Below are 54104 nucleotides of genomic sequence, written 5' to 3'. Positions count from 1 at the left end.
GGAGAGCGAGCACCCGGACGAGGCGATGAAGTTCATCTCGTTCTTCCTGAACGGCGCCAACCAGGCCAAGCTCGCCAAGGGCGACTGGCTGCTGCCGACCTCCCAGACGGCCGCCGCCGACCCGGCCATGACCACGAAGGAGAACGGCTGGGACGTGGCCACCGCCTCCGCCAAGGACCTCGTCGTGGCGCCGTTCCTGAAGGTGAACGGGTTCGACGAGTGGAAGAGCAAGGTCGCCACGCCCGCGCTGCAGGAGTACTTCGCCGACAAGATCACCCTCGACCAGGCCGCGACCAAGCTGGTCGAGGACGGCAACAAGGTGCTGGAGCGGTACCAGCGGTGACTTCCTTGCGGGACAGGGCCCGGGGGTGCCTGCTCGGCCTGGCGGCCGGCGACGCCCTCGGGGCCCCGGCCGAGAACCTCACGCCGGCCGAGATCCGGCGGCGGTGGGGGCGGCTCACCGAGATCGAGGGCGGCGGCACCGACGACACCGAGTACGCGATCTTCGCCGCCTCGCTGCTCGTCCGTCACGGGCACGACCTTCGCGCGCACGATGTGGCGGCCGCGTACCGGGCGGAGATCATCCCCCGGGTGAGCGGGCCCATGCGCGGAGCCGGCTTCTCCGAGCTGGGCACCGTCGAAGCGCTTCGCCGGGGGCTGGAGCCGCCGCTGACCGGGCTCGTGCACGCGCACGGCTGGTCGGACGGGCTGGCGATGCGCGCGGCGCCGTACGGGATCTTCTGCCCGGGGGATCCGGCGGAGGCGGCCCGGCTGGTCGAACAGGACGGGCTGGTCAGCGGGTCGGGCGAGGGCATCGTCGGCGGCCGGGCGGTCGCCGGGGCGGTGGCCGCCGCCATGGGCGGGACCACGCCGGACGAGGCGGTCGCGGCGGCGCTGGCGGTGATCCCGGCGGACTCGTGGACGGCCAGGAACGTCGTCCGCGTACGTGACGTCCTCGCGTCCTTCCCGGATCCGGGTGGCTCGGAGCTCGTGGAGGCGTTGCACCGGGCCGTCGTCGTGCGGCACTACCCGTGGACCGACGTCGCGCCCGAGGCCGTGGCGCTGGCCCTGGCCGCCTTCCTCGCGGGGGGCGGCGAGGTGGAGGCGTCCGTGACGTTCGGGGTGAGCCTGGGCCGGGACGCCGACACGATCGGCGCCATCGCGGGAGCGGTGGCCGGGGCCGCGCGGGGAGAGCGCGGCGTGCCGGCCCGCTGGGCCGCCAGGATCGGGCCGGTGACGGGCAAGTGCCTGCCCGTCGTGGCCGGAAGACATGTGCTGGACGTCGCCGACGAACTGGCGGAAGGACTGTAGAACACCATGTCGGGGGACAGAATCAGGGGGGCCGTCGCCGGGCTCGCCGTCGGTGACGCCGTGGGCTGGCCCGCGGCCAGGCACCGCGCGGCCCTGCACGCGCCCTGGAGCCGGCGGCTGCACCGCGAGCTGGACGCCTTCGCCGAAGAGCATCAGGTGACCACGCTGCCGGTGCCGTTCGCGCTGAACCAGCCGGTCGCGCCGCTGCGGATCGGGCCGTCAGACGACGCCGAGTGGCTGGCCTGGACGCTGCTGACCATCGACCGGCCACGGGCGGAGGCGTTCAGAGACCTCGTCCCGTCGCGCCCAGGCGCCGGCCCGCCGGGCGCCGGCCAACCCGCCGGTCAGCCGGGCGCCGGTCCGGCCGCCGGCCGGCCTTCCGGCCTGCCCGGCGCCGGTCCGAGCGGTGGGGCGCCCGCGCCGATCAGGGCGCGCATCTCCGTGGCCACCGCGCTGGACAACCTGGCCAACGGTGTCGAGCCGCCCGCGTCGGGGCATGACAATCCCCATCATTTCGACGACGCCGCCGCCATCAGAGCCGTCGCGTTCGGGGTCCTGGGGAGGGACCCCACCGAGGACGCGCAGGTGACGAACGCGGGCGACGGAGTGCTCGCCGCCCAGGCCATGGCCGCCGCTGTGGCGGCAGGGTCGATGTCGGGGGATGTGGCGGCGGCGGTCGAGGCGGCACTGGACAGGCTGCCCGCGGACACCGCCATCGGGCACAACGCCCGCCTGGCGCTGTCCGTCGCGCGGAAGGCGGGCGACCCGTTCGCCGCCGTCCCCGCGCTGGACGCCGCGCTGCTCGACCACGTCTACAGCTACGGCGTCGGCGCCGCGCAGACGGTGCCCGTGGCGCTGGCGCTGGCCGAGGCGGCGGGAGGCGAGCTCACCAGGGCCGTGCCCGCCGCGGCCTGCCTGGCGCCGCTGGCCGACTCGGCGCCCGCGCTGACCGGCGCGCTCACCGGGGCCTGCGGCGGGTACGGGGCGATCCCGGAGGGGTGGACCGCCCCGGCCCGTACGCTGGCCGGTTGTTGCCTGCCTGACCTGGCGGGCCGAGATCTGATCGAACTACTGGAGGGAATCGCATGACGCCGCTTGAGGACAGGGCGACCGGCTGCGTGGCGGGGGCGGCGGTCGGTGACGCGCTGGGCGGCGCCACCGAGGGCTGGACCTCCGAGCAGATCGTCGAACGGTACGGCGGCCGCGTCGAGGGCGTCGTGCCCCCGTACAACGAGGACTGGCGCAACGCCAGGCCCATCGCGCCGTACCACAAGGGGGACGGCCACATCACCGACGACACCCTGATGACGCACGCCCTCATCCGCGTGTACGAGAAGACCGGCGGCCACCTGGACGCCTACTCCATGGCCGAGCACCTGGTGCCCGAGCTGATGGGTGAGCGGCGCTGGATCCCCGAGCTGGAGGCCGAGGCGCTGCCGCTGCAGCGGATCTTCCTGGCCGAGAAGTGGATCGTGGCCAGGCTGCACTACGGCCACGCCGACCCGCGCGAGGCCGGTGTCGGCAACATCGTGAACTGCGGCGCCGCCATGTACGTCGCCCCCGTCGGCATCGTCAACGCCGCCGACCCCGATGCCGCCTACGCCGAGGCCGTCGACCTGACCGGCGCGCACCAGTCCAGTTACGGGCGTGAGGCGGCGGGCGTGATGGCCGCCGCCGTGGCCGAGGCGATGCGGCCGGGCGCCACCGCCGACTCCGTGGTGGCCGCCTGCCTGCGCCTGGCCAAGGACGGCACCAGGGCCGCCATCGAGGCGGTGTGCGAGGCCGCGTCCGGGCTCGGGCACTGGGAGGGCTCGTTCGAGGCGCTGCGGGCGGCGGTCAGGCCGTACGACACGGTCGCCGACACCTACCGTGACCAGGGCCTGGGCGCGCGGCGGCCGAGCCGGGTGCACAGCATCGAGGAGCTGCCCCTGGCGCTGGGGTTCCTGGTGATCGCCAAGGGCGACTACCGGGACACCGTGCTGGGCGGCGTCAACTACGGGCGCGACGCCGACTCGATCGCCTCCATGGGCGGGGCCATCGCGGGCGCGCTCGGCGGGCTGGACGGCGTGCCGAAGGAGTGGGTCGAGCAGGTGGCGGCCGCCAGCAGGACGGACCTGGTGGCTCCGGGGCGCTCCATCGCCGCCGTGGCGCGCCGGGTGCACGAGGGCGACCTGCTCCGCCGCCGCGCCCACGAGTCCGCCTTCGCCGAGCTCGACGGCGCATGATCCGGCTCACCTGGGTGCAGCCGGAGGACCTCGTCGGTCACGAGCTGCGTCAGGCCGCCGAGGACGGCCGCGACGCTAGCGAGATCGCCGCCCACTGGCACGCGGCCGGCGGCCACGACGCCCCGCCGCGCGCCGGCGCCTCGGAGCCGGGGGCCGTCCGGCTGCGCGGCCTGGCCGAGGACCTGCTGGACGAGCTGGCCGCCGTCCCCTCCCCGCTGCCCGAGCCGTCGGACCTGGCCGGCATCATCGCCGCCTGCCCCGACTGGCCGCGGCGGCGACCCAGGGCCGAGGTGGATCCCGCGCGGGTGCTGGGGGCGTGGCTGGGCCGCGCGGCCGGCTGCGTGCTCGGCAAACCCGTCGAGAAGATCCCCCGCGCGGGCATCAGGGAGATCGCCGAGGCCACCGGCAACTGGCCGATCGAGGGCTGGTTCACCGCGAAGGGCCTGCCGGACGACGTCGCCCGCCGCTGGCCGTGGAACCGGCGCAGCGCCGTCAACTCCCTGGCCGAGAACGTGGACGGCATCCCCGAGGACGACGACCTCAACTACCCGCTGCTGGCCCTGTCGGTCCTGGAGCGGCACGGCCGCGGCTTCGGCACCGAGGACGTGGCCAAGCTGTGGCTGGACGAGCTGCCCGCGGGCCGTACGTTCACCGCCGAGCGGGTCGCGTACCGCAACCTCCTCGACGGCGTCGAGCCGCCGGCCACCGCCACCTACCGCAACCCGTTCCGCGAGTGGATCGGCGCGATGATCAGGACCGACGTCTACGGCTGGGTCAACCCGGGCGACCCCGCCACGGCCGCCGAGTACGCCTGGCGCGACGCCCGCCTCACCCACACCGCGAACGGGATCTACGGAGCCATGTTCGCGGCCGCGATGTGCGCCGCCGCGCTGGTGGCCGATTCGGCGGAGGAGGCCGTGCGGGCGGGCCTGTCCGTGGTGCCGCGCGGCTCGCGCCTGTACGCGGCGGTCCGCCTGGCCGTGGCGGACGCCACCCGCGAGGACGACTTCGAACGCGTCGTCGACCTGCTCCACGAACGCCACGGCGACCTGCACTGGGTGCACACGATCCACAACGCCGCCCTCGTCGCGGCGACCCTGGTGCACGGCGCCGGCGACTTCACCGCGACGATCGCCGGGGCGGTGGCGGGCGGCTGGGACACCGACTCGGCCGGCGCCACGGCCGGCTCCGTCGCGGGCGCGCTGAACGGCGGCGTGCCGGAGCGCTGGCGGCTGCGCGACAGGCTGGCCAGCAGCCTGACCGGGTTCGACGGGGTGAGTCCGGCCGAGCTGGCGGCGCGGACACAGGAGATGATGAGGACATGATCTCGGTTTTCGGCAGCGCCAACATGGATCTCGTCGCGTACGTCTCCCAGGCCCCGCGCCGCGGTGAGACGGTCACCGGGCACCGCTTCCGCACCGTGCCCGGCGGCAAGGGCGCCAACCAGGCGATCGCCGCCGCCCGCGCGGGCGGCGAGGTGACGTTCCTGGGGGCGGTGGGCGACGACGGGTTCAGCGCGGAGATGCGCGCCACGCTGACAGAGGCCGGGGTGGGCGTACGCGGCCTGCGCCAGGTGCCCGGCCCCAGCGGCATCGCGCACATCGTGGTGGACGACGACGGCGGCAACTCGATCATCGTCGTCCCCGGCGCGAACGGCACCGTCACCGGGCCCACCGGCGAGGACCTGGCCGCCATCGCCGGCTCGCGGGCGCTGCTGCTGCAGCTGGAGCTGCCCATGGAGGCGGTCGTACGGGCCGCTCAGGCGGCCCGCGTCTCCGGCGTGCCCGTCTTCCTCACCCCGGCGCCGGCCCAGCCGCTGCCCGCCGAGCTGCTGGAGGCGGTCACCACCATCGTCCCCAACGAGCACGAGGCCGCCGCCATCACCGGCGTGACGGGCGCGGACGAGGCCATGGACGCGCTGCTGGAGCTGGTTCCCGAGGCGGTGATCACGCTGGGCTCCGAGGGGGCGCTGTACGGGTCGCGGGAGGGGGAGCGGTTGCGGGTGCCGGCGGTGAAGGTGAACGCGGTGGACACGACGGCGGCCGGCGACACGTTCGTGGGGGCGCTGGCGGTGGCGCGCACCGAGCGGATGCCCATGGAACGCGCCCTGCGCTTCGCCTCCGTGGCGGCGGCGCTGTCGGTGCAGCGCGAGGGCGCCAGCACCTCGATGCCGACCCGCCGCCAGATCGAGGACGCGCTCGACTGACGCTCCCGGGCGGCTTCTGACCGGTATCCGGCCAGGTTGGGCGGGTTGTGGCAGGGCAGGTGGCAGGTATGAGCAAGCCATCGAAGGAGCTGCCCGAGGCGGTGCGGGGACTGCAGGGCGAGAGCGACGTCGTCGCCGAGCGCGCGGGCTGCGACACGCCGAGGTCACGCCGGCCGATCTCCGCCGACCCGCCCGACGCGCAGGACGAGCCGGAGCCGGAGGAGGAGCCGGACGACGACGAAGACGTCATCCGCCCGGACGCCGGCCCGACCGGCTGACCCACCGCCCACCCGGACTCGTAAGCCGGCGTGCGCCCGTCAGCCCACCCGGACACGTCGGCCGGTGCGCCCGTCAGCCCGCCCGGTAGGTGCCCGTGCGGCGAGGCGATCCGCGCCGCACGCCGGCCGGTCAGTGGGCGTGCAGGTGGGCCAGGGTCTGGCGCAGCTCCGTGCGCAGGATCTCCTCGGCCGCCGCGCCGTCGCCGTCCCTGATGGCCGCGACCAGCGCCTCGTGCGTGTCGTGCCCGGGGTTGCGATCGTGCTCCCGCAGCCCCAGCAGCTCGACCAGGTCGATCAGCCGTTCCCGCAGCGCGGGCGCGAACTCGGCGAACAGGTCGGACAGCACCGGGTTGCCCGCCGCCGCCACCACCGCCGCGTGCAGCGCGATGTCGGCGTCAACGAACGCGGCGTCGTCCGCGCCGGCCGCGCGTGACCGCCTCTCCAGCGCCGCCTCCAGGGCCGCGACGTCCTCGTCGGTACGCCTCCCGGCCGCGAGCGCGGCGGCCTGCGTCTCGACGATGACGCGTACCTCGTAGACGTCGGTGATGGCGGCCCGCCGCAGCCGGGCGGCCCACCCCTCGGCCGGACCGGCGGCGGCCTCCGTGGCGATCACGAACACCCCCGACCCCTGCCGGGCCTGCACCAGCCCCGCCCCGGCCAGCGCCCGCAGCGCCTCGCGCACCGTCGAGCGCCCCACCCCGAGCGCCTTGGCCAGCGCGTTCTCCCCGGGCAGCCGGGTGCCCACCGGCCACTCGCCCTGGGTGATCTGCTCGCGCAGATGCTCGGTGGCCTGCTCGACGAGCGGGCTGGGCCGGAGTGAGCCGAGGGGCATCGCATTTCCTCTCAGGTTGTCTGAGGACCTGTGGTGTGGTTAGTCTAGCGGCCATGACGTCGTACGGTCGCCTCCTTCTCGGTCGCCGCGGCGGGGCCTGACCGGACCGGCACCCCGCCGCGGCGGTCGGTGTGCCCCGCCGGTCTCCCCTCCGAGAACCGAGAAGGACGATCATGTACGACTGGAACCGGCAGCGCCCGAGCGCCATGCCCTCTCACCGCTACCGCCCCGCCCACGAGCGCGTCGAGGTGCCGCTCGCCGCCGAGCGCGCCTGGCCGGGACGGCGCATCACCGAAGCGCCCCTCTGGGTCCCCGTGGACCTGCGCGACGGCAACCAGGCCCTGGCCGAGCCGATGGACCCGGCCCGCAAGCGCCGGATGTTCGACCTGCAGACGGCCATGGGCTTCAAGGAGATCGAAGTCGGCTACCCCTCGGCCAGCCAGACCGACTTCGACTTCGTCCGCCACCTGGCCACGCCGGGCGCCGTGCCCGGGGACGTGAGCGTGGTGGTCTTCACGGCCGCCAGACGCGACCTGATCGAGCGCACGTTCGCCGCCGTCGAGGGCATGTCCCGGGTGGTCGTGCATCTCTACGCCGCCACCGCCCCCACCTGGCGCGAGGTGGTGCTCGGCCACGACAGGAGCGAGTTGCGCGCCCTGATCAGGGACGCCGCCGGGCACGTCGCCCGGCTGGCCGGCGACCGCGACATCCGCTTCGAGTTCTCGCCGGAGGTGTTCAATCTGACCGAGCCGGACTACGTGCTGGAGGTCTGCGACGACCTGACCACCCTGTGGGACGCCTGCGCCGACCGGCCCGTGATCCTCAACCTGCCCGCGACGGTCGAGGTGGCCACGCCCAACGTGTACGCCGACCAGATCGAGTACATGCACCGCAACCTCGCCCGCAGGGACGCGGTGATCCTGTCCGTGCACCCGCACAACGACCGCGGCACCGGCGTCGCCTGCGCGGAGCTGGCCCTGCTGGCGGGGGCGCAGCGGGTGGAGGGCTGCCTGTTCGGCAACGGGGAGCGCACCGGCAACGTGGACCTGGTGACGCTCGCGCTCAATCTGCACGCGCAGGGCGTCGATCCGATGATCGACCTCTCGGACATCGACGAGGTGCGGCGGGTGGTCGAGCACTGCAACCGGCTGCCGGTGCCCGACCGCCACCCGTACGCGGGCGACCTCGTCTACACCGCCTTCTCCGGCACCCACCAGGACGCCATCGGCAAGGGCCTGGCCCACCACGCCAAGCGGGCCGCCGAGCTGGGCGTGCCGCCGGAGCGGGCGCCGTGGGAGGTGCCGTACCTGCCGATCGACCCGGCCGACGTCGGCCGCGACTACCAGGCCGTCATCCGGGTCAACAGCCAGTCGGGCAAGGGCGGTGTCGCGTACCTGCTGCACACCCGCTACGGCCTCGAACTGCCGCGCCGCCTGCAGATGGACTTCTCCCGGGTCGTCCAGCGGGCCACCGACGGCAGCGGCGCGGAGATCACCGCCGAGCAGCTCTGGGAGCTCTTCCACGCCACCTACCTGGCGCCGGGGGAGGCCGCCCCGCTGGTGAGCTGGAGCACGGTGGAGACGGGGCCGGGCGTGCACGCGTTCGAGGGGACGCTGACCAGCGGGCGCGTGCTGCGCGGCACCGGCAACGGGCCGCTGTCGGCGCTGAGCGCCGCGCTGGCCGCCGACGGGATCGAGACGGACATCCTGCACTACGCCGAGCACGCCCTCGATCCGGGCAGGGGCGGCCGGGCCATCGCGTACGTCGAGGTCCGCGCGGGCGGCGTCACCCGCTGGGGCGCGGCCACGGACACCTCGGTCCTGACCGCCTCGGTCCGCGCCGTGCTGGCCGCGGTCAACCGGGCCATCGAGCCGGCCGCGCACACCGGCTGACCGCTCGCGTACGATCACAGGTTCCGCGGCGGGACCCGCCGCGGAACCTGTGATCGTGGAGGATGCGGATGTTCGAGGCGGGCGCCGTCCTTGCGGTGCTGCGGGCCCTGCGCGCGGCGGGCTGCGCGGTCTGGGTCGCTGGCGGCTGGGGCGTCGACGCGCTCGTCGGCCGCGTCACCAGGCAGCACGCCGACCTCGACCTGCTCCACCGGGTGGAGCAGGAGCCCGCCGTGATCGCCGCCCTTGAGGCCCTCGGGTACGCCGAGCGGCACGAAGGCGTCGTTCCCGGCAGGCCCGCCCGTTTCGTCATGGCGGATCCCGGCGGGCGTGAGCTGGACCTGCACCCGCTGAGCTTCCGCCCCGACGGCTCGGCGCTGCAGCGGCTCGACGACCACGGCGGCGCCTTCACCTATCCGGCGGACGCCTTCGCCTCCGGCGTGGTCGAGGGCGTGGACGTGCCGTGCCTGTCCGCCGCCCAGCAGGTGACCTTCCACCAGGGCTACCAGCCCAGGGAGCGCGACCTGCACGACATGGCCAGGCTGCGGGAGACGTTCGGGATCGCGACCCACTTCTGAACGCGCTCCGCGTCGGTCAGCTCGGGGCGGCGACCCCCGACAGGTGCGCGGCGCACTCGTCGCGGTAGAACAGCGTACGGCTGCGCACCCGCTTCGGGTCGGCCAGCACGTCCCGGGAGACCGACGGCAGCACCGCGTGCCGTACCGGACCGAAAAGGCGCGCCACGTCGGCGGGAGTGGCGCCCTGCGCGCCCAGCCCCGGCGCCAGGATGGGGCCGTTGAGGTCGGTCAGCGAGTCTTCGAGCTCCGGCAGCGTGGCGCCCATGACCAGCCCGACGGGCCCGAACGGGGAATGCCCCGCGTTGGCGGCGGTGGCCCCGGCCAGCACCTGACCGGCCACCAGCTGCTGCAGCCCGGCGGCCTCCGGGTTGGAGGTGCGGGCCAGCACGAACACGCCCGCGTCGTTGGCCACCGCCGAGGTGATCGCGCCCTCCAGCGAGCCGAACCCCAGGTAGGGGCTCAGCGTCACCGCGTCGGCGGCCAGCGGGCTGCCCCGGTCGAGGTAGGCCTCGGCGTAGGCGGCCATCGTGCTGTCGATGTCGCCCCGCTTGACGTCGAGCAGCACCAGCGTGCCCGCCTCGCGCAGGTCCGCGATGGTGCGTTCCAGCACGGCGATGCCGCGGCTGCCCCAGCGCTCGAAGAAGGCCGACTGCGGCTTGACCGCGGCCACCACGTCGGCGACGTTCTCGACCACCGTGCGGCTGAACCGCTCCAGACCAGCGGGCGAATCGTCGAGCCCCCAGGCGGTGAGCAGCGCCGGGCTCGGATCGATGCCCACGCACAGGGGCCCCCGGTCGTCGAGCATGGCTCGCAGACGCGCCCCGAACGAATCGTTCATGTGACAAGCTCCCTCACGACCACGGGTAGGCGGCCCCGCGGGTGCCGTGGGCATGAATCGTACTCCCAGGACATTAGGGTGCCGAGGCACCGATGCCCATCCGGTGCGGGGCCGAGTCTTCCACATGTGGTCGTGCGGGTAGATCAGCAGACATGTACGAGATCGCCCATCGGGTGCTGGCGCTGCGTACCGATCCGCCACGTGACGTCCTCGTCACGCTCGGCCTGCCCTACGAGGAGGCGACGGGCGAGTGGTCGTGCCCGTACCGGATCGACGGGCTCGACGGATGGGAGCACGAGCGGAAGGTCACCGGGCTCGACTCGCTGGAGGCGGTCGAGCTGGCGATGGTCATGGTCAGGGCGGCGCTGGCCGGCTCGCACGAGGCCAGGGAGGGGCTGCTGGCCGACGACGACCGTCCGGAGACGCCGCGGCCGCGGACGGTGTACGTGAGCGTCGACGACGACCGCAACATCGCCTATATCGCGATGAAGCACGAGATCGCCCCGGGAGAGGCGGCGGACCAGACCGTGGCCGGGGACGTCGTCCTCGACTTCGGCGACTCGGGCCAACTGCTGGGCGTGGAACTCACCGACGCGGCCACCCGGCTCCCGTCCGAGATGCGCGTCTGACGTTCCTGCGGCTGACGCTGCCGCAGCAGCCACCACCAGTGCGGCAGTTCCAGCACCACCGTCACCATGGCCACCACCGTCACCATGGCCACCACCGTCACCATGGCCACCACCGTCACCATGGCCACCACCGTCACCATGGCCACCACCGTCACCATGGCCAGCACCGACACCACGGCGGCCACGACCGCGTGCCAGGCCGCCCACGCCGCCGCCACCGCGGCCACGACGTGCAGGACCACCAGCCAGCCCGGCACCGCGACGATCACCTGCCGCCTGTCGCCCGGGGTGGCGAAGAGCGCCGGCAGCGCGATCAGCACCACCGCGGCACCCTGACCATCGAGGATCCCGGTCAGGGCGCGTGCCTCGTCCTGCGCATGCGCATGCCCGCCTGATCGCCGGGTCACGGCTCCTGGTGGCGCAGAGCCGCGCCGGCGAGGTCGTGCGGCGTGAAGCTCGCCGCCGCCACCCGGTAGCGCGGATCGAGCGCCTCCCACAGCTCGTCCAGGAACGCGTGCTGATCGGCCGCCTCGGTCACGGCTTCGAGGAACGGCTCTCCGGTGACCACGTGCCGGCCGTCGGACACGTAGGTGGTCATCAGCACGGCATCGCCGGGAGCGAGCTCCCGGACGGAGAGCGTCAGCAGATCGGTCGAGGTCCGGTCGCCGGAGCTGCGACGGGCGGCGCCGAACCAGGCGTCCCCGGGGGAGTCCACGTTCACGACCACGGTGACGCGCGGCGTGAAGATCGGCGGATCGGGTTCGTAGTCCAGGCCGTCAAGAGCGACGACCGGCGGCCGTCCGGCGCGCAGGCGATCGGCCACGGTCGCCACCTGTTCCCCGTTCCCGAACACCAGCCAGCCGTCCCGTCGCGTGGCGGCGACGTAGTGGCGCAGCGGGTCGTCCGGGGCCGGATCGGTCGGGCCGACGACGAGTTCGTGACCGGCCAGGCGCAGGGCCCGCGCCTTCGACGCCTGGGTGCGGCCGGTCAGGACATAGCCGCCGCACATCGCGCCGTCGAGGGTCCTGGCCCACGCCACGATCCGTCCCGGATAGGGAATGGCCTGGAGGGTCTGCCGCAGCGGCCGCATGGACACCCGAGCTCCCTTTCGTGATCCGGCCGCTCGTCGATCCATCCGCGGCGGCCGCGTCAGCCTACAGCTCCGTGGCGAAGCGGACGTGGTCGCGTGGTCGCCGAAGACTGTTCGCGTACGTCATGAGTCCGCGCTCGCCGGAGGCCGTTCGTTTACGTCGTGATCCCGCGATCGTCAGAGGCCGTTCGCATGCCTCATGACCCCGCGGTCGCCCGGACGGGATAATCGCCTGGTGAGCACCGTGACCTTCCCGCGCATCGTGGCCACCGACCTCGACGGCACCCTTCTCACCTCGACCGGCTCCGTCAGCCCGCGTACCAGGCAGGCGTTGCGCGCCGCCCGCGCGGCCGGCGCCGAGATCGTCTTCGTCACCGCCAGAGCCCCGCGCGGCGTTCAGGAGATCGCCGCTCAGGCGGAGGCCACCGGCACCGCGATCTGCAGCAACGGCGCCGTCGTCTACGACCTGGCCACCGACGAGATCACCGCGATCAGCCCGCTCGACCCGCAGGCCGCGCGCAAGGTCGCCGAGGCGCTCGCCCTCGCCCTGCCCGACGTCGGGCTGGCCGTCGAGACCGGCAGGAACGTGCTGATCGAGGCCGCCTACACCCGCAGGATCGAGCACGACGTGGCCTTCTACCGCGAGGTCGACTCCGTCTTCGGCGTGGACCAGCCGATCGTCAAGCTGCTGGCCCTGTCACCGTCCCGTACGGCGGACGAGATGTACGCGGCGGTGTCGGACACGATCGGCGATCTGGCCGAGGTGACGTACTCGGGCCTGGAGGGGTTGCTGGAGATCAGCGCTCCCGGCGTCACCAAGGCGGCCACGCTCGACCGGCTCTGCCGGGAGCGGGGCGTCGGGGCCGGCGACGTGGTGGCCTTCGGCGACATGCCCAACGACCTGGCCGTGCTGCTCTACGCGGGCGCCGGATACGCGATGGCCAACGCCCACGAGATGGTGCTGGCGGCGGCAGAGCACCGGACGCTGTCGAACGACGAGGACGGGGTGGCCGTGGTGCTGGAGGATCTGCTGGGCCGCGCCGCCTGACGCCCGTTCGCCGGGGTCGCGCCGTCGTGCCCGCCCACCCCCGCGGGCGGGCACGTACGGTCTCACGCGTCGTCGTCCGACACGCGCGAAGCGCCATCACAGGAGGACGGTGCCTGGCTGAGCACCGGCAGCAGCCCACCGCACGTGCTCAACGGCAGGGACACCGGCTCGACGATCTCGTCGTTGAAGATGATCACGTCGCCGATCAGGGGAGCCGGGCCGGTCTTCGCCGGAGCCTCGTCCTCGGCGTACGCGCCGGGGCAGCCGAGCAACGCCGACGCCACCACCGCCACGACCGCGTACGTGAATCGCATCAGTCCCCCTGCCAGGCGCACCGCCATGCCCCCTGCCGGGCCCACGGGCGCGCGGCTAGGCGGCCAGGCGTTCCTGCGACGTCCCTGTGGACTGCTCCCCGTCGCCCGTGCTCTGATGCGGACGCCCGCCCTCCATCACCCGGTCGATCATGGCGAGCGCGATCGCTGAGACGACGAAGGTCAGGTGGATCAGGGTTTTCCATATGAGCTCCCGGTCGGTGATGGTGGGTTTCGCGGCGTTGATGAAGATCTGCAGAAGGTGGATGGAGGAGATGCCGATGATCGCCATGGCCAGCTTGACCTTCAGCACGTTGGCGTTGACGTGCGAGAGCCATTGGGGCTGGTCGGGATGTCCTTCGATGCGCAGCCGCGAGACGAACGTCTCGTAGCCGCCGATGATGACCATGATGAGCAGGTTCGAGATCATCACCACGTCGACGAGCCCGAGGACGATCAGCATGACGGTGGTCTCGGCGGGCGTGCCGCCGAAGCCCAGCTGGATCAGATGGAGCAGCTCCATCATGAAGCGCCACACGTAGACGACCTGCGCGACGATCAGCCCCAGGTAGAGCGGCACCTGGATCCATCGGCTGAGGAACATGAAGTAGCCGACCCGTCGGAGCGGTGTCCGCGGCCCGGTCGGCGTATAGGCCACGGACAGCTGCGCTACCCGCACTAGGACGTCAGGACGTTGATGTGCTGGACGTAGGTCTGGATGTCGACGAGCGGAGGATTGCCTTTGCCGAGCTCGTCGAGGATGGACGGAGGCAGGCCGGCGGCCAGCGCCAGGGCGGCGACGGCGGTCAGGACTCGGACCTTCAACGGAACTCCTTGCTGCTGCTCTTCGTGCACCCGCTGATGACGCGGACGGTGGGCTGGGACCGGGCGGCGTCCGGCGTGCGGACGCCGCCCGTTACCGGTGTCGAGGGGTGGTCCCGTGCCGGAAACCCGCGTGGTCAGGGAGCCAGGCAGTTCGTCGCGGGGAGCTCGGGCATCGCGAGCAGGGACGCCGGGTCCATGACGGCGGCCGGATCCAGCGTTCCGAGCGCCGCGTTGGGGGCCTCGGCCAGGCAGGTGAGGGTGAGGACGGGATCGACGACGGCGTGTGCGGCAGGGACGGAGAGCAGAGTCAGGCCGCCGGCGACGAGCGCGGTGACGGCGAGCCGACGGGGGGCGAAACGCATGTGACCTCCTGGGTGACGGTGATGAACAACCTCCGACTAACTACCCAGAGTAATTGCTCGGTAACACTCCGTCTAAGAAAGCCTTCAGAGCAGCCGCGTCAGTCCAAGCTCTCCGGCATCGGACGGGGGTCCGTCATGACCCAGCGCTCCTGCGCGGCCATGACCTCGTCGGCGTGCTCGGCGGCCCACTCGCCGAACCCCTCGATCGGGCCCAGCAGTGAACGGCCCAGGTCGGTCAGCTCGTACTCCACCCTCGGCGGGGCCTCGGCGTAGGTGTGGCGCGTCACCAGGCCGTTGTACTCCAGGCGGCGCAGCGTCTCGGTCAGCACCTTGCTGCTGATGCCGCCGATCTCCGTACGCAACCGCCCCGGCCGGCGCGGGCCGTGCCGCAGCGCCCACATGACGACCGCGTTCCACGTGTTGGCGAGCAGGTCGAAGGCCAGCCGGGTCTGGCAGTCGGCGAGGAACAACGGGGACCTTCCGATGGGAACCGAATGGTGCGCGACGGACTTCCTACAGTCCTGCTGTCAAGTAAAGCCCCTCATGCGGAGGACGGAACATGCGGATCGGGATCCTGGGCGCGGGCAACATGGCGGACGCGCTGGGCACGCAGTGGGCGGTGGCGGGACACGAGGTGATGGTCAGCGGGCGGGACCCGGGCAGGAGCGCGGAGCGCGCGGCCGGCATGACCGCCCAGGCGGTCGCGCGTACCTCGGCCACGGCTGCGCCCGCCACAGAGGCCGGAGCTTCGGCGGAGGCACGGTCCCGGGCGGTCGCGGAGGTCCTGAGCGGGAGTGTCGCGAAGGTGCGGAGCGGGAGTTTCGCGGAGGTGGCCGGGTTCGGGGACGTCGTGGTGGTGGCCGTCAGGGAGGCGGGGCTGGCCGACACGCTCCGTGCCGCCGGCCCGGCCCTGCGCGGCAAGCCGCTCATCGACGTGACGAACGCCGCCGCTCCGGACCGGTATGACCCCACGCGTCCCCTCGCCCGCCTGATCGCGGACATCACCGGCGGGCATGTGGTGAAGGGCTTCAACCTGTGTCACGTGGACGTGTGGCGGCTGACGCCGCCGGTCTTCGACGGCCGGCCGCTGGCCGTGCCCCTGTGCGGTGACGACCAGGCCGCCATGGACGTCGCGCGCACGCTGGTCGCCGACCTCGGCTGCACCCCCGTGAACGGCGGGAGCCTGGCGCGGGCGACGCAACTGGAGGCGACGGCGGCGTTCATGATCGGGCTGTGGTTCGGCGGCGCCGACGCCCAGGCCGTCCTGCCGCCTCTGCCATCCTCCGGTGAGCATCAGCCGGCCTGATCGTGTACGACCGTTGATGTAGCGCGGACCGCGACCGCGGGCGGATGCGGCCACCGCCCGCCGGGCGGATCCTGAAGACCTTTCGTCCTAGGTCAAAGGAGAGGCCAGTGGTCACCGAGGTCGCCAAGGGCAGCGGGTACGCCACCGCGTTCAAGGTCGTCACCGCGCTCAGCACGTTGTCGGTGCTGGTCCAGGCCGTGACGGCCGGGCAGCTCCTGAGCGGGGGAGCGGCGGGACCGCACGGGATGGGCGCGACCGCGGTGCACGCGCTGGCGCTGGCTCAGCTCGTCGTCGCCGTGCTGCTGTGGCGGCCGGCGCGGGGGCCGGGCTGGCCCGCGCTGGTCAGCCTGGCGGTGCTGCTGCTCGGGTTCGTCCAGTCGATGCTGGGCGGGTCGGGGGCGCTGGCGGCGCACGTGCCGCTCGGGATGACGTTGTTCGGTCTGAGCGTCTGGCTCCTGGTCTGGGCCCTGCGCCGCTGACCCCCGCCCCGGGAGGGGAACGGCTCCGGGGCCGGCCCGCGGGGGCGCCGGTTCCGCGGCCGGCCCTCTCAGCCAAGGGTCAGCCGCAGTGCACGTTGTTGAGCTTGACGATCGTGTACGACGGGACGATGCCCTCGACGTCGATGCACTGCCCGGGCGCGGAGACGTACACCGGACCGGCGTAGCACTTGTACTCCTTGGCGTCGGTCTGCTTCCCGCCGCCGTCGCCGCGCGAGATCACCACGCCCATCCAACTCAGGGACGGGCTCAGGACGGGTGGCGGGCCAGGTGATCGGCGTGGCGGATCGGCTCGGGGAGGCGGTAGCGGGCCGCCAGCCGCAACACCTCGCCGGTGGCGGTGCCGAGTGAGATGCGGTGCCCCTGCGACACGTACACCGGCCTGACCCCGCGTCGCGTGCGCAGCGCCCGCCCCACGACGGCGCCCTCGTGGACGATCGGCGTCCAGGCGCCGCGCTCCCGGCCGGGCGGCTCGTGCGTCCCGACGAACGGCGTCTTGCCCACCCCCACCGACGGCAGCCCGGTCAGCACGCCCAGGTGGCAGGCCAGGCCGAAGCCGCGCGGGTGAGCCAGCCCGTACCCGTCGCAGACCAGCAGATCGGGCGTCACCGTGAGCCGTTCGAGCGCCTCCACCAGCGCGGGCAACTCCCTGAAGGCGAACAGGCCGGGCACGTAGGGGAAGGCCGCCTTCCCGTGCGCCACCACCTGCTCCACCGGCTCCAGCGTCACGGCGTCCAGCACGACCACCGCGGCCGTCACCTCGTCGTCGCCGTGGTAGTGCACGTCCAGGCCCGCCACCAGGGCGAAGGTGTCGGGTCCCGTCAGCTCGACCTGCCCGCGCAGCCGGTCCTGGACGGCCTCCGCCTCGGCGACACTCGTGGGCCAAGGGTGAAGCTGATTCACACGCACCCGCCCTAAGGTATCTCCGTATGAGGGTGGCTTCAGACGAGATCGTGGTGGCCGTCGGCCCCGGCCTGGTGGCGGACGCGGGGCTGCTCGCGGAGATCGCCGACCGCGAGTTCACCCGCCTCGGGGTGAACGGCACGGTCGTGCACGCCCGCGACGCCGCGCACCTGTTCTCATCGGTACGGGAACGCGACGTGGCGGTCGTCCTCCCCGGGCCGGGCGACGGGGTGCGTTCGTCCATCGGGCAGCCGCTCGGTCCCTCGGTCGTCGTCTGGGTGGACATCGACCGAGTCGACGGGGCCAGGCACATCCACGGGCGTGGCATCGCAGGGCTGACCTGGGGCATCCGGCACGCCGTACACCGCGCGCGTCACCCCGCCATCCAGCGGATCACCTATGGCCCTTCCCCGGAACAGTGGGCCGACCTGTACCTCCCCACCACCGCCACCCCCAGCACCCCCGGCATCCCCGGCACCGCCGACACCAGCACCAGCGACACCATCCGCGCCGCCATCGCCGCTGCCGACGGTGCGGTGCCGGTGGTGGCGTTGATCCACGGGGGTTACTGGCGTTCGATCTGGGCCGCCGATCTCATGGAGGAGCTGTGCGAGGATCTGGCCCGGCGCGGCTTCGCGGTGTGGAACCTCGAATACCGCCGCCCCGACCGGCACGGCTGGGCCGCGACCACCGCCGACATCGCCACCGGCCTGGCGGCCCTGACCACCCTCCCCACCATCACCGGCCAAGGAGCCGCGACGCCGGTCGTGCTCGACCTGGACCGGATCGCCGTCGCCGGACACTCGGCCGGCGGGCAGCTGGCACTGCGGGCGGCGGCAGACGGATCGCGGATGGCGCTGGCGGTGTCCCTGGCGGGCGTGCTCGACCTCGTCCAGGGAGACCGCCGCAAACTCAGCGCGGGAGCGGTCGCCGCCGCCCTCGGCCGCACCTCGGCCCCCGGCGGCCCTTCCGCCACCTCGGCGCAGCCCAGGGACGGCGGCCCTTCCGCCACCTCAGCACAGCCCGGCGACGAGGATCCCTACGCCGCCTCCTCTCCCCTCCACCGCCTCCCCCTCGGCACCCCGCAGCTCATCGTGCAGGGCCGTGACGACGATCTCGACCTGGTCGACTTCGCCCGCAGGCACGCCGCCCTGGCCAGGCAGGCAGGCGACGACGTCACCTACCTGGAGCAACCGGGCGACCACTTCGACGTCATCACCCCCGCCGCCCCCATCTGGCAGGCCACCGTCAAGGCCATCGCCGACGCTCTCACCTAGACGGACCCTCGGGCTCGGCGGCGCGGTGCCGGCCGCCACCGGCTCACAAAGCCGGGCGGCCCGGACGCGCGTAGCCGGGAGACGGTGTCACGAAGCCCTGGCGGCGGGGGCGCGGGAGGTGACGAGGGCCGCGAAGCGGGTGGTGACCCGGTGCCAGATCGGCGTGGAGACCGGCTCGTCGGCCACCGCCCGCGCGTAGACCTCCTCCGGGTCGAAGCCGTCGGCCTGCCACGTCCGCATGCGCTCGGGCAGCACCTCGGGATGGAACTGCACCCCCCACGCCCGCCCGCCCATCCGGAACGCCTGGTACGGGCACGCCTCGGTCTCGGCCAGGTGGACGGCTTCGTCGGGCAGCCGGGTGATGGCGTCCTTGTGGTGCTCGACGGCGGGCACCACCGGCGGCAGCCCGTGGAAGAGCGGGTCGGCTGCGGCCTCGGGCCTGATCGTGAGCGGCAGGCTGCCGTTCTCCGGCGTGCCCGTGTCGCCGGTCACCTCGCCCCCCGCCACGTGGGCCAGCATCTGCCCGCCCAGGCAGATGCCCAGCAGCGGCACACCCTCGTCCAGCGCCTGCGTCATCAGCCGCCGGGTGTCGCGCAGCCACGGCGCCCGGTCGTCCTCGTCCGGCAGGTAGCCGCCGCCGAGCATGATCATGGCGTCATGGGTCAGGCGGCGGGGCAGGGGAGCGCCGTCGTGGGCGAGCACGACGTCGAGCCGGTGCCCGGCCTCCTCCAGCCAGCCGCCCACGCGGCCGGGACCTCCGCTCCTGCTGTTCTGGACGATGAGAATGTCAGCCAAGACAGGCCTCCGCCTGAGGGTCGATGACCTGAGGGTCGGGAACGGGCACGCGAATGATCATGGCAGGTTGGCCGCCCGCGCCACGTGCCGCAGCAGCAGGGCGGTGGTCACCGGCCCGACGCCGCCCGGCACGGGGGTGAGCGCGCCCGCCACCTCCGCGACCGCGGCGAAGTCGACGTCGCCGGTCAGGCCGCCGTCGTCGGTCGGGTTGGTGCCGACGTCGATCACCACCGCGCCCGGCGCGACGTGACCGGGGCCGATCAGGCCCGCCCGGCCGACCGCGGCGACCAGCACCTCGGCCTGCGCGGTGACGGAGGCCAGGTCGCGGGTGCGCGAGTGGCAGACGGTGACGGTGGCGTGCCGGTCGAGCAGCAGGTGCGCCAGCGGCTTGCCGACCACCGTCGAGCGGCCGACCACCACGGCCCGCCGCCCCGCGAGTTCGACCCCGTGGTGGTCGAGCAGCGCCATCACGGCCGCCGCCGTCGCGGGCGGGAACGCGGGCAGCCCGGCGGCCAGCCGGCCGAGCGAGAGCGGGTTGGCCCCGTCGACGTCTTTACGCGGGTCGATGGCCGCGGCCAGCTCCTGGGCCGAGGCGCCGGCCGGCAGCGGCGTCTGCAGCATCACGCCGTGCACGCCGGCGTCGGCGCTCAGCCGGGCCAGCGTCTCGCCGATCCGCTCGGGCGTGGCCTGCGGGCCCAGGTCGACCAGGTCGCAGTCGATGCCGACGGCGGCCGCCGCCTTGGCGATCGAGCGCACGTACCACAGGCTCGCCTCGTCGGCGGTGGCCACCACGACGGCCAGCCGCGGCTGCGTGCCCGATGCGGCCTCGGCCTGCGTCTGGGTCCTGATGGCGGCGGCCAGGTCCCGGCCGGTCAGCGTCTTCACGGCTTGATCTCCTCGCGTACCTCTGCGGTCACCCAGTCTGCCCTGGCCACGGCCGCGTCGACGCCGGACAGGCGGATGTTCAGCTCCGCGCGTAGCCGTTCGTCCTGTACGCCGCCCAGGTTGACCTCCACGTTGACCCGGCCCGTGGTGAGCGCGGCGCGGGCGGCCTCGGCGGCGGCGGCCACGTCGGTGACCACGTTGCGGTTGCAGATCGGCAGCAGCAGCTCGCACAGCTCGACCACCCGCGCGGCGGCCTCGACCACCCGGGCGGGCGGCTCGGCGGCGCCGGCCAGGGCCCTGGCGATGGCGCCGCTGCGCTCCTCGCCCTTGGGCAGCCGGTAGGCGTCGGTGACCGCGGTGAACGCCGCCGCGTCCTCCTCGGCGAGCTTCAATGCCCGCGCCCGCAGCGTGTCGGTCTCGGCGATCACGGCGACGACCGTCTCGGCGTGGGCGGTGTACCTCTCCCCGGTGGTGTAGCGGGCCACCATGCCGAGCAGGGCGGCGGCCTGCGCCGCGTGCAGGGCCGCCGTGGCGCCCCCGCCGGGCGCGGGCACCCGGTCGGCGAGTTCGGACAGGAAGTCGACGATCGTCAAGTCGCGCATGGCGGCATTCTGCCAGGCCGCCCGCGGTTCACTCGCGGTACATCGGCCGCGTGGCGTCCTCGGGTCCCTGATGCGGTGGCTGCGGCGGCAGGTACGGGGATTGGGCCGGCGACTGGGCCGGCTCCCACGCCCCCTCGTAGCCCACCTGGGCCGGGTACTCGGGGCGGTGCCGTCCCCGCCACCGCGACGGGAACACCGACGCGACCAGCAGCGCCACGCCGAGCACCAGGTGCAGCCCCGAGTAGCTCAGCGTCTGGAAACCCGACCTCATGGGGTTGGGCAGCAGGTCGCTGGGGAGCAGCCGGGCACCGGTCGTCAGCTCCACGAACGGCAGGGCGCCCACCGCGACGAACGCGAGCCCGCCCAGCAGCGAGGCGACGGGCGACAGGCGGGATCCGATCAGGAGGGCGAGCAGGATCCCCGTCGCGACGAGCACCCCCAGCGCGATCCACGAGAGCCGCAAGGTCTGGGCGAGCTGGAGGGACAGTTCGCCGATGCCGTACCAGAGGCCGGCGGCGGCCAGGGGAGGAAGGAGCAGCCCCGCGACCACTCCCAGAGCGTGACGGGTACCGTTTGACATGACTCACCCCGTTTGTTTGGCTCTGTCCCAACCTACTCGCTGGGTCACTCCAGCGGGGGTGCCGGTCCGTAACCGGTCCTGCGCCCGGACATTTCTGAGAAATGTGTGAGAAGCCGGTCGTGGGTCTTTGCCGGGCCCAGCCCCTTGGGCATCGTGGGCCGCATGAGATCCGCGATCCTGAAGACCGCACTCAGCGCCCTCATCCTGGTCCTGCTCGGCAGCGTGCCGGCGCAGGCCGCCTCGAAGCCCGACACGTTCCCGCTGCCGAACGGGTTCCAGCCGGAGGGCATCGAGATCGGGCCTGGCCCCCACGCCTACTTCGGCTCCCGCGCCACCGGCGACATCTACCGGGCCGACCTGCGTACCGGCAAGGGGTCCGTCATCAGCAAGGGACCGGGCACGCCGTCGCTCGGGCTGAAGACCGACGGGCGCAGGCTGTTCGTGGCCGGCGGCAACGCCGGCAACGCGCGGGTGGTCGACCTGCGCACCGGGCGGGTGCTCAAGTCGTACCAGTTCGCCACCGGGACGTCGTTCGTCAACGACGTCGTCCTCGTCGGGCGCGCCGCCTACTTCACCGACTCCTCCAACGCGGTGCTGTACAAGCTGCGGCTCGGCCGGGGCGGCGCGCTGCCCGACGGCTTCGACACGATCCCGCTCACCGGCGCCATCGCGTACGGGACCGGCATCAACGCCAACGGCATCGCCCCCAGCCCCGACCGGCGTTCGCTGCTGATCGTGCAGTCCAACACCGGCAAGCTGTTCGAGGTGAACCCCTCCTCCGGCGTCACCACCGAGGTGAACCTGGGCGGGGACTCGCTGGTCAACGGCGACGGCCTGCTGCTGTCCGGCCGCACCCTGTACGCCGTGCTGAACCGTGACAACACGATCGCCGTCGTCGGCCTGTCGCGCGACGGCTCGTCAGGCAAGATCGTCAAGCGTCTGACCCACCCCGAGTTCGACATCCCCACCACGGTCGCCGCCCACGGCCACCGCCTCTACCTGCCCAACGCCCGCTTCAGCACCACTCCGACGCCCGACACGCCGTACGACGTGGTCGCCGTCAAGCGCTGACCCCGCTCCAGGTGTGGACGCGCCTCCCGAGGGGGCGCGTCCTCACTTCTTGATCGTGTAGCGGTCGCCGTAGACCTTCCAGGTCAGCGGCGGCCTGAGGTCGAGGTTGCGGTTCTTCAGGAACACCCGCTGCATCGTGTCGACCCGGGTCGTGTCCTCGTGGGCCTCCTCGGCCCGCATCGCCGCCTTGCGCGCGTCGAGGAACGCGTTCAGGTACGTGACCTCGTTCCCGCCCCGCGCCGGCGGCCTGGCCTTGGCCAGCGCGGCCTTCCTGATGCCGCCGAAGCTGAGCCGGTCGGAGCCGGGCCCGTGCATGACCATGGCGTCGTAGTAGACGAACTGGCCGAGCGCCCGCAGCCCGTCCTTCTTGGCCCGGCGGACGGCCGGGTCGAAGTAGACCCGGTCGCGCTCGTCGTTCTGGGCCCGCTGGAAGACGGGATCCTCGGCCGCCCTGCGCCAGTCGGCGGGGAAGCGCGGGGCCAGGCCCTTCAGCGAGGCGGTGCCGTCGACCCTGCGCAGCGCGGGCAGGTATTTCGCCAGCACGTTGCCGGGTTTGCGCCTGGTGTAGAGCTCGACCAGCTTCAGCATGTCGCCGGTGCCCGAGCAGAAGCCGATGATGCCGGCCGTGTAGCCGCGATCGTCCTTGATGTCCTCGATGTAGCCGTACTGAGCCTTCCAGTCGAGCGAGGAGTTCTCCGCACTGGACACCAGCCGCATGGCGATGTCCTTCTTGTGCGCCCCTGCCAGGCCGGCCGCCGGGGCGGCAGTGGCGGGGACACCGCTCAGGGTGAGGGAGAGGGCCACGAGGGCGGCGGTGATCACGGGGGAGAAACTACTCCACGGGGCGCAGGGCCGCGAGTTGCTGTTCGAACGGCACGACCTGCTCCTCGTCCCCCTCGTCCCGCCGCGCGCCGGGCGCGCGGTGCGTGAGCAGGCCGGCCAGCTCGTCGGCGGCGCGGCCGATGCGCTCGCCCAGGCCGTCGGTGAACGCGTCCTGGCCGCAGCCCCAGTCCTCCGAGGCCGCGTACACGGCGGTCGGGACGACCACCGCGCGCAGGTACGCGAACAGCGGCCGCAACGCGTGCTCCAGCGCCAGCGAGTGCCGGGCGGTGCCGCCGGTGGCTGCGATGAGCACCGGCTTGCCCGTCAGCGCGGTGTTGTCCAGCACGTCGAAGAACGACTTGAACAGGCCGCTGTAGGAGCCGCTGAAGATCGGCGTGACCGCGATGAGCCCGTCGGCCTCCGTCACGGCGGCGATGGCCTCGCGCAGCCTGCCGTTCGGGAAGCCGGTGACGAAGTTGTTGGCGATGTCGACGGCCAGGTCACGCAGCTCGATCACGCGGACCTCGGTCCCGCTCTCGGTCTCGGTTCCGGTCCCGTTCTCTGTCCCCGTCCGGGTCCCGGTCCCGGTCGCCGTCGCCGTCCGGTGGGTGACCGCCTCGGCCAGGCGGTCGGCGAGCAGGCGGGTGGAGGAGGGCTGGGTGAGCCCGGCCGTGACGACGGCGAGCTTCATGGATGCTCCTTTCCAGGAAAATCAGGATGTCAGCGGGCTGGGGCCTGTCAGGCGCCGACGGGCTCGGCCTCGTTCTTGGCGGCGAGCAGGGACGCGTGCGTCGGCGCCCCGGGCACCTCGGCCGGCCGGTTCTTGGCGAACTCCGCGCGCAGCACGGGCACGACCTCCTCGCCGAGCAGGTCGAGCTGCTCCAGCACGGTCTTCAGCGGCAGGCCCGCGTGGTCCATCAGGAACAGCTGGCGCTGGTAGTCGCCGAAGTACTCCCTGAACTCCAGTGTCCTGTCGATGACCTGCTGCGGGCTGCCCACCGTGAGCGGGGTCTCGGCCATGAACTCCTCCAGCGAGGGGCCGTGGCCGTACACGGGGGCGACGTCGAAGTAGGGGCGGAACTCGCGGATCGCGTCCTGGGAGTTCTTGCGGATGAACACCTGGCCGCCCAGCCCGACCACGGCCTGCTCCGGGGTGCCGTGCCCGTAGTGGGCGTACCGCTGCCGGTAGAGGCTGATCAGGCGGATGAAGTGCTCCTTCGGCCAGAAGATGTTGTTGGCGAAGAAGCCGTCGCCGTAGTAGGCGGCCTGCTCGGCGATCTCGGGGCTGCGGATGGAGCCGTGCCAGACGAACGGCGCCACCCCGTCCAGCGGGCGCGGCGTGCTGGTGAAGCCCTGCAGCGGGGTGCGGAAGCGGCCCTCCCAGTCCACGACGTCCTCACGCCAGAGCCGGTGCAGCAGCGCGTAGTTCTCGATGGCCAGCGGGATGCCCTGCCTGATGTCCTGGCCGAACCACGGGTAGACCGGCCCGGTGTTGCCCCGGCCCAGCATGAGGTCCACCCGGCCGTCGGCCAGGTGCTGCAGCATCGCGAAGTCCTCGGCGATCTTCACCGGGTCGTTGGTCGTGATCAGCGTCGTGGCGGTCGACAGCTGGAGCCGCTCGGTCCTGGCCGCGATGTAGCCCAGCATGGTGGTGGGGGAGGACGGCACGAAGGGCGGGTTGTGGTGCTCGCCCGTCGCGAAGACGTCGAGCCCGACCTCTTCGGCCTTGAGCGCGATCGTCACCATCGCCTTGATCCGCTCGTGCTCGGTCGGGGTCCTGCCGGTGGTGGGATCCGTGGTGACGTCGCCCACGCTGAAGATGCCGAACTGCACTTTAGTCACCATCCATGACTGTTGAATATTTGACGACTACCGTAGCGCCCGGGCTCGCCCAGGTATTCCATCATCGGGCACACCCGGCCCCGCCGGGCAGATCCGCGGCGAGCGTCCGGCTCTTACAGAGGTGGGGCGGTCAGGTGTGGCGGGCGCGGAAGGCCGCCGCCTTGGCCCGGTTGCCGCAGCGGCGCATGTCGCACCACCGGCGCGTACGCCGATGCGAGGTGTCGAGGTAGAGCCGGGTGCAGGGAGCGGCCTCGCACTCCCTGACCAGCGCCGCCCGCGGCCCGCCCAGCAGCTCGGCGGCGGAGCGGGCGGCGCTGGACAGCGCGGCGGCCAGGTCGCCGCCGCGCTCCACGCCGTGCTCGCCGAGCAGCACGCTCGCCGGCGCGGGCGCGGCGGCCAGGTTGAGCGTGCGCCGGTCGGCCGCCTCGAACGCCGTCCCCGTACGGGCCGCGGACGCCAGCCGGTAGATCGCCTCACGCAGCGCCACCGCCCCGGCCAGGTCGTCGTCACCGGCCGCGGGCGGCACGTCGAGCAGGCCGGCGGCGACCGTCCAGCGGGCCAGCTCCGCGGGCGTCGGCAGCAGGTCGACGCGCGCGCCCCGCCGGTCGCCGACGGTGCCGGCCAGGTCGAGCCCGAGGTTCCCGCTGACGAACGTGAAGTCCATGCCCCCATGGTAACCGGGTTGACAAGTTACTTCGGCGGCTGCCACGGTTGATAACCGCTAAGGACGGTTACTTTGAGCGGAGCAGTGGTGATGGCAGTACCGACCGTGACCGCAGGAGCGACGCCGCGCCGGTACGGACCCCGGCACCGGTGGGTCGTGCTGGCCGTGGGCGTCGGGGCGCAGGGCAGCTTCTCGGCGATGTTCTCCGGCATCCCGGTCACCGGCGTCTCGATGCGGGCGGGCTACCACCTGTCCACGGGCGCGCTCGGCCTGGCGCTGGCCTGTCTCGGGCTCGGCGTGGCGGTCTCCGACATCGTCTGGGGCCTGCTGACCGACCGCTTCGGCGACCGGCGCGTCCTGCTCACCGGCCTGACGTCCACCGGCGTGCTGCTGGTGGTGATGGCCACGGCCGTCACCCCGGCGGACGGGGCGGGGACGGTGCTGCTGGCGGTGTGCCTGACCATCGCGGGCGCGCTCGGCGGCAGCGTCAACGGCGCGTCGGGGCGCGCGGTCATGACCTGGTTCGGGGAGGGGGAGCGGGGGTTCGCGATGAGCGTGCGCCAGACGGCGATCCCGGCGGGCGGCGCGGTCGGGGTGGCGCTGCTGCCCTGGCTGGCGCAGGCGTACGGCTTCCGCGCCGTCTACGCCGTTCCCGCCGCCTTCTGCCTGCTCGCCGCCGCCGCCACCTGGCGCTGGCTGCACGAACCCGCGCCGACGCCCGGCCCGCCCGCCCCCGTTGTCACGGAGAGCGCCGTCCAGAGGTCACCGCTGCGTCGATGGGACGTGTGGCGGCTCGCTCTGGCCGGTGCCCTGCTCACCGTCCCCCAGTTCGCCGTGCTCACCTTCACCGCGATCTTCCTGCACGACGTCAAGGGCGCGGGCGCGGCCCTGGCCGGTCTCACCGTGCTGATCGCCCAGCTGGGCGGCGGCGCGGCCCGCATCTGGACCGGCCGCCGCACCGACCGCGCCGGGGACAGCAGCGGTGCCCGCCGCACCTGCCTGCGCCGCATCGGCGTCCTGGCCGGGATCGCGATGGCCGGGGCGGCGGTGCTCACCGACGCCCCCACCCCGCTCACCGTCGCCGCCCTCGCCCTCGGCGGCCTGCTGGCCAACGCCTGGCACGGCGTGGCCTACACCGAGATCGCCGCGATGTCCGGCGCGGGCCGCGCGGGCACGGCCCTGGGCCTGATCGGGACCACGTTGTTCGCCATGGCCTTCCTCACTCCACTGCTCATCCCCGTCGTGCTGGCCCACGCCTCCTGGGCCGCGGTGTGGGGCCTGGCCGCGGCCGCCTCGCTCGCCGCCGTCCCCCTCGCGCCGGCCGCGCTCAGAGCGCGTTGATGTCGGCGGGGCCGAGGAACCGCTTGGGGGCGCCTCGTTCGGCCACCGTGATCATCGCCTGGCCGATCTGCTCGGTCGTGGTGATCCCCGCGCCGAACAGCCGCCGCAGCACCGGGTAGAACGGCCGCACCACCACGTAGGCCAGCCGGTAGAAGGGGGTGCGCGAGGTGACGCCGTACATCGGCTGGATGTAGCCGGGCCGGAACATGTACGCCTCCAGGGGCAGCTCCAGCAGGGCGTTCTCGGTCTCGCCCTTCACCCGCGCCCACATGGCCCGGCCCTGGGCGTCGGTGCCCACGCCGGACACGTACACGAACGTCGAGCCGGGGTTGAGCCGCGCCAGCGTCCGGCCGGCCGAGAGCGTGAAGTCGTACGTGACGCGCCGGTAGTCGCGCTCCTTCATGCCCGCCGACGAGACCCCGAGACAGAAGAAGCACGCGTCGTAACCGCGCAGCTCGTCCTCGATGGCGGACAGGTCGAGCAGGTCGTCGTGGCGCAGCTCGCGCAGCTTGCCATGCGTGACCCCCGTCACGGCCCGGCCGACCGTGAGCACGGCCGTGACCCGGTCGTCGAGCAGGCACTCCCTGAGCACCCCGCGCCCGACCATCCCGGTCGCCCCGAACAAGATCACTCGCATCTCGGCACCTCTCCAGAGCAAGCGTAAGGCGGCGCCGGATCAGGTCAGGTCACGCAGCGCTTCGCGCAGCCGGGCGCGGGCCAGCGCCGGGATGGACAGGCCGCGGGTGGAGATGCCGATCGCCCACTGCGTGCCGGGCACGACCGCGCCCGCGCAGGCCACCTCCTCCCTGAACTGCCCGTACTCCTCCACCACCTGGCCCGGCCGTAAGCGCGCCAGCTCCTCCTCGACGTCCTCGACGCTGGTGGGGGTGGCGGCGGTGAAGCGGCGCAGGCCGTACTCGGTGAGGATGCCCTGCCGGATCCGCGGCGGCAGCGACAGCAGCAGCGCCTTGCCGAGCGCGGTGGCGTGCGGGGCCGTCTCCAGGCCCGCCTGGAGGTCCTCCAGCCACGGCGAGCGCGGCCCCTCCGCCACGTCCACCACCACCAGCCGCGCGTCGGTGAGCTGCGCCAGGTAGGCGGTGTGGCCGGACTCGGCGGCGAGCTGCCGCAGCACCTCCGCCGCCCGGGGCGGGCGCTCGAACGCCTCCAGCATCTCGTGGAACCGCTCGGCCACCTTCGAGCCGATCATGTAGTCGCCGTCGGGCCGCCGGTGCAGATAACCCTCGTAGCAGAGAGTGCGGACCAGATGGTAGGACGTGGACAGGTTGAGGCCGCACCGGCGGGCTATCACCTTGACCGACAGCGGCCGGTCGGCCCGCGAGACCTCCTCCAGCACGCGCAGGGCGCGCGAGACGCTGCGGATCAGATCGCTGGGTTCATCGTCGGTCATCCTCCAAGCATGTTCGTCATTTGAAAAACGGACGCCTACCCCAGGCGGCACACCCGTCCGACGATGAGGTCATGCCGGAGATACCACGGTGGGCCAGTCAGGCGCTGTCCGGGGTCTACGACCCGTGCTGCAGGGAGAAGGGCATCTCCGTGGTGGAGATGGGGCTCATCCGGTCGGTCGAGGTGAACGAGGGCCTGGCCAGGGTGGAGCTGCTGCTGACCTCGGGCTGGTGCCCGTTCGCCGCCAGGGTGCTCACCGAGGTGCGCGAGCGCATCGAGGAACAGCCGGGCGTACGCGAGGCGGAGGTCGAGGTCGTGTGGGACGAGGCGTGGACCGTGGACCGGCTCTCCCCGAGGGCGGCCAGGATGCTGCGCTTCCTGCCCGACCCAGCCCAGGTGCCCGACAAGGCGGCCTATGTGGCGAGGAGGGAACAGCGGTGATCGACGACTTCTTCGTGTTCGACAGCGTGGCCCACGTGTTCAACTTCGAGGCCAAGAACGCCTACGGCTCCGCGGGGCAGATGTTCTCCAACCACCTGTACGCCTTCCACACCACGCTCACCCCGGAGAGCGAGCCGAAGCTGCCGCCCGAGGAGTTCCTGCGCCGGTGGACGGTCGACGACATCCGCCGCATGGTCTACGAGGAGTCCGGCACGGACATGCTCGTCGCCATGCCGCTGCCGCTCACCGACCTCTACCACGACGGCCTGTCGCCGTGGCAGGAGTGCGCCGAGCTGGCCGCCCGCGACCCGGACCGGACGATCTTCTGGGGCACGGTCAACCCCCTGGAGGGCCGCAAGGCGCTCGATCTGATGGAACGCCAGGTGGGGGAGTACAACGCGCGCGCGTTCAAGCTTTACAACGTCCGCTACGACTACGGCTCGCCGTACCCGTGGCGGATGGACGACCCCAGGATCGCCTTCCCGATCTTCGAGAAGGCGCGCGACCTGGGCGTCAACCTGATCGGCGTGCACAAGGGCGTGCCGCTGGGCCCGCAGCCCATCGAGCACACGCAGACGTGGGACATGGACGGCGCCGCCGCCAACTTCCCCGACATCAACTTCGTCATCTTCCACGTCGGCCTGCCGTTCCTGGACGAGACCTGCTGGCAGCTCATCCGCTACCCCAACCTGTACGCCGACCTGGCCGCCACGATCAACTTCATCGTCAGGGCGCCGCGGATGTTCGCCGAGATCATCGGCAAGCTGCTCTTCTGGTGCGGCGAAGACAAGATCATCTACGGCTCGGAGGCGCCGATCTTCCATCCTCAATGGGCGCTGCGGGCGTTTCGGGACTTCACGATCCCGCAGGACCTCTGCGACGGGTACGGCTACCCGCAGCTCACCGACCAGGCCAAACGCAAGATCCTCGGTGAGAACCTGCTACGGCTGCATGGCCTTGGTCCTGTGCACCGCCTGTAGCAGCCCGACGGCCAGCAGCCCCGCGACCGTGGCCGAGCCGCCGTAGGAGACGAACGGCAGCGGCACGCCCACGACCGGCACGAGCCCCAGGGTCATGCCCACGTTCATGAACGTCTGGCAGGCCAGCCACGACACCAGCGACCCCGCCAGCACGGTCCCGTACGGCGACGCGCTGCGCCGCGCGATCGACAGCCCCCGCCACAGCAGCGCGAACACGGCCAGCACGATCAGCGCCGCGCCGGCGAAGCCGAGCTCCTCGCCGGCCACGGTGAAGATGAAGTCGGTGTGCTGCTCGGGCACGAAATGCCCGGCCGTCTGCTCGCCGTTGAACAGCCCCTTGCCGTACAGGCCGCCGGAGCCGATCGCGATGCGCGCCTGGGCCGAGTTGTACCCGACGCCGCCCGGATCGGCCCCGGGGTCGGCCAGCACGAGCAGCCGCTGCACCTGGTACGGCCGCACCAGCCCGAACCGCCACGCCGCCACCGCCGCGCCCGCCGCCCCCAGGGCGAGCACCAGCAGCCACCGCTTGGGCGCCCCCGACACCAGCAGCGCCCCCGCCACCATGGCCGCGAACACCACCATCGTGCCCAGGTCCGGCTGCAACCCGATCAGGGCGATGGGCACCGCGGCCAGCACCAGCGCCAGCAGCACCCCGCCGAACCCCGGCCGCCGCCGCCCGTCCAGCAACTCACCCAGCGGCACCGCGAACGCCAGCGCCAGCGCCACCTTGGCGAACTCCGACGGCTGGAACTGCACCCCCGGCGCCAGCACGATCCACGAGTGGGCCCCGTTGACCCGCACCCCCAGCGGGCTCAGCACCCCGGCCAGCGACAGCAGCGCCAGCACGTACGCGAGCGGCACGTACGCCCGCAGCACCCGCAGGTCCACCCGCGAGACCAGCCACATCAGCACCAGCCCGGCCCCGGCGGACACCGCCTGCCGCACCAGCAGCCCGTGGTCGCCCTCCATCCGGGTGGCCGACCACACCAGCAGCAGCCCGGTCCCGGACAGGGCCAGCGCCAGCAGCGTCAGCACCCGGTCGGGCGGGCCGAGCGACGGCGCCCACACCAGCGGCCGCCTGCCGGACATCGTGATCATCGCCGCTCCCTCAGCCCGAGGACGCCCTCCCAGACCTCGCGGGCGGCCGGGGCGGCGCCCTCCGCGCCCCTGCCGCCCTGCGACAGCACGACGACCACCGTGTACGCGGGGTCGGGCGCGAACGAGGCGAACCAGGAGGTGTCCCGGTGCCCGAACGACTCCGCCGTCCCCGTCTTCCCCGCCACGGCGATCTTCCCGAACGGGAACCCCTCGAAGGCGCCTGCCGCGGTGCCTTCTCTGGGCACCTGGGCGAGGGCCTGGCGGATGAAGCGCAGCGTCTCAGGGGAGGCGGGCAGCCGCCCCGCCACCGGCGGCGTGATCGCCCGCGCCGTCGTGCCGTCGGGGCGTACGACGCGCAGGCCGACGCGCGGGCTGTGCAGGGTGCCGCCGTTGGCCACGGCCGCGTACGCCCGCGCCAGCTGCAACGGCGTGACCAGCACCCCGCCCTGCCCGATGGAGAAGTTGGCCGCGTCGCCGCCCCGCCACGCCCCGCCGCCCCGGCAGTTCTCCCCGGCGATGGTGGTCAGGTAGGCCGCCCGCGCCCGGTCGGCCAGCTCCGGATAGCCCTTGACGGCCCGGCGGCAGCTCTCCGCGCGGGTGGCCCGCCAGTGTGCCTTCTTCGACCGCGCGTCCGGCACCGCGCCCGCCGCCTCGCCGGGCAGGTCCACGCCGGTCGGCACGCCGAAGCCGAACCCGCGGGCGGTCTCCTGCGGCACGTTCGAGCGGCGCTGCCACAGCTGGTCGGCCAGCCGGTAGAAGATCGTGTCGCACGACCGCACCAGCGCGCCGTGCATCGTCATCCGGCCCAGGTCGGCGTCGCCGAAGTTGCCGAACGTACGGCCGCCGATCGGGTAACCGGCCGGGCAGTCGTAGGTGGCGCCCAGCGCGTACCCGGCGGACGCGGCCGCCGCCACCGAGGCCACCTTCCACGTCGAGCCGGGCGCCCACTCGCCCTGCACAGCCTGCGACAGCAGCGGCAGCGCCCGGTACTCCGCGGCCGTCACGCCGTCGGTCCACACGCCCGGGTCGTACGAGGGCCGCCCGGCCAGCGCGACCACCCGGCCCGTCCCCGACTCCAGCACCACGGCCGCGCCCGACGTGCCGCCCGTGGCCCGCAGCCCCCGGCCGAGCGCCCGCTCGGCGATGGCCTGGATGCGGGAGTCGATGCTGGTCACGAGCGTGTTCCCGGGAACGGGCGGCACCTCCGTGACCGTCCGCGTGACCCGGCCGGTGTTGTCCACGGCCACGTCCCTGCGCCCGGCCCGCCCGGCCAGCTCCCGGTCGTAGCCGCCTTCGAGCCCGTCGCGGCCCTCCGTGCCCTGGACGTAACCGAGGGTGTGGGCGGCCGAGGCGCCGGCCGGGTGCGCCCTGACCGGGCGCAGCTCCGTGCGCACGCCGGGGAAGTCCTGCTGGCGCTCGCTGATCTGCAGCGCCGCCGGCACGCTCAGGGCCTCGGCGACGGGGATCGGCTCGTACGGCGAGCCCGGCCAGCACGGGCGCGGCACCGAGGGCCCGCATGAGCGCACCTTCTCCGCGATCTGCCGGTATGACCGTCCCAGCGCCTTACCCAGGCGGGTCAGCACCTCACGCCCGCCGTCCGGCTGGTGGGCCAGCTCCACCGCGTCCACCGTGACCACCGGCCTGGTCCTGTTGGTCACCAGCGGCCGCCCGGCCACGTCGAGGATCGGCCCCCTGACGGCCGGCAGCGTCACACTCCTGATCCGCACGTCGGCCGCCGCCTGCACGTACCGCTCCCCGCTGACCACCTGCAGGAACCACAGCCGTCCGAGCAGCGTGACCACCATCGCCGAGACGGCCAGCCGCAACACGAACAACCGCGCTCTAGACACGCCGCATCACCCTCTCGGCCGGATGTCGTCGTGCGAGCACCGCACCGACGGCGACGCCGAGACCCACCATCCAGGCCAGCGTCAGCGGCAGCCCCGCCACCGCCGCCCGCCACGGCTCGTCCCCGAGCGCCACGGCGGCGGCGCTCTGCAGCAGCGGCCCCAGCAGAGCCCCCGCTCCCGCCGCCACCAGCGGCCTGCTCCCGCTCCACCACCCCACCAGCAGCCCGGTGACCGACAGCGCCAGCGCCGCGCGCCCCACCGTGCCGTCGGCGGGCGGCGTCACGTCGGCGGCCAGCCCGGCGGCCAGCCCCGCCGCGCACCCCCAGACCGGCCCCCGGGCCACCGCCAGCCACACCACCGCCAGCGCCACCAGATCGGGCCCACCCCACGGCGACCGATTGACCAGCAGCACCTGCAACAACGGCGCCGCCAGCACCAACATCACCAGCCCCACGGCACACCTCCCGCTACCGACGGGAGCGGCCACACCACCGGGCCCACGGGTAAGTGCGGGAGCGACGACGCCCGTACCGGCCCCACGGCTCACCGCTCCGGTTCCGGCACGATGACCGTGACGAGGCCCAGCGCGGAGAGCCGGGCGGCGGGGCGTACGAGCGCCGTGCGGGTGGCCGCGCCCGGCACCCGTTCGATCGTGGTGACCGCGCCGACGGGCACCCCGGCCACGTACGGCCGCCCGCCCGCCGAGCCCAGCGTCTCCACCTGGTCGCCGGCCCGCAGCGGCGCGTCCGGGTCGAACAGGCTGAGCCGCAGCAGCCCCTCGCCCGGCAGCCCCGTCACCACCCCCAGCTCACCCGACCCGGCCATCCGCACCCCCACGGAGGAGGCCGCGTCGGTGATCAGGGAGACCGAGGCGGTGCCGGCGCCGGCCCAGGTGACCTTGCCGACCAGGCCGTCGGCGTTCAGCACGGTCACGTCGCGCACGACCCCCGAGCCCGATCCGGCGTCGACGGTCACCCGCTGCCCACGCCCGAACCCCACCACGTACGCGGCCACCCCGCGCGACGCGGAGACGCCGCGCGGCGGAGCGCTCACCGAACGGGCGCCCGTGGACAGCAGCTCGGCGCGCAGCGCGGCGTTCTCCAGCTCCAGCTCCCGCAGCCGCCCGTCCCCGCCGAAGGACCTGGTCACCGTGCCGGCCGCGCCCTCCGCGGCGCCGTACACGGCCGCGCCCGCCGCCCGCAGCGACGTCAGCGGCAGGAGCCAGCGGTCGGTCACGACCAGCAGGACCGCGGTGCCGAGCAGGAGCAGGACGAACGTCCGCCTCACCGGCGTGACCAGTCGGGCAGCAGCACGTCACGCATGGCCTGGAACCGCTCGACGCAGCGGCCCGCGCCCAGCGCGACCGAGTACAGCGGCTTGTCCACCACCCTGATCGGCATGCCGGTGGCCTCGCCCATGCGCTCGGCCAGGCCCCGTAACAGGGCGCCGCCGCCGGTCAGCACGATGCCGTTGTCCAGCAGGTCGCCGGCCAGCTCCGCCGGGCACTGGTCGAGCGTCGTCTGGACCGCGTCGATGATGGCCTGGACCTCGTCCTCGATGGCCTCGCTGATCTGCTCGGCGGTGATGGTCGCGGTCTTCGGCAGGCCGCTGACGAGGTCGCGCCCGCGTACGGGGGCGGAGGCGCGCGGCTCCAGAGACCGCGGCGCGGCGGTCTGGGCGGCGCTCTCCGGCTTCGGACGGGACCGGAACGGGTTCCAGCCGCGCGGCGCGGGCCGCTCGGAGGCATCCTCGTCCGGAGCCTCGACCGGCGGGCCGTCCACCGGCAGCTCGCAGACGCCCACCCGGTGCCGGCCCTTCGGCTCGGGATCGGCGTCGCGGGCCGTCACGGGCGCCGGCCTGGCCATGCCGAGGTCGATCTTCAGCCGCTCCGCGGTGCGCTCGCCGAGCAGCAGCGCGTGCTCCTTCTTGATGTGGGTGATGATCGCCTCGTCCAGCTCGTCGCCGCCCACCCGCAGCGACTTGGCCACCACGACGCCGCTCATCGAGACGATGGCCACCTCCGTGGTGCCGCCGCCGATGTCGACGACCATGTTGCCGGTGGCCTCGCCGACCTTCAGCCCGGCGCCGATCGCCGCCGCCATCGGCTCCTCGATGATGTGCACCCGCCGCGCGCCCGCCTCGTACGCGGCCTCCTTGACCGCCCGCTGCTCGATCGAGGTGGTGCCGCTCGGGACCGCCACCACGATGCGGGGCTTGGCGAGGAACCTGCTGGGATGCGCCTTCTGGATGAACATGCGCAACATCCGCTCCGCCGCGTCGAGGTCCGCGATCACGCCGTCCTTGAGCGGCCTGATCGTGGCGATGTGCGGGGGAGTGCGGCCCATCATGCGCTTGGCCGGCCTGCCGACCGCGACGACGGTGTTCTTGTGCAGGTTGATCGCGATGACGGAGGGCTCGTTCAGCACGATGCCCTTCCTGCGGACGTACACGAGCGTGTTGGCCGTGCCGAGATCGACCGCTATGTCATGACCGAGAAGAGCCCATGCGAACGCCATACCGCACAGCCTTTCGACCGGGAAGGGCAGGGGGACACTACCCGCTGTGGCGCTGCCCTCGCCGATCTGCCCACAAACGCGATAAATCTGTACCTGTGGTCGTTTGCGCAGGTCAGCAGGGGTCGGGCAGGTGCCGCGCGCCGGTCCGTACGACGGCGCGCGGCACCTCCCCGATGACGGGATGGGCTATCGCTCACCGGGCGGTGCGCCAGCTCTGCTCCTCCACCAGCTCGACACTGCGCCAGCCGCTGTCGGTGCGGCGCAGGCGGTGGTGGTAGTAGCCGCCGCCGTGCAGGAACCCTTCGGTACGGGCGGCGACCAGCTCGCGCGTCGGGGCCAGGGTGTCGGTGAACGGGGCGCTCACCCGGGCCTCGCCGTCCAGGAAGTCGATCCGCGCCGCGCCGATCAGGTGCAGGCGGGCCGGCCAGTGCGCCAGCACCTCGGCCAGCCAGACCTTGACCTCGTCCCGCGTGCCCTTGATGCCTCCTGACGAGCTGTAGTCGATCGACGCGTCCGGCGTGAACACCTCGTCGAGCAGGTCCCACTGGCCGGAGTCGATCGCGAAGGTGTAGCGGGCCAGCAGGCCGGTGATCTCTAATCGGTCGGCGATCTCCTGAGTCTCCATGAGCTGATCGTCGCGCCCGGCGGGCCGGATGACCAGATCGCCGGGTTCTCGTGGTTGATCACGGAGCCGGCGGGCGGATCCCGACGAGCTTGACGAGGAAACGTTCGACCTGTTCCTCCAGCGGCGGCCACGGGTGGCCGGGCTGGTGCAGGCGCATCGAGACGGCTCCGTGCACGGCCGCGCGCAGATCGAGCGCGACGGTGGCGGCGTCGTCGGCGGGGGCGCGGCCGGCGTCCATGCAGCGCTGGACGGCGGCGGTGGCGCGCTCGGCCAGGCGCCGCTTGAACGGCATCTCGGCCCGTTCGTTGAGCGCGCTCTCGTGCAGCACCTTGTACAGGCCGGGATGCCGGTGCGCCCAGGCGCCCAGCACCAGGGTGCGCGCGCGGAGCCGGGTCACCGGGTCGTCCGAGGCGGCCTCGGCATCGTCGACGGCCCGGGTCAGCTCGTCGTGGCAGCGGTCGAGCACGGCGAGCACGAGGGCGTCGCGGTCGGCGAAGTGCAGGTAGACCGAGGTCGCGGCGCTGCCGACGGCGCGGGCCACGGCGCGCATCGACAGGGCCTCGTCGTCGCCGAGCTCGTCGAGCAGCCGGGTGGCCGCCTCGACGAAGTCCTCCCGCAGCCGCTCGCCCTGGCCTCTCCGGTTGCGCCCGCGCGCCTGGCGGTCACTCGACGCAGTGGTGCTCATGGCCGCCATTGTATCCCGACACTCGTAGCGCTACAGTCGTAGCGCTACAGCCGTTCAGTCATGGGAGCTCTCGCATGCCCACCGTCGCGTCGAACAAGCAGACCGTCCTCGACTTCTACGAGGCCGCCTTCAACGAAAAGGACTTCGACACCGTCGCCAAGCTCGTCGGCGACAACTACACCCAGCACAACCCGCAGATAGCCGACGGCCCCGACGGTCTCCAGGCGCGCCTGCGCCACCTCAAGGAGACCTTCCCGGCGCTCCGGGTCGAGGTCAGACGCCTGCTCGCCGAGGACGATTACGTCGTCGGGCACGTGTACGCGGTCCGCGAGCCCGGGCAGCGGGGCACGGCGATCATGGACATCTTCCGGCTCGAGGACGGCAAGCTGATCGAGCACTGGGACGTCATGCAAGAAATCCCGGCGGAAGCCCTGAACCCGAACGGGATGTTCTAACGCCACCCCGGCCCGCGACCCGCGCCTGAGGTCGACCACCTGGGCGTCCGGACGCGTCGGTGGGCCTGCTGCCCGTCAGCCGCGCCTGAGGCCGGTCAGCCGCGCGTCCGGGACCCGCACCGTGACCGGGGCGCAGGGGGCGCAGAAGTAGTCGCGGCCGAACGCGAACTCCACGGCGCCCGGAGCCAGGTTGACCAGCAGCCGGTCGCTGTCCAGGCTCACGGTCCTGGGCACGTGCCCCTTGGGCATCAGCGGCCGCAGCGCGCCGGCCAGTTGCCGCCGTCCGGTGGGGGTGAAGGCGGCGGGGACGAACAGGTCACGCACCTCCAGCACCCGCCCCTCGGCCCGCCCGTAGGTGACGGCTCGGCCCACCTCACCGGACAACGCATAACGCACGGAAACGACCCCGGCGTCATTGCGCACCACCGTGTAACCACCGGTCACGAGTCCAGCCGCCGAGCCAGTCGCCGGACCGGGCGTCGTGCCGGTTGTCGCGCCAGCCGTTGGACCGGCCGCTTGGCCGGTTGCCCGAGCGAGGGCGGGGCCAGTCCTGGGGTCGGTTGTCCCACTGGTCACCGGGCCGGTCGTCCCACTGGTTCCCGGGCTGGTCGCTGGGGCGGGATCGCGTGAGGGGTCCTCCCGGTGCCGCCGCAGCAACTGCTCGACGTACGCGCGTACCGGCGCCACCAGGGCCGCACCGACCCGAGCAGCGTCGGATCCGCCCGCGACCACCGGGTAGGAGATCTCGACCGTGAGCCCCGGCGCCTGAGTCCGCCACGTCGCCGTCGTGATCGTGAGCGGTACACCGGCCGGAGCCCTCCGCACCAGCGGCGCCGCCGTCACCAGCAGCAGCACCGCGCCCGCAACCACCAGCACCCTGCGCCGTCCCACCAGGAGCGGCCCCGCCACCACCCCCGCGACCGCGAACGGCCCCGCCACCAGCCCCAGCAGCAGCCCAGCGGGAGTGGCCAACCCCGCCGCCATACCCGCGACCACGGACGCACCCCACACGGCCGCCCAGACCGACCACCGCCGCTCCCGCAGGTTCACCCTCATCAGCGACACGAAGACCAGCCCCGCGAGCAACACCAGGTAGGCCGCGCACGTCAGAGCGTCGGCCACCGGCCCCACCAACGACGGCACCGGAAAGCCCAGCCCACCGCCCGCGCCGAGCCCGTGTGCCGAGCCTGCCCCCATCAGGGACACCAACGGCATCAGCGCGCCGGCCAGCACCAGTGGCACCAGCGCGCCCGCGGCCGCCATGCCCGCGATCACCCCGCGCTCACGCCAGGAAGGCACGTGGTCGCGCGTCCGATCCCGCCACGCCCGGTAGCGTTCGGTCGCCTGTTCCCAGGTCTGCTCGTTCTCCAGGTCCACGATCTTGGCGAATCTCGACACCCCGACCTGTGAGTGCACGATGAACAGCAGCGCCGCGAACACCGGCACGACGAACGCGGCGAACTCCGTCGCCTGGGCCGCGGGGGAGATCCCCACCGGCTCCTCCCCGGTCACGGCCCGGCCGATCATCCCGCCCACGGTCCAGGCCAGTGCGGTGGCCAGCGCCAGCGCCCCCACCAGCACCACGTAGGAGGAGGCGGGAAACAGCCGCACGAGCTGGCCCCGTACCGCGACGTAGACCAGCCCGGCCGTCGCCACCGCGAACATTGCCGTCGTCGCCCACGACCACACCACCGCCGTCACGCCCAGCACCGGATCCGGCGGGGAGAGCAGTGCGAGCGCCCGCACCATCGCGGGCGTCTCCGCGTCGAACGTGCGCCGCGTCAGCAGCGGGAAGCGGGACGTGACGGCCAGGCAGAAGTACGTCAGCGCGAGCGCGGCCCCCGCCACCAGCAGCGCCCACCGCCGGTCCGTGCGCACCGGATCCGGCTCGCCCGCCGCCGCCCGCCGCAGCGGCGGCACCGCCTGCACCCCGACCGCGGCCAGCGCCAGCGCCAGCGGCGGCAGGGCCACCTGGACGGGCTCGGCCACCAGCACCGCGCCCAGATCGGCGGCGTACTCGGCGATCCAGGCCGGGTTCAGCGGCGCGGCCAGCAGCCGTTCCCGCATGCCGAGGTCGATGGCGACGACGGCCGCGTACACGACGGGCGCCACCGACGCCGAGATCCACGCCAGCACGAACGCCCGCCCGGGACGCCCCTCCACGGGTAAGCGGCGCCGCAGCGTGCCCTCCACGTACCCGGCCGCGATGCTCGCCAGAACCACCGCCACCTGGGTGAAGTAGCTCAGGGACAGCGGCAGCCAGGCCATCAGGGGCTGCCGGTCACGCACCAGCACGCTCCACACCACCGCCCACCCGGCCACCAGACACGGCAGCACCCAGGAGCGAGGATGAAAGACCAGCCGCCGCACGGACCCGGAGGACTGCTCCCGGACCCGGGGCGCCCTCTTGCGGCCGGTGACTGATGTCGCTTTGCGGCCCGTGGCCGACGGTTCCTTGGCGGGAGTCGCCTTACGGCCGGTGGGGGGTGTCTCCTTGGCCGGCGCCCCCTTTCGCGGGGCGGCCGGCGTTTCCTTGGCGGATGTCCCTTTACGGATGGTGGGTTTGTCGGCGGACGCCGGGTCCTGCTCGTCCTCGGGAACGGGCGGGCCGTCGCCGGTCGGGGCGGGGAGGAGGCGGGTGGCGGCCATCGTGAGCAGCGCGGCCAGCAGGGCGGTCGCCATCCCCCACGAGGCCGCGTACCGGGCGTACCCGTCGAACGGTACGCCGTGCCCCCGCGCCCACAGCAGCACCGCCAGCACCCCGGCGGGTCCGCCCGCCAGCCCCCAGCACACGAGCAGCCCGATCCGCGACGCGCCGAACCCCGACCACCGGAAGGCGACGTACGCCCCGCAGGTCAGCAACACGGCGTACACCACCAAGGTCACCGCCGTGCCCGCCGCGAGCCCCTGTCCCAGCCCGGGGAAGACCAGTACGGACGCCACGGCCCGCCCGAGCAGAAAGCCGCCGACGGGCGGCAGCGCGCACAGGCCGCAGACGCCGAGCGCGATGCCCGCGGCGGCGAGCAGGAAGGTGCGGGTCGTCTTCGCCACGCCCCGTCATGTGCCCGCCACGGAGCCGGGTGCGCACGCCGGTGACCGGGAAGTGGCCACCAGGTGAGCGCCTCCGCCTATCGCCGAGCCCGCGCCGAGAGCGCCGGGAGAATGCCGGACCCAGGCCGAAGGCGGAATCCAGAGAAGCCAAGAGAAAAGGGAGGAAAGACAGAGCCCCGGCTCATCGGCCGGGGCTCTGAAAGATGGTGGACGATACTGGGATTGAACCAGTGACCTCTTCCGTGTCAGGGAAGCGCTCTCCCGCTGAGCTAATCGTCCTTGCAGAGGTGGCGACGGGATTTGAACCCGTGTGGACGGCTTTGCAGGCCGCTGCCTCGCCTCTCGGCCACGCCACCGAGCCGGAAGCTCCGAGCGGAAGACGGGATTCGAACCCGCGACCCTCACCTTGGCAAGGTGATGCTCTACCACTGAGCCACTTCCGCCTTCGCCCCGTTTCGCGCGGGGCGACGAGAGAACTCTAGCGAAAACTGGCCCAGTCCCCAAACTGGAATACGCGCGCCCAGGTCACGTGTGGCCGCCGTTGACGGTGATGCGCTGTCCGGTGACGAACGCGCCGTCCTCCGAGGCGAGGTACGCCACCGCCGCGGCCACGTCCTCCGGCGTGCCCATCCGGCCCAGCGGCACCTCGGCGAGGTAGTCGCTCTCGTCCAGCCCCGCGTGCCGCTCGACCGGGATCCAGCCGGGCGCGACCACGTTGACCGTGATCCCGTACGGGCCCAGTTCCTTGGCCCACACCTCGGTGATCGCGTGCTGGGCGCCCTTGGCGGCGGTGTAGGCGGACATGCCGGGCAGCTTGCGGTCCACGATGTCGGAGCCGATCTGGATGACGCGCCCGCCGCCGCGCTCCTTCATGCCGGGCAGTACCGCCTGGACCAGCAGCGTCGGGCTCTTGACGAAGAAGGTGAGCTGGTCGAGGTGGTCCTGCCAGGTGAGGTCCGCGAGCGGGACGGACGGCTGCGGGCCGGTCGCGTTGGCCACCAGGACCGCCACGGGGCCCAGCCGCCCGGCGACGGCGGCGACCAGGCCGGCCACGGAGGACTCGTCCGTGACGTCGGCGGCGAACGTCTCGGCGGTGCCGCCCGTGGCGCGGATCTCGCGGGCCACCCGCTCGGCCCCGTCCCGGTTCCTGGAGTAGTTGACGGCGACGGCGAAACCGTCCGCGGCCAGCCTGCGGGCGATCACGGTGCCGAGGCCACGCGAGGCGCCGGTCACGAGCGCGACATTCGAGGTCATAAGACTCGACTGTAGCCAGCGACGGGTCACCAGCCGCGGCGCAGGTCCGCGGGCGAGGTCGGCGGGCGAGGTCGGCGGGTCAGGGTTCCGAGGGCGGGGTCCGTACGGGCAAGCTCCGCGTTAGGTGTCCCGGGGGACTGGGTTCGGTATGCCCGCGCGTGCCCCCGAGCCGAACCGGGTAAGGCGCGGACGTGGCTGAACATGATGTCATCGACCTGCTGGTGGCCCAGCACGGCCGGATCAGGGACCTGTTCGACGAGGTGGAGCGGGCGCCCGCGGACAAGGTCGGTGCGGCGTTCGACCGGCTGTCGCGCCTGATGTCCGTTCATGAGACGGCCGAGGAAGAGATCGTCCACCCGTACGCGCGCAGGAAGCTCGACAACGGCCAGGGCGTCGTGGCCGACCGGCTGACCGAGGAGAACAAGACCAAGCGCATGCTCGTCGCCCTGCACAGGGCCGGCGTGGACGATCCGCGCTTCTGGGACCGCCTGGCCGAGTTGCGTGCCGCCGTGACGGCGCACGCGCGCAGCGAGGAACGCTACGAGTTCGCCAGACTGCGGGCGCACACCTCCGTGGTGGAGCGCCGGGCCATGGCGGCGGCCGTACGGGCGGCGGAGTCGCTCGCGCCGTCGCGCCCGCACCCCGGCACGGAGTCCCTGACCAGGAACCTGCTGATGGGCCCGCCCACCGCGATCATGGACCGGGCACGTGACCTGATCCGCAAGGCCCTGGGCAAACGCTGACGGCCACCGAGCCGAAGCAGCAGGGCGGCCCAGGCCCGAAGCGGCAGAGCGGCCCCGGGCCGAAGCAGCACGACATCCTTCGACCCTGAGCGAAATGTCCACGTATTAGCGTATTGAGCATGGAGTACATCGCTCGCGACGCCGACATCGCGCCCGTCGCCGCGCTGATCGCCGACCCCACACGGGCGGCGATCCTGACGGCCCTGCTCGACGGGCGCGCCCTGGCGGCGGGGGAGCTGGCCAGGATGGCCGGCGTGAGCGCGGCCACCGCCAGCGCCCACCTCGCCAGGCTGCTGGAGGGCGGGCTGGTGGACGTCGTACGCCAGGGCCGTCATCGCTACTACCGCCTGTCCGGCCACGAGGTGGCCGAGGTGCTGGAAGTGCTGGCCAGGATCAGCGCCCGCCCCCCGGTGCGCTCGCTGCGCCAGTCCCGGCAGGCCAGGCGGCTGGAGGAGGCCCGTACGTGCTATGACCACCTCGCGGGCAGAGCCGGCGTAAGCCTGCTCGACCGGCTCGTGCGGGGCGGCCACCTCGCGGGCGGCGACCTGACCGAGTCGGGGGAGCGGCTGCTGTCGCGGCTGGGCGTGGACGTGGCCGGCGCGCGCGGGTCCAGGCGGCGCTTCGCACCCGAGTGCCTCGACTGGACCGAGCGCAGGGCGCACCTCGGCGGAGCGCTCGGCGCGGCGATCACGGAGGTTCTGTTCGAGCGCGGGTGGTACCGGCGCGACAGCGTGCCGAGGGCCGTGACCCTCACCGACGCGGGTCAGGAGGGGCTGGCGGAGCTCTTCGGAAGTAAGGAGCTAACATCGGGTACGCCGGTTACCTGAGTGGGAGAGACGCAACATGGGCGACAACGGAGTCGTGAACGTCGGTCCTGAGCCACTGAGCTTCGACGACGTCATCAGGGTGGCCCGCCACGGGGCCCCCGTCCAGCTCACCGACGACGCCATGGCCGCCGTCGCGGCGGCCCGTCAGCGGGTGGACGAGCTGGCCGAGAGCCCCACGCCCGCGTACGGCATCTCGACCGGGTTCGGAGCCCTGGCCACCCGCCACATCGACCCGGCGCTGCGCGCCCAGCTGCAGCGCTCGCTGGTGCGCTCGCACGCGGCCGGCAACGGTCCCGAGGTGGAGACCGAGGTGGTGCGCGCGCTCATGCTGCTGCGCCTGCACACCCTGGCCACCGGGCACACCGGCATCAGGCCGACCACGGCCAGGACCCTGGCCGCGCTGATCAGCTCGGGCATCACGCCGATCGTGCACGAGTACGGCAGCCTCGGCTGCTCCGGCGACCTGGCCCCGCTGGCGCACGTGGCGCTCACCCTCATGGGCGAGGGCGTCGTGCGGGACGCCTCCGGCAACGTGCGGCCGGCGGCCGAGGCGCTCAAGCAGGCCAGGATCGAGCCCGTCGAGCTGGCCGCCAAGGAGGGTCTGGCGCTGATCAACGGCACGGACGGCATGCTCGGCATGCTCATCCTCGCCATCGACGACCTCACCAGGCTCGTCAGGACCGCCGACGTGAGCGCCGCGATGAGCGTGGAGGCGCTGCTCGGCACCGACCGCGTGTTCGCCCCCGAGCTGCAGGCGCTGCGCCCGCACCCGGGCCTCGCGCTCTCCGCCGCCAACATGACCAGGATCCTGCGCGACTCGGGCGTCATGGCCAGCCACCGCGACCCCGGCGACTGCACGCGCGTCCAGGACGCGTACTCGCTGCGCTGCGCCCCTCAGGTCGCCGGGGCGGCCCGCGACACGATCGCGCACGCCGCCACCGTGGCCGGCTGGGAGCTGGCCAGCGCCGTCGACAACCCGGCCGTGCTGGACGACGGGCGGGTGGAGTCCAACGGCAACTTCCACGGCGCGCCCGTCGCGTACGTGCTGGACTTCCTCGCCGTCGTGGCCGCCGACCTGGCCTCCATGTCGGAACGCCGTACGGACCGCTTCCTGGACGTCGCCCGCAACCACGGGCTGCCCGCGTTCCTCGCCGACGACCCCGGCGTGGACTCCGGCCACATGATCGCCCAGTACACCCAGGCGGCCATCGTCTCGGAGCTGAAGCGGCTGGCCGTGCCCGCCAGCGTCGACTCCATCCCCAGTTCGGCCATGCAGGAGGACCACGTCTCCATGGGCTGGTCGGCCGCGCGCAAGCTGCGCAGGTCCGTGGACGGGCTGACCAGGGTGCTGGCCGTGGAGGTGCTCACCGCCGCCCGCGCCCTCGACCTGCGCGCCCCGCTGGAGCCCGCGCCCGCGACGGCGGCCGTGGTCAGGGCGCTGCGCGAGACCGTGCCCGCGCCGGGCCCCGACCGGTTCCTGGCCCCGGAGATCGAGTCCGCCGTACGGCTGGTGGCCGAGGGCGGCGTCGTCGCGGCGGCCGAGTCGGTCACGGGCCCGCTCGCCTGACGCTGTCATACCGGTCCCGGCACAGGGCCCGCTCGCCTGACGCACCGCCGGCCTGCCGGGCCCGCCCCTTGTCGGCCCGGCAGGTCGAGCCGCCTCCTTACCGGCCCGGCAGGGCCACGATCAGGTCCACCTCCAGCACCAGGCCCGGCAGGAACAGCTTCGACACCTCCACCGTCGTGCTCGCCGGCGGCGTGCCGGTGAGGTACTTCCGGCGCACCCGCCCGAGCGCGGCCCTGTCCTCCATGTCCGTCAGGTACGTCCGGATGAACGCCACGTCCTCGAACGTCGCCCCCTGGTCGGCCAGGATGCGGGCGATGACCTGGAAGACGTGCTCGGCCTGGACCTCCATGGAGCCGGGGCCGACCACCTCGCCGCGCTCGTCGAAGGCCGCCTGGCCGGAGACGTAGAGGGTGTCGCCGGCGCGGACGGCGTGCGAGTAGAAGCCGTTCGTGGCCGGGATCGTGGTCAGGTTCAGCGGCACGGCCCGCCGTTCCGGACGCTCAGGAGAAGGGGCTCCGACGTGGGCCGCGATGACCGTCAGGTCGCGCCCGCCCAGCCCGGCGGCCCGCGCATGCTGCAGCCTGGCCCGGGCGGCGGCGGCCATCGAGGCGCCCTCCCAGGCCGCCAGCTCCAGGTCCTTGGCGGCGTGCGCGAGCGAGTACCTGGTCTCCTCCGCCGGGGTCCGCAGCCGCTCGGCCACCGCGCCGAGCGGGGTGCCCGCCAGCACGTCGAGCAGCGCGCCGCGGTCCACGCCGTGCTCCCGCCCGTACGCGAGCGTCTCCGCCACCAGCACCTGCGCGGGCACGAGCGCGCTCATGACGGCGAGCTTCATGGCCGCGCCGGACCCCAGCGGCCCGGTCTCTCGTACGGAGCCGAACACCGACAGGACCTCGCGGCACCCCGCCACGTCACCGCCGGCCAGCACGGTCAGGCCGCCCTCGGCGGCCGGCCCCACGCTGCCCAGCACCGGCGCGTCCACCAGCCCCACCTCCGGCGGCAGCAGCGCCCGCAGCGCGTGCACCGCCTCGGGGCCGATCGTGGACATCTCCACCACCGTCGCGCCGGGCCGCAGCCCCGGCAGCGCCGCCGTCAGGACCTCGCGCACCGCCGCCGGGTCGCTGAGCATGGTGATGACCAGCTCGGCCCCTTCGACCGCCTCGGCCACCGCCACGCCGTCCGCGCGTCGCCACGTCGTCACCTCGTACCCGGCGAGCATGAGCCGCCGCGCCATCGGGACGCCCATGCGTCCCTGCCCGAGAAATGCAATCTGTCCGAGAAATGCAATCACGTGCCTCAGTGAACCCCGTCGCGAGGTATTCCACCAGCGACTAGATTGCATACCAGCCATGCCTGACACGAATGCCTTCGACACCGCCGCGCTGCGCCTGTTCGACGAGGTCGCCAGAAGCGGCTCGTTCACCGCCGCCGCCGAGCTGCTCGGCTACACCCAGTCCGCGGTCTCCCGCCGCGTGGCCGCGCTGGAGCGCGCCGCCGGCGGGCCGCTGTTCGAGCGCCTGGCCCGGGGCGTGCGTCTCACGCCCGCCGGCACCGCGCTGCACCGGCACGCGGTGGCCGTGCTCGACCGGCTCGACCGGGCGGGGGAGGAGCTGGCCGCCATCCACGGCGGGCGCGGCGGCACGCTGCGGGTGGGCGCGTTCGCCACGGCCAACGTCGACCTGGTGCCCGGCACGCTCAAGCGCTTCGCGAGCCGCAACCCGCGCGTGGAGCTGCGGCTGACGGAGGGGCTCAGCTCCCGCCTGATGGACCGGCTGCACGCGGGCGCCCTCGACGTGGCCGTCATCAGCGACTACCCGGCGGGCCTGCCCGGCGGCGGCGCGGGCACCGTGCCGCTGATCGAGGACCGGCTGTTCGTCGCGCTGCCCGCCGGGCACCGGCTGGCCGCCGAGCCGGAGGTGGACCTGCGCGACCTGGCCGCCGAGACCTGGATCGAGGCCGCCCCGCGCGGTCAGCCGACGCTGCTGGTGACGGCGTGCGCGGCGGCCGGCTTCACGCCGCGCAGCGGGCTGCGGGTGGCCGAATGGTCGGGCAAGTTCGGGTTCGTCGCGGCGGGGCTCGGGGTGACGCTGGTGCCGGAGCTCGCGGCGCGGGCCGTACCGGCGGATCTGGTGCTCAAACCGCTGAAGGGTACGGCGCCCGTACGGAAGGTCTACGCGGCCCTGCCCGATACGCCACTGCCCGCCGCGCTGGAGCTGGTCCAGATGCTGGGAGAATGGAAGGCGTGTACGACGGTTTCGCCCACTTAGGTCATGTGTCCGCCACCGGGTTGCGCGACGTGACCTCAGACCTCGCCGCGCTCGACAGCGAGGGCTGGTGGGCCGTCGTCGTCGACTACGAGGGCAAGGTGACGTGCGCCCGGTTCGACCGGGTGCGCCGCGCCCCCCTGCCCACGCCCGCCGCCCCCTGGCGCGGCCCCCGGCCCGACCAGTGGCGCAGCTCCCTCGACCGGGCCGGCTACGAGCGCGGCGTCCAGGCCATCAGGGCCTACATCGAGCAGGGCGAGGTCTACCAGGCCAACCTCTGCCGGGTCCTGAGCGCGCCCGTGCCGCCCGACGCCGACCCGCTCGCCCTGGCCGCCCGGCTCGCCGAGGCCCATCCGGCGTCGTACGCGGCCGTGATCCAGGTCCCCGGCCTCAGCGTGGTCTCGGCCTCGCCGGAGCTGTACCTGTCGCGCGACGGCGACGTCATCGAGTCGGGCCCCATCAAGGGCACGGCCGAGACCGTGGACGGCCTGCTGGAGAAGGACTACGCCGAGAACGTCATGATCGTCGACCTCGTCCGCAACGACCTCGGCCGGGTCGCGGCCGTCGGCTCCGTCGAGGTGCCGTCGTTGTGCGCGGCCGAGGAATACCCGGGGCTGGTCCACCTCGTCTCCACCGTCCGCGCCCGGCTCGCGCCCGGGGCGGGCTGGCCCGAGCTCTTCGCCGCGACTTTCCCGCCCGGATCTGTCACAGGCGCGCCGAAGTCGTCGGCTCTGCGCATCATCAATGAGCTCGAACCGGTCCCCCGGGGCCCGTACTGTGGGGCCGTGGGCTGGGTCGACGCCGACCGAGGCAGGGCGGCGCTGGCCGTAGGCATCAGGACATTCTGGATCTCGCCCTCGGCCGACGGCCGAGACGAGCTCCGGTTCGGCACGGGAGCGGGCATCACCTGGGGCAGCGACCCCGGGCGCGAGTGGTTCGAGACCGAGCTCAAAGCAGCCAGGCTGATCGCGCTGGCATCCACAGGAGGAATCTGAATGAACATCCCTGTCTGGGTCAACGGGCAAGTGATCGACCCCGGGAAGGCCACCGTCTCGGTGTTCGACCACGGGCTCATGGTCGGCGACGGCGTCTTCGAGACGATCAAGATCGTTGACGGCAAGTCGTTCGCGCTCACCCGGCACCTCGACCGGCTCACGCTCTCCGCCCAGCGCATGGACCTGCCCGACCCCGACGTCGAGGCCATCGCCGACGGCATCGACCGGCTTCTCGCCGTCGCGCCCGCCTGGTCTCTCGGACGCATCCGCGTCACCTACACCAGCGGCCCGGGCCCGCTCGGCTCCGACCGCGGCCACCAGGGCACCACCTCCGTCGTCATCGTGGACGAGCAGAAGCCGTTCCCCGAGACGGCGAACGTCGCCGTCGTCCCGTGGCCGCGCAACGAGCGCGGCGCCCTGTCCGGCGTCAAGAGCACCTCCTACGGCGACAACGCCAAGGCGCTGCTGCACGCGAAGCGGCGCGGCGGCGGCGAGGCCATCTTCGGCAACCTGGCCGGCAACCTGTGCGAGGGCACCGGCTCCAACATCTTCATCGTCCGCGGCGGCCGCCTGCTCACGCCCACCCTCGGCTCCGGCTGCCTGGCCGGCGTCACCCGGGCGCTGGTGCTCGAATGGTGCGGCGGCGAGGAGGCCGACGTGCCGCTCCAGGCCCTGTACGAGGCCGAGGAGGCGTTCCTCACCTCCACCACCCGCGACGTCCAGCCGATCAGGCTCGTCGACGACACCGAGCTGCCCGCCGCGCCCGGCCCGATCACCACCAAGGCCATGCAGGTCTTCGCCGAGCGCTCGGCCGCCGACCTCAACCCCTGACCGCGACCACCGTGGGCCCGTTGCGGGCCCACGGCTTTTCCGCGTCGGATCAGTAGGACTTCTGCGTCTGAACGTTGAAGTCGTCCATCTTGACCTGCCCGGCCGGATCGGTCAGCGGATCGGTGATCTTCAGGACGTCCAGGCCCTCCAGGATGTCACTGGAGTAGATGTAGCCGTTGTAGTAGTACGCCGACCACGAGCCCGCGATGCCCCCCTCCGGGTGCGGCCCGCGCTCGAAGAACCCGATCTCCTTCGGCGCGGCCGAGTCGGTGAAGTCCCAGATCGACACGCCGCCCTGGTACCACGCCTGCACCATGATGTCCTTGCCCTTGACGGGGACCAGGGAGCCGTTGTGGGCCACGCAGTTCTCGTCCTCCTGCTGCACCCGCGGGATCTTGAAGTAGCCGCGCTTCTCCAGCTTGCCGCCGACCAGGTCGTACACGGCGTTCGCGCCCTTGGTGGCCGGGGTGTTGGTGTCGCAGGTGGCCTGGCCGCCGCCGCCCAGCTCGTCGCTGAACACGACCTTCGTCCCGTCGTTGTTGAACGTGGCCGAGTGCCAGATCTGGAAGTTCTCGGTGTCGGTGAGCTGCTGCAGCACCTTCGGCTTGACCGGGTCGGCGATGTCGAGCAGCACGCCGTCACCGAAGCAGGCCGCCGCCGCCAGCTTCTTCTCCGGGTACGCGGTGATGTCGTGGCAGCCGGAGGCGAACTCGGAGTGCTGACGCTCGGGGAAGATGTCCGGCTTCGCGACGACCTTCGCCTTCTCCGGCGACTTCATGGGGACTTCCACGATCTGGATGAGTTCGTGGGGAGCGGGGCAGGTCTCCGAGTCCGGTTCCGGGCCCGGCGACGAGACGTACACGTAGAGGCTCTCCCCGGCGGGGACCATCGTGTGGGTGTGGGAGCCGCACTCGGTCTGGACCGCGCCGACGTACTCAGGACTCTTCTTGTCGCTGATGTCGAAGATCCGCAGACCCTCCCAGCTGCGCCGGCCCTCGCCGGAGTCGCACTCCGGGCCGCCGCGCGGCTCGTCGATCGACAGGATCAGCAGGTTCTCGTGCACCGTCACGTCGTTCTGCTGCGCCGGGCAGGACACCTGGCTGACGACCTGCGGCTTCGTCGGGTCGCTGATGTCGTAGATCGCGAAGCCGCCGAAGTTCCCTACGTAGGCGTAGTCCCCCTGGAAGGCCAGGTCGGTGTTGAAGTCGGCCTCCCCGTTGAGCGGGGCCGCCCGCGGGATGTGGGCGACGTGCTCGACGTTCGGGCTCGTCTTCACGTCACCCGCGGCCGACGCGGCCGGCGTACCGGCCGCGGCGCTGGTCTCCTGCGTACCGGCGGGCGTCGGCGTACCGGCCGCGGGTGGCTCCGCGGCGCAGGCGGAGGCCATTAACAGCGCCGTACACAGCAACGCTCCGCGCAATGTGGCAGAGATCAACGCGCATCCCCTTTGTCTCGTAGCTCACTATGGAAGCTATGTCAGCAGGTGCGAGGCCGCGTACGGTAATCATCACAGTTATGGCGACATTTGCGCTTACTGCGTGCACACCGGAGCCACCTCGGCCCGCCGGGCCGTCACCCATAGGTACGCAGGCGCCGGTCATCGTGCCCGGCAGCCCCGGCGCTCCGGCCCGTACGGCGACGCCGGGGGAGCGCGTCGGGCGGACGCCGGCCGCCACGGTGGCCTCGGACGTGCGCTTCGCGGAGGGGATGATCCCGCACCACCGGCAGGCACTGGAGATGACCTCATTGGTGGAGGCGCGTACGACGACGCCGGCCATCCGCTCGTTCGCCCGCCAGATCGCCGCCGCCCAGACCCCGGAGATCAAGGCCATGACCACCTGGCTGCGCGAACTGGGCCGCGAGGCCCCCGCCGGGCACGCGCACACGACGGACCCCGGTTACGGCATGGCCACCCAGGACCAGCTGAACGCGCTGCGCGCCGCCCAGGGAGGGGTCTTCGACCGGATGTTCCTGCAGCTCATGACCAGGCACCACGAGGGGGCGGTGAAGATGGCGGGGGAGGAGCTGGCCGGGGGCCGCGACCAGCGCATGCGGCTGCTGGCCAAGGATGTCCACTCGGGCCAGAGCATCGAGATCGCCCGCATGCGCGAGGTCCTGGGCTCCCTGCCCGCCTAGCGTCGGCTCAGGAGGGCCACAACATGTTGGTCAGCTCAGCGTCCAGATCCATGTAGTCGGTCTCACGCCCGGCCGGCACTTTCTCGTACGTACGGTGCAGGAACTCCGTGAGCGGGGCCAGCGGCACCTCGAACAGCGCCTGCCCGAACGGGGACGTCAAGCTGATGTGCAAGGTGCGCTCGCCGTCGGCGCGTGCGGGCCAGACCTGCACGTCGCCGTCGCCGACACGCCTCACGATGCCCACGGTCAGCAACTCGCGGGCGAAGATCCACTCGACCGGTTCGTCGTTCCCTACGTGGAACGCCATGCGGATGGCATAAGGGTCGTCGGCTGTGTAACTCAGTCCGGCGAGCAGGGGGACGGTCGTACGGTCGGGGACCACAAGCCGAAGGCCAAGCTCGGCGGAGACGGTGGTGCTGTTCATCGTCAGCCAAACCTTTTCGTCGTAGGTCCCCTCTTCGGGGCTTTCACTGCTCTGACGGACTTCGTCGCGAGCTATGACGCGGAACGAAGAAACCTGTAGGAAAGATTCCGCTTCCAGGGCCTTCTGTAACGCACATCACAGCTGGACATTTAGGCATCTACCAGGCTAAACGGCATCAATCGGGTCGTATTTGCAAGGGTTTTGCGTGCTCTGGAGCCTGCCCCGGACGCGCCGCCCATGAACGTTTCTCACCAAAGATCGTGGCCGATGCCTTCCGGGACACGACGATGGTATGCCACCCGCCCGCCGTGCCGATGGGCAACCGCCGCGTTTCACCCGAATCCCTCTGACCCGACCCCCGAGACGCCTCGCTCCTCCCCTTGATCGCCCCCTCGTATTGGTTTCGCTGTGGGCCCCGGAGTGCGGTATGGTTTTCCACGTCGGCACCGCAAGGCACCGGCAGGGCGGGCGATTAGCTCAGCGGGAGAGCGCTTCGTTCACACCGAAGAGGTCACTGGTTCGATCCCAGTATCGCCCACCACAGGTCAAGGGCCACATCCCATCACGCGGGAGTGGCCCTTTTGATCTTTATGCAGCAGCATTGTGCAGCAGTCCCTACGAGCCCAGGCTGTCCCCCAGGCGCCTGAGAGCCATCCTGGTGGCCTCGCTCGGCACCTCGCTGTAGATGTCCATGGTTACGGCGATCTTGCTGTGGCGGAGGATCTGCATCGCCACGCGCGGGTGGACGTCGAGGGCGACCAGCAGCGAGGCGCATGTACGGCGGGTGTCGTGAACCTTGATCGGTCGGACGTCCGTGAGGATTACGGCATCACCTCCGCCTTCTGTAAGTCGTTGCTCGCCAAGCAGCAGGTGGTGCTCACCGCGATTCCCATCCCCGACGACTATGAGCGCCAGGAAGGCGAAGAGGACTACCTCTTCTGGGTGACCAAGGGCAACCGCCGCCTGGAAGGAGGCCGCAAGCTCCAGTTGGAGACGATGCTGTGCCTGGTCGATCTGACCATGGCCGGTGACCGAGCTGGTCTGTTCATCGACCAGCTCGTCGAGAACGACGGAGACTTCCGCCTTCCTCTTTCGGCGTTCGAGCAAGCCCAGGCCCTGTTCCAGGCACATCAGGCAGGCGCCACCCGCACCGAGCTGCGTCAGCGTACCGGCCGTACGAAAGAGCAGATCAGCGCGGGCATCGCGGCCGGCCGGATCAGCGAGCAGACCAAACGGGCCGCACGCGCCATGGACCATGTCTGGACGCTCGACGACATCGCGTTGCTGTCGGAGTTCGACGGCGATGACGCCGCGCTGGCCAGGATCCAGCAGCGGATCGACTGGGGTCACCCCGTGGCCTATGCCGTCGAGACCGTTCGTGACGAACTGGCCGAGGAAGCCGAGCACGACAGGATCATCGCCAGGTTGGAGGCGGCCGGTGTTCGCGTAACCGAAACGCGGCCCCCGGAGGCGTTCCTGCTCCACACCCTGGCCCACCTCGTCGACGGGTTCGACTCGGAACCTGATCGGCATGCCGCTTGCGCCGGGCACGGCGCGTTCTTCTACAGCTACAACAAGACCGAGCCGGAGTACTACTGCACCACTCCCGCCGAGCACGGCTAGGCGCCCCCGAGCCCTCGAACGCCCAGGCAACATCATCGTCTCGCGTGGACACCAAGCCCAGAGGGGACGAGCCGTCAAGGAAGATCGTGATCGAAGGACGTAACGCCTGGCCGCGTGTCGGCACCCTGCGACAGCAGTGGCTGGCGGAGTTCTTCCAGCGCAAGACCGCACCCAAGCCCGTGCTGCCGTTCGTCACCAAGATGCTGGTGGAGATGCCCGGTCCGGTACGGGACTACCTGACGTCGTCCCGTCGCAGCACGTTGTACGAGGAGTTCGGCGGCCCGGCGGATCTCGACCAAGCACTACGGGACGCCTCGACCGGCCAGCAGGCCAGGATGCTGCTGCGGCTCATCGCCGTGGCCTTCGAGCACCAGATGACCAGAGCCAGCCAGGACTGCAAGAACACCTGGCGGCCGGACCAGTACGGCCCGTGCTCTAGCGAAGATGCGGCCCTGTGGCTCCGGTTTCTGGTCAACACCCTCGGACCGGAACTCGGCACGCGCACGCTGCAGCCGTACCAGCCTGCCCCGATCGAGCAGGCTCTCATCGACGGCACTCCCTACCAGGGAGACGTACCCGTCGACCAGGCAGAGGTCGTGGAGGAAAGCCCGGGGGAGCACCCCGCGACAGTCGTACTCGAAACGGGTCAATACTCCCACGCCGCACGAGACGGCCGCGATGAGGATGCCACCTCGGACGTGACGGTCGAAGCCGAGAACTCAGACGCCGCCGGCCGAGACTTCGACGGCGCCGAGGCCGCCTGATACCCGAATCTTCGGCGTGGGACTGTACAAAGAACGGCTCTGGCCCGTAATCGGTGGTGGCGCTGGGTGATCAGCTGTCAGGCTGGGCCGTGCTGAAGATCGACGATCTTACAAATGTGGTGTTTGCGGGCCTGTCCGCCCTGGTCATCGAGGGAGTGACGGGCGAGAACGACCTCATTCGGGTCACGACCTGTACTCGGGATAAGCCGGTACCGTGCCCGGTGTGCGGGACGCTGACCGGCCGGGTGCACGGCTACTACAGCCGGACGGTAGCCGATGTCCCGGTTCGACGGGCGGCGGGTGGTGATCTCGGTACAGGGACGGCGTCTGCTCTGCCCGGCGTGGGAATATGCGCGGCAGACGTTTCGTGAGCAGGTGCCCGGGCTGCTTGAGCGCTACCAGCGTCGAACCAGCCGGCTCACCAGACAACTGGGCGCAGTGGTCACAGAGCTAGCCGGCCGGGCGGGCTCTCGGCTCTCGGCGGTCCTGGCCGTCGCGGTCTCCAGATCCACGGCACTGCGCCTGCTCATGCGGCTGCCGCCGCCACCGCCCCGGATCCCGCGC

General features: G+C 72.5%; 61 protein-coding genes, 4 tRNA genes and 1 pseudogene (1 of these 66 running past the window's edge). 31 read left to right on the top strand and 35 right to left on the bottom strand.

What is annotated here, in order from left to right; all coding sequences use genetic code 11:
- From B0I32_RS43240 to B0I32_RS43210, 7 genes are all read left to right on the top strand, one after another.
- Positions 1-343, top strand: partial view of an ABC transporter substrate-binding protein gene (locus B0I32_RS43240; RefSeq protein ID WP_106249597.1) — the end only. Its footprint begins 959 nt before the window's first position; 343 of the gene's 1302 nt are visible here — the last part of the coding sequence; its start codon lies off the left edge, out of view; its stop codon occupies positions 341-343.
- Positions 340-1311 carry an ADP-ribosylglycohydrolase family protein gene (locus tag B0I32_RS43235; RefSeq protein ID WP_106249595.1) on the top strand — a complete coding sequence of 324 codons (972 nt, stop codon included), beginning with the start codon at positions 340-342 and terminating at the stop codon, positions 1309-1311. The genes B0I32_RS43240 and B0I32_RS43235 overlap by 4 nt, the downstream gene beginning before the upstream one ends.
- A gap of 6 nt (positions 1312-1317) precedes the next feature.
- The gene (locus B0I32_RS43230) at positions 1318-2400 is read left to right on the top strand and encodes an ADP-ribosylglycohydrolase family protein (RefSeq protein WP_106249593.1); all 1083 of its coding nucleotides are present in this window, start codon (positions 1318-1320) and stop codon (positions 2398-2400) included.
- Entirely contained in the window at positions 2397-3536 is a 1140-nt protein-coding gene (locus tag B0I32_RS43225) for an ADP-ribosylglycohydrolase family protein (RefSeq protein ID WP_106249592.1), read from the top strand. The genes B0I32_RS43230 and B0I32_RS43225 overlap by 4 nt, the downstream gene beginning before the upstream one ends.
- On the top strand, positions 3533-4861 hold the full coding sequence (locus tag B0I32_RS43220) for an ADP-ribosylglycohydrolase family protein (protein ID WP_106249590.1): 1329 nt from the start codon (positions 3533-3535) through the stop codon (positions 4859-4861). Before B0I32_RS43225 ends, B0I32_RS43220 begins: the two co-directional genes overlap by 4 nt.
- On the top strand, positions 4858-5742 hold the full coding sequence (gene rbsK, locus B0I32_RS43215) for a ribokinase (protein WP_106249589.1): 885 nt from the start codon (positions 4858-4860) through the stop codon (positions 5740-5742). Before B0I32_RS43220 ends, rbsK begins: the two co-directional genes overlap by 4 nt.
- A gap of 68 nt (positions 5743-5810) precedes the next feature.
- A complete protein-coding gene (locus tag B0I32_RS43210) occupies positions 5811-6020 on the top strand; it encodes a hypothetical protein (protein ID WP_106249587.1) in 210 nt (69 codons plus the stop codon).
- Between the two features lie 130 nt (positions 6021-6150).
- Here the strand turns inward: B0I32_RS43210 and B0I32_RS43205 are convergent, their stop codons facing one another.
- A complete protein-coding gene (locus B0I32_RS43205; protein ID WP_106249585.1) occupies positions 6151-6852 on the bottom strand; it encodes a FadR/GntR family transcriptional regulator in 702 nt (233 codons plus the stop codon).
- Between the two features lie 173 nt (positions 6853-7025).
- On the opposite strand from B0I32_RS43205, the gene leuA reads away from it, so the two are divergent.
- Both leuA and B0I32_RS43195 read left to right on the top strand, forming a co-directional pair.
- On the top strand, positions 7026-8744 hold the full coding sequence (gene leuA, locus B0I32_RS43200; RefSeq protein WP_219912306.1) for a 2-isopropylmalate synthase: 1719 nt from the start codon (positions 7026-7028) through the stop codon (positions 8742-8744).
- Between the two features lie 62 nt (positions 8745-8806).
- Complete coding sequence (locus B0I32_RS43195; protein ID WP_219912305.1) at positions 8807-9319, top strand: nucleotidyltransferase domain-containing protein; 513 nt, start codon at positions 8807-8809, stop codon at positions 9317-9319.
- Positions 9320-9335: 16 nt separating this feature from the next.
- Here B0I32_RS43195 and pyrF read toward each other — a convergent pair whose 3' ends face one another.
- Positions 9336-10157: an orotidine-5'-phosphate decarboxylase gene (pyrF, locus tag B0I32_RS43190; protein WP_106249581.1), complete on the bottom strand. Its 822-nt coding sequence runs from the start codon at positions 10155-10157 to the stop codon at positions 9336-9338.
- Positions 10158-10309: 152 nt separating this feature from the next.
- On the opposite strand from pyrF, the gene B0I32_RS43185 reads away from it, so the two are divergent.
- Positions 10310-10786, top strand: a complete 477-nt coding sequence (locus tag B0I32_RS43185) for a DUF2283 domain-containing protein (protein WP_181308405.1) — start codon at positions 10310-10312, stop codon at positions 10784-10786.
- A gap of 66 nt (positions 10787-10852) precedes the next feature.
- A complete protein-coding gene (locus B0I32_RS58280) occupies positions 10853-11122 on the top strand; it encodes a hypothetical protein (protein ID WP_181308404.1) in 270 nt (89 codons plus the stop codon).
- Between the two features lie 67 nt (positions 11123-11189).
- Here B0I32_RS58280 and B0I32_RS43175 read toward each other — a convergent pair whose 3' ends face one another.
- Positions 11190-11876 carry an IMP cyclohydrolase gene (locus tag B0I32_RS43175; protein WP_106249833.1) on the bottom strand — a complete coding sequence of 229 codons (687 nt, stop codon included), beginning with the start codon at positions 11874-11876 and terminating at the stop codon, positions 11190-11192.
- Between the two features lie 235 nt (positions 11877-12111).
- Here B0I32_RS43175 and B0I32_RS43170 point away from each other — a divergent pair, with 235 nt between their 5' ends.
- A complete protein-coding gene (locus B0I32_RS43170) occupies positions 12112-12924 on the top strand; it encodes an HAD family hydrolase (RefSeq protein ID WP_245956390.1) in 813 nt (270 codons plus the stop codon).
- 62 nt (positions 12925-12986) lie between these two features.
- Here the strand turns inward: B0I32_RS43170 and B0I32_RS43165 are convergent, their stop codons facing one another.
- From B0I32_RS43165 to B0I32_RS43150, 5 genes are all read right to left on the bottom strand, one after another.
- Positions 12987-13238 carry a hypothetical protein gene (locus tag B0I32_RS43165; protein WP_106249576.1) on the bottom strand — a complete coding sequence of 84 codons (252 nt, stop codon included), beginning with the start codon at positions 13236-13238 and terminating at the stop codon, positions 12987-12989.
- Between the two features lie 55 nt (positions 13239-13293).
- The gene (locus B0I32_RS43160; protein ID WP_245956389.1) at positions 13294-13839 is read right to left on the bottom strand and encodes a TIGR00645 family protein; all 546 of its coding nucleotides are present in this window, start codon (positions 13837-13839) and stop codon (positions 13294-13296) included.
- 74 nt (positions 13840-13913) lie between these two features.
- Positions 13914-14060 (bottom strand): hypothetical protein, encoded by a 147-nt coding sequence (locus B0I32_RS58275; protein ID WP_181308403.1) that lies wholly within the window; start codon positions 14058-14060, stop codon positions 13914-13916.
- Between the two features lie 134 nt (positions 14061-14194).
- Positions 14195-14422: a hypothetical protein gene (locus B0I32_RS43155; RefSeq protein WP_106249573.1), complete on the bottom strand. Its 228-nt coding sequence runs from the start codon at positions 14420-14422 to the stop codon at positions 14195-14197.
- A 98-nt stretch (positions 14423-14520) separates the two neighbouring features.
- Positions 14521-14892 carry a winged helix-turn-helix transcriptional regulator gene (locus B0I32_RS43150; RefSeq protein ID WP_245956388.1) on the bottom strand — a complete coding sequence of 124 codons (372 nt, stop codon included), beginning with the start codon at positions 14890-14892 and terminating at the stop codon, positions 14521-14523.
- Positions 14893-14981: 89 nt separating this feature from the next.
- On the opposite strand from B0I32_RS43150, the gene B0I32_RS43145 reads away from it, so the two are divergent.
- Positions 14982-15728: an NADPH-dependent F420 reductase gene (locus tag B0I32_RS43145; protein ID WP_106249571.1), complete on the top strand. Its 747-nt coding sequence runs from the start codon at positions 14982-14984 to the stop codon at positions 15726-15728.
- Positions 15729-15835: 107 nt separating this feature from the next.
- On the top strand, positions 15836-16207 hold the full coding sequence (locus tag B0I32_RS43140) for a hypothetical protein (protein WP_106249569.1): 372 nt from the start codon (positions 15836-15838) through the stop codon (positions 16205-16207).
- A gap of 79 nt (positions 16208-16286) precedes the next feature.
- Here the strand turns inward: B0I32_RS43140 and B0I32_RS58270 are convergent, their stop codons facing one another.
- Entirely contained in the window at positions 16287-16457 is a 171-nt protein-coding gene (locus B0I32_RS58270) for a hypothetical protein (protein ID WP_181308402.1), read from the bottom strand.
- Between the two features lie 17 nt (positions 16458-16474).
- Entirely contained in the window at positions 16475-17134 is a 660-nt protein-coding gene (locus tag B0I32_RS43135) for an endonuclease V (RefSeq protein ID WP_106249568.1), read from the bottom strand.
- A 20-nt stretch (positions 17135-17154) separates the two neighbouring features.
- Here B0I32_RS43135 and B0I32_RS43130 point away from each other — a divergent pair, with 20 nt between their 5' ends.
- Positions 17155-18405 carry an alpha/beta hydrolase gene (locus tag B0I32_RS43130; RefSeq protein ID WP_219912303.1) on the top strand — a complete coding sequence of 417 codons (1251 nt, stop codon included), beginning with the start codon at positions 17155-17157 and terminating at the stop codon, positions 18403-18405.
- An 87-nt stretch (positions 18406-18492) separates the two neighbouring features.
- Here the strand turns inward: B0I32_RS43130 and B0I32_RS43125 are convergent, their stop codons facing one another.
- Genes B0I32_RS43125 through B0I32_RS43110 form a run of 4 tightly spaced genes read right to left on the bottom strand, consistent with a single transcriptional unit; the run spans position 18493 to position 21267 of the window.
- A complete protein-coding gene (locus tag B0I32_RS43125; protein ID WP_106249566.1) occupies positions 18493-19200 on the bottom strand; it encodes a type 1 glutamine amidotransferase in 708 nt (235 codons plus the stop codon).
- Positions 19201-19257: 57 nt separating this feature from the next.
- Positions 19258-20085, bottom strand: coding sequence for a bifunctional 5,10-methylenetetrahydrofolate dehydrogenase/5,10-methenyltetrahydrofolate cyclohydrolase (locus B0I32_RS43120; protein ID WP_106249564.1), 828 nt, complete (start codon positions 20083-20085; stop codon positions 19258-19260).
- Positions 20082-20687: a cyclodeaminase/cyclohydrolase family protein gene (locus B0I32_RS43115; protein WP_106249562.1), complete on the bottom strand. Its 606-nt coding sequence runs from the start codon at positions 20685-20687 to the stop codon at positions 20082-20084. The genes B0I32_RS43120 and B0I32_RS43115 overlap by 4 nt, the downstream gene beginning before the upstream one ends.
- 28 nt (positions 20688-20715) lie before the next feature.
- A complete protein-coding gene (locus B0I32_RS43110) occupies positions 20716-21267 on the bottom strand; it encodes a hypothetical protein (protein WP_146178520.1) in 552 nt (183 codons plus the stop codon).
- Between the two features lie 162 nt (positions 21268-21429).
- Between B0I32_RS43110 and B0I32_RS43105 the strand changes: the two genes are divergently transcribed.
- On the top strand, positions 21430-22338 hold the full coding sequence (locus B0I32_RS43105) for an NHL repeat-containing protein (RefSeq protein WP_146178519.1): 909 nt from the start codon (positions 21430-21432) through the stop codon (positions 22336-22338).
- A 42-nt stretch (positions 22339-22380) separates the two neighbouring features.
- On the opposite strand, the gene B0I32_RS43100 is transcribed toward B0I32_RS43105, so the two are convergent.
- The 4 genes from B0I32_RS43100 to B0I32_RS43085 all read right to left on the bottom strand — a co-directional run bounded on the left by B0I32_RS43100 (position 22381) and on the right by B0I32_RS43085 (position 25666).
- Entirely contained in the window at positions 22381-23160 is a 780-nt protein-coding gene (locus B0I32_RS43100) for a chitosanase (protein WP_281262661.1), read from the bottom strand.
- A gap of 10 nt (positions 23161-23170) precedes the next feature.
- Positions 23171-23851 (bottom strand): FMN reductase, encoded by a 681-nt coding sequence (locus B0I32_RS43095; protein WP_106249557.1) that lies wholly within the window; start codon positions 23849-23851, stop codon positions 23171-23173.
- A gap of 47 nt (positions 23852-23898) precedes the next feature.
- Positions 23899-24993 (bottom strand): LLM class flavin-dependent oxidoreductase, encoded by a 1095-nt coding sequence (locus tag B0I32_RS43090; protein WP_106249555.1) that lies wholly within the window; start codon positions 24991-24993, stop codon positions 23899-23901.
- A gap of 139 nt (positions 24994-25132) precedes the next feature.
- A complete protein-coding gene (locus B0I32_RS43085; RefSeq protein WP_106249554.1) occupies positions 25133-25666 on the bottom strand; it encodes a CGNR zinc finger domain-containing protein in 534 nt (177 codons plus the stop codon).
- Between the two features lie 90 nt (positions 25667-25756).
- Between B0I32_RS43085 and B0I32_RS43080 the strand changes: the two genes are divergently transcribed.
- Positions 25757-27007: an MFS transporter gene (locus B0I32_RS43080; protein WP_106249826.1), complete on the top strand. Its 1251-nt coding sequence runs from the start codon at positions 25757-25759 to the stop codon at positions 27005-27007.
- On the opposite strand, the gene B0I32_RS43075 is transcribed toward B0I32_RS43080, so the two are convergent.
- Both B0I32_RS43075 and B0I32_RS43070 read right to left on the bottom strand, forming a co-directional pair.
- Positions 26994-27644 carry a Rossmann-fold NAD(P)-binding domain-containing protein gene (locus B0I32_RS43075; RefSeq protein ID WP_106249552.1) on the bottom strand — a complete coding sequence of 217 codons (651 nt, stop codon included), beginning with the start codon at positions 27642-27644 and terminating at the stop codon, positions 26994-26996. The two genes, B0I32_RS43080 and B0I32_RS43075, sit on opposite strands and share 14 nt — an antisense overlap.
- Before the next feature lie 39 nt (positions 27645-27683).
- A complete protein-coding gene (locus B0I32_RS43070) occupies positions 27684-28415 on the bottom strand; it encodes an IclR family transcriptional regulator (protein WP_106249550.1) in 732 nt (243 codons plus the stop codon).
- A 71-nt stretch (positions 28416-28486) separates the two neighbouring features.
- Between B0I32_RS43070 and B0I32_RS43065 the strand changes: the two genes are divergently transcribed.
- Together B0I32_RS43065 and B0I32_RS43060 are read left to right on the top strand one after the other, a co-directional pair.
- Positions 28487-28855, top strand: a complete 369-nt coding sequence (locus B0I32_RS43065) for a metal-sulfur cluster assembly factor (protein ID WP_106249549.1) — start codon at positions 28487-28489, stop codon at positions 28853-28855.
- The gene (locus tag B0I32_RS43060; protein WP_106249547.1) at positions 28852-29835 is read left to right on the top strand and encodes an amidohydrolase family protein; all 984 of its coding nucleotides are present in this window, start codon (positions 28852-28854) and stop codon (positions 29833-29835) included. Before B0I32_RS43065 ends, B0I32_RS43060 begins: the two co-directional genes overlap by 4 nt.
- Here the strand turns inward: B0I32_RS43060 and rodA are convergent.
- The 7 genes from rodA to B0I32_RS43025 form a co-directional block, all read right to left on the bottom strand.
- Positions 29797-30933: a rod shape-determining protein RodA gene (rodA, locus tag B0I32_RS43055; protein ID WP_106249546.1), complete on the bottom strand. Its 1137-nt coding sequence runs from the start codon at positions 30931-30933 to the stop codon at positions 29797-29799. The genes B0I32_RS43060 and rodA overlap by 39 nt on opposite strands.
- Positions 30930-32783 carry a penicillin-binding transpeptidase domain-containing protein gene (locus tag B0I32_RS43050; RefSeq protein WP_245956387.1) on the bottom strand — a complete coding sequence of 618 codons (1854 nt, stop codon included), beginning with the start codon at positions 32781-32783 and terminating at the stop codon, positions 30930-30932. Before B0I32_RS43050 ends, rodA begins: the two co-directional genes overlap by 4 nt.
- Positions 32776-33237, bottom strand: a complete 462-nt coding sequence (locus B0I32_RS43045; protein ID WP_106249544.1) for a hypothetical protein — start codon at positions 33235-33237, stop codon at positions 32776-32778. Before B0I32_RS43045 ends, B0I32_RS43050 begins: the two co-directional genes overlap by 8 nt.
- Before the next feature lie 89 nt (positions 33238-33326).
- Positions 33327-34070, bottom strand: coding sequence for a rod shape-determining protein MreC (mreC, locus tag B0I32_RS43040; protein WP_181308401.1), 744 nt, complete (start codon positions 34068-34070; stop codon positions 33327-33329).
- Positions 34067-35299 (bottom strand): rod shape-determining protein, encoded by a 1233-nt coding sequence (gene mreB, locus B0I32_RS43035; protein WP_106249541.1) that lies wholly within the window; start codon positions 35297-35299, stop codon positions 34067-34069. The genes mreC and mreB overlap by 4 nt, the downstream gene beginning before the upstream one ends.
- A gap of 193 nt (positions 35300-35492) precedes the next feature.
- Positions 35493-35924: a nuclear transport factor 2 family protein gene (locus B0I32_RS43030; RefSeq protein ID WP_106249540.1), complete on the bottom strand. Its 432-nt coding sequence runs from the start codon at positions 35922-35924 to the stop codon at positions 35493-35495.
- Positions 35925-35982: 58 nt separating this feature from the next.
- Complete coding sequence (locus B0I32_RS43025) at positions 35983-36609, bottom strand: TetR/AcrR family transcriptional regulator (protein ID WP_106249823.1); 627 nt, start codon at positions 36607-36609, stop codon at positions 35983-35985.
- A 74-nt stretch (positions 36610-36683) separates the two neighbouring features.
- Between B0I32_RS43025 and B0I32_RS43020 the strand changes: the two genes are divergently transcribed.
- Positions 36684-37064 (top strand): nuclear transport factor 2 family protein, encoded by a 381-nt coding sequence (locus tag B0I32_RS43020; RefSeq protein ID WP_106249538.1) that lies wholly within the window; start codon positions 36684-36686, stop codon positions 37062-37064.
- A 75-nt stretch (positions 37065-37139) separates the two neighbouring features.
- Here B0I32_RS43020 and B0I32_RS58265 read toward each other — a convergent pair whose 3' ends face one another.
- From B0I32_RS58265 to B0I32_RS42995, 5 genes are all read right to left on the bottom strand, one after another.
- Positions 37140-40115 carry a hypothetical protein gene (locus tag B0I32_RS58265; protein ID WP_106249536.1) on the bottom strand — a complete coding sequence of 992 codons (2976 nt, stop codon included), beginning with the start codon at positions 40113-40115 and terminating at the stop codon, positions 37140-37142.
- Positions 40116-40319: 204 nt separating this feature from the next.
- A tRNA-Val gene (locus tag B0I32_RS43010) sits at positions 40320-40394 on the bottom strand.
- 6 nt (positions 40395-40400) lie between these two features.
- Positions 40401-40471, bottom strand: a tRNA-Cys gene (locus tag B0I32_RS43005).
- 15 nt (positions 40472-40486) lie between these two features.
- A tRNA-Gly gene (locus B0I32_RS43000) sits at positions 40487-40558 on the bottom strand.
- Positions 40559-40640: 82 nt separating this feature from the next.
- Complete coding sequence (locus B0I32_RS42995) at positions 40641-41369, bottom strand: SDR family NAD(P)-dependent oxidoreductase (RefSeq protein WP_106249535.1); 729 nt, start codon at positions 41367-41369, stop codon at positions 40641-40643.
- Between the two features lie 191 nt (positions 41370-41560).
- Here B0I32_RS42995 and B0I32_RS42990 point away from each other — a divergent pair, with 191 nt between their 5' ends.
- From B0I32_RS42990 to hutH, 3 genes are all read left to right on the top strand, one after another.
- Positions 41561-42112, top strand: coding sequence for a hemerythrin domain-containing protein (locus B0I32_RS42990; RefSeq protein ID WP_106249533.1), 552 nt, complete (start codon positions 41561-41563; stop codon positions 42110-42112).
- Between the two features lie 119 nt (positions 42113-42231).
- Positions 42232-42939 carry an ArsR/SmtB family transcription factor gene (locus tag B0I32_RS42985; protein ID WP_106249532.1) on the top strand — a complete coding sequence of 236 codons (708 nt, stop codon included), beginning with the start codon at positions 42232-42234 and terminating at the stop codon, positions 42937-42939.
- 16 nt (positions 42940-42955) lie between these two features.
- Positions 42956-44506 carry a histidine ammonia-lyase gene (gene hutH / locus B0I32_RS42980; RefSeq protein ID WP_106249530.1) on the top strand — a complete coding sequence of 517 codons (1551 nt, stop codon included), beginning with the start codon at positions 42956-42958 and terminating at the stop codon, positions 44504-44506.
- Between the two features lie 97 nt (positions 44507-44603).
- On the opposite strand, the gene B0I32_RS42975 is transcribed toward hutH, so the two are convergent.
- Positions 44604-45794: a Rid family hydrolase gene (locus B0I32_RS42975; protein WP_281262660.1), complete on the bottom strand. Its 1191-nt coding sequence runs from the start codon at positions 45792-45794 to the stop codon at positions 44604-44606.
- 58 nt (positions 45795-45852) lie between these two features.
- Here B0I32_RS42975 and B0I32_RS42970 point away from each other — a divergent pair, with 58 nt between their 5' ends.
- Genes B0I32_RS42970 through B0I32_RS42960 form a run of 3 tightly spaced genes read left to right on the top strand, consistent with a single transcriptional unit; the run spans position 45853 to position 48593 of the window.
- Positions 45853-46770: a LysR family transcriptional regulator gene (locus B0I32_RS42970; RefSeq protein WP_106249527.1), complete on the top strand. Its 918-nt coding sequence runs from the start codon at positions 45853-45855 to the stop codon at positions 46768-46770.
- Positions 46737-47762 (top strand): chorismate-binding protein, encoded by a 1026-nt coding sequence (locus B0I32_RS42965; RefSeq protein WP_106249525.1) that lies wholly within the window; start codon positions 46737-46739, stop codon positions 47760-47762. The genes B0I32_RS42970 and B0I32_RS42965 overlap by 34 nt, the downstream gene beginning before the upstream one ends.
- Positions 47763-48593: an aminotransferase class IV gene (locus tag B0I32_RS42960; RefSeq protein WP_106249523.1), complete on the top strand. Its 831-nt coding sequence runs from the start codon at positions 47763-47765 to the stop codon at positions 48591-48593.
- Between the two features lie 49 nt (positions 48594-48642).
- Here B0I32_RS42960 and B0I32_RS42955 read toward each other — a convergent pair whose 3' ends face one another.
- Positions 48643-49980 carry an LVIVD repeat-containing protein gene (locus tag B0I32_RS42955; protein ID WP_219912301.1) on the bottom strand — a complete coding sequence of 446 codons (1338 nt, stop codon included), beginning with the start codon at positions 49978-49980 and terminating at the stop codon, positions 48643-48645.
- Between the two features lie 215 nt (positions 49981-50195).
- Here B0I32_RS42955 and B0I32_RS42950 point away from each other — a divergent pair, with 215 nt between their 5' ends.
- Positions 50196-50729, top strand: a complete 534-nt coding sequence (locus B0I32_RS42950; protein WP_245956385.1) for a DUF305 domain-containing protein — start codon at positions 50196-50198, stop codon at positions 50727-50729.
- A 7-nt stretch (positions 50730-50736) separates the two neighbouring features.
- Here B0I32_RS42950 and B0I32_RS42945 read toward each other — a convergent pair whose 3' ends face one another.
- Positions 50737-51153, bottom strand: a complete 417-nt coding sequence (locus B0I32_RS42945; RefSeq protein WP_103958541.1) for an SsgA family sporulation/cell division regulator — start codon at positions 51151-51153, stop codon at positions 50737-50739.
- Positions 51154-51619: 466 nt separating this feature from the next.
- On the opposite strand from B0I32_RS42945, the gene B0I32_RS42940 reads away from it, so the two are divergent.
- From B0I32_RS42940 to B0I32_RS60455, 4 genes and pseudogenes are all read left to right on the top strand, one after another.
- Positions 51620-51694: transfer RNA gene (locus tag B0I32_RS42940), tRNA-Val, on the top strand.
- A 170-nt stretch (positions 51695-51864) separates the two neighbouring features.
- Positions 51865-52776, top strand: a complete 912-nt coding sequence (locus tag B0I32_RS58260; protein WP_181308399.1) for a hypothetical protein — start codon at positions 51865-51867, stop codon at positions 52774-52776.
- An 86-nt stretch (positions 52777-52862) separates the two neighbouring features.
- Positions 52863-53540, top strand: a complete 678-nt coding sequence (locus B0I32_RS42925) for a hypothetical protein (RefSeq protein ID WP_106249516.1) — start codon at positions 52863-52865, stop codon at positions 53538-53540.
- A gap of 89 nt (positions 53541-53629) precedes the next feature.
- Positions 53630-54104: pseudogene (locus B0I32_RS60455) on the top strand (transposase family protein); the annotation flags it as partial.

Source organism: Nonomuraea fuscirosea (assembly GCF_003001935.1).
Taxonomy (GTDB): Bacteria; Actinomycetota; Actinomycetes; order Streptosporangiales; family Streptosporangiaceae; genus Nonomuraea; species Nonomuraea fuscirosea.
The sequence above is the reverse complement of the archived record's forward strand: the minus strand, read 5'-3'. Positions and strand labels throughout refer to the sequence as shown.

Coding starts and splice junctions, on each gene's coding strand:
- B0I32_RS43220 (WP_106249590.1), top strand. CDS start 3,533: ATGATCCGGCTCACCTGGGTGCAGCCGGAGGACCTCGTCGGTCACGAG.
- B0I32_RS42960 (WP_106249523.1), top strand. CDS start 47,763: ATGAACATCCCTGTCTGGGTCAACGGGCAAGTGATCGACCCCGGGAAG.
- pyrF (WP_106249581.1), bottom strand. CDS start 10,157: ATGAACGATTCGTTCGGGGCGCGTCTGCGAGCCATGCTCGACGACCGG.
- B0I32_RS43145 (WP_106249571.1), top strand. CDS start 14,982: ATGCGGATCGGGATCCTGGGCGCGGGCAACATGGCGGACGCGCTGGGC.
- B0I32_RS43130 (WP_219912303.1), top strand. CDS start 17,155: ATGAGGGTGGCTTCAGACGAGATCGTGGTGGCCGTCGGCCCCGGCCTG.
- B0I32_RS43080 (WP_106249826.1), top strand. CDS start 25,757: ATGGCAGTACCGACCGTGACCGCAGGAGCGACGCCGCGCCGGTACGGA.
- B0I32_RS43065 (WP_106249549.1), top strand. CDS start 28,487: ATGCCGGAGATACCACGGTGGGCCAGTCAGGCGCTGTCCGGGGTCTAC.
- B0I32_RS43155 (WP_106249573.1), bottom strand. CDS start 14,422: ATGCGTTTCGCCCCCCGTCGGCTCGCCGTCACCGCGCTCGTCGCCGGC.
- B0I32_RS43025 (WP_106249823.1), bottom strand. CDS start 36,609: ATGAGCACCACTGCGTCGAGTGACCGCCAGGCGCGCGGGCGCAACCGG.
- B0I32_RS43085 (WP_106249554.1), bottom strand. CDS start 25,666: ATGGACTTCACGTTCGTCAGCGGGAACCTCGGGCTCGACCTGGCCGGC.
- B0I32_RS43185 (WP_181308405.1), top strand. CDS start 10,310: ATGTACGAGATCGCCCATCGGGTGCTGGCGCTGCGTACCGATCCGCCA.
- B0I32_RS42965 (WP_106249525.1), top strand. CDS start 46,737: ATGGAAGGCGTGTACGACGGTTTCGCCCACTTAGGTCATGTGTCCGCC.
- B0I32_RS58270 (WP_181308402.1), bottom strand. CDS start 16,457: ATGGGCGTGGTGATCTCGCGCGGCGACGGCGGCGGGAAGCAGACCGAC.
- B0I32_RS43165 (WP_106249576.1), bottom strand. CDS start 13,238: ATGCGATTCACGTACGCGGTCGTGGCGGTGGTGGCGTCGGCGTTGCTC.
- mreB (WP_106249541.1), bottom strand. CDS start 35,299: ATGGCGTTCGCATGGGCTCTTCTCGGTCATGACATAGCGGTCGATCTC.
- B0I32_RS43070 (WP_106249550.1), bottom strand. CDS start 28,415: ATGACCGACGATGAACCCAGCGATCTGATCCGCAGCGTCTCGCGCGCC.
- B0I32_RS43195 (WP_219912305.1), top strand. CDS start 8,807: ATGCGGATGTTCGAGGCGGGCGCCGTCCTTGCGGTGCTGCGGGCCCTG.
- B0I32_RS43210 (WP_106249587.1), top strand. CDS start 5,811: ATGAGCAAGCCATCGAAGGAGCTGCCCGAGGCGGTGCGGGGACTGCAG.
- B0I32_RS42970 (WP_106249527.1), top strand. CDS start 45,853: ATGCCTGACACGAATGCCTTCGACACCGCCGCGCTGCGCCTGTTCGAC.
- B0I32_RS43230 (WP_106249593.1), top strand. CDS start 1,318: ATGTCGGGGGACAGAATCAGGGGGGCCGTCGCCGGGCTCGCCGTCGGT.
- B0I32_RS43020 (WP_106249538.1), top strand. CDS start 36,684: ATGCCCACCGTCGCGTCGAACAAGCAGACCGTCCTCGACTTCTACGAG.
- B0I32_RS43175 (WP_106249833.1), bottom strand. CDS start 11,876: ATGCGGCCGCTGCGGCAGACCCTCCAGGCCATTCCCTATCCGGGACGG.
- B0I32_RS43105 (WP_146178519.1), top strand. CDS start 21,430: ATGAGATCCGCGATCCTGAAGACCGCACTCAGCGCCCTCATCCTGGTC.
- B0I32_RS58280 (WP_181308404.1), top strand. CDS start 10,853: ATGGCCACCACCGTCACCATGGCCACCACCGTCACCATGGCCACCACC.
- rbsK (WP_106249589.1), top strand. CDS start 4,858: ATGATCTCGGTTTTCGGCAGCGCCAACATGGATCTCGTCGCGTACGTC.
- B0I32_RS43205 (WP_106249585.1), bottom strand. CDS start 6,852: ATGCCCCTCGGCTCACTCCGGCCCAGCCCGCTCGTCGAGCAGGCCACC.
- B0I32_RS43115 (WP_106249562.1), bottom strand. CDS start 20,687: ATGCGCGACTTGACGATCGTCGACTTCCTGTCCGAACTCGCCGACCGG.
- B0I32_RS43225 (WP_106249592.1), top strand. CDS start 2,397: ATGACGCCGCTTGAGGACAGGGCGACCGGCTGCGTGGCGGGGGCGGCG.
- B0I32_RS42985 (WP_106249532.1), top strand. CDS start 42,232: ATGGAGTACATCGCTCGCGACGCCGACATCGCGCCCGTCGCCGCGCTG.
- B0I32_RS42945 (WP_103958541.1), bottom strand. CDS start 51,153: ATGAACAGCACCACCGTCTCCGCCGAGCTTGGCCTTCGGCTTGTGGTC.
- B0I32_RS43095 (WP_106249557.1), bottom strand. CDS start 23,851: ATGAAGCTCGCCGTCGTCACGGCCGGGCTCACCCAGCCCTCCTCCACC.
- B0I32_RS42995 (WP_106249535.1), bottom strand. CDS start 41,369: ATGACCTCGAATGTCGCGCTCGTGACCGGCGCCTCGCGTGGCCTCGGC.
- B0I32_RS43075 (WP_106249552.1), bottom strand. CDS start 27,644: ATGCGAGTGATCTTGTTCGGGGCGACCGGGATGGTCGGGCGCGGGGTG.
- B0I32_RS43110 (WP_146178520.1), bottom strand. CDS start 21,267: ATGTCAAACGGTACCCGTCACGCTCTGGGAGTGGTCGCGGGGCTGCTC.
- leuA (WP_219912306.1), top strand. CDS start 7,026: ATGTACGACTGGAACCGGCAGCGCCCGAGCGCCATGCCCTCTCACCGC.
- B0I32_RS42955 (WP_219912301.1), bottom strand. CDS start 49,980: ATGGCCTCCGCCTGCGCCGCGGAGCCACCCGCGGCCGGTACGCCGACG.
- B0I32_RS43030 (WP_106249540.1), bottom strand. CDS start 35,924: ATGGAGACTCAGGAGATCGCCGACCGATTAGAGATCACCGGCCTGCTG.
- hutH (WP_106249530.1), top strand. CDS start 42,956: ATGGGCGACAACGGAGTCGTGAACGTCGGTCCTGAGCCACTGAGCTTC.
- B0I32_RS43160 (WP_245956389.1), bottom strand. CDS start 13,839: ATGTTCCTCAGCCGATGGATCCAGGTGCCGCTCTACCTGGGGCTGATC.
- rodA (WP_106249546.1), bottom strand. CDS start 30,933: ATGATCACGATGTCCGGCAGGCGGCCGCTGGTGTGGGCGCCGTCGCTC.